This window comes from Nostoc sp. (assembly GCF_036917315.1).
Taxonomy (GTDB): Bacteria; Cyanobacteriota; Cyanobacteriia; order Cyanobacteriales; family Nostocaceae; genus Nostoc.
The window spans coordinates 1-40,831 of the sequence record NZ_JBALDR010000024.1 but is presented as its reverse complement, the minus strand read 5'-3'; the positions used below and the strand labels follow the sequence as shown (position 1 = coordinate 40,831).

General features: G+C 42.8%; 30 protein-coding genes. 17 read left to right on the top strand and 13 right to left on the bottom strand.

Going from position 1 to position 40,831, the window contains the following annotated elements; genetic code table 11:
- Window positions 1-100: 100 nt before the first annotated feature.
- Entirely contained in the window at window positions 101-1,735 is a 1,635-nt protein-coding gene (locus V7K84_RS11390; protein WP_334838115.1) for a PRC-barrel domain-containing protein, read from the top strand.
- A gap of 321 nt (window positions 1,736-2,056) precedes the next feature.
- Window positions 2,057-2,776, top strand: a complete 720-nt coding sequence (locus V7K84_RS11385; RefSeq protein WP_334838114.1) for a Uma2 family endonuclease — start codon at window positions 2,057-2,059, stop codon at window positions 2,774-2,776.
- 104 nt (window positions 2,777-2,880) lie between these two features.
- Here V7K84_RS11385 and V7K84_RS11380 read toward each other — a convergent pair whose 3' ends face one another.
- Together V7K84_RS11380 and V7K84_RS11375 are read right to left on the bottom strand one after the other, a co-directional pair.
- Complete coding sequence (locus V7K84_RS11380) at window positions 2,881-3,735, bottom strand: HIT family protein (protein WP_334838113.1); 855 nt, start codon at window positions 3,733-3,735, stop codon at window positions 2,881-2,883.
- A gap of 81 nt (window positions 3,736-3,816) precedes the next feature.
- The gene (locus V7K84_RS11375) at window positions 3,817-4,641 is read right to left on the bottom strand and encodes a Uma2 family endonuclease (RefSeq protein WP_334838112.1); all 825 of its coding nucleotides are present in this window, start codon (window positions 4,639-4,641) and stop codon (window positions 3,817-3,819) included.
- A gap of 149 nt (window positions 4,642-4,790) precedes the next feature.
- On the opposite strand from V7K84_RS11375, the gene V7K84_RS11370 reads away from it, so the two are divergent.
- The gene (locus V7K84_RS11370; protein WP_334838111.1) at window positions 4,791-8,528 is read left to right on the top strand and encodes a HEAT repeat domain-containing protein; all 3,738 of its coding nucleotides are present in this window, start codon (window positions 4,791-4,793) and stop codon (window positions 8,526-8,528) included.
- Between the two features lie 310 nt (window positions 8,529-8,838).
- Here V7K84_RS11370 and V7K84_RS11365 read toward each other — a convergent pair whose 3' ends face one another.
- Together V7K84_RS11365 and V7K84_RS11360 are read right to left on the bottom strand one after the other, a co-directional pair.
- Window positions 8,839-10,995: a polyribonucleotide nucleotidyltransferase gene (locus V7K84_RS11365; RefSeq protein WP_334838109.1), complete on the bottom strand. Its 2,157-nt coding sequence runs from the start codon at window positions 10,993-10,995 to the stop codon at window positions 8,839-8,841.
- A gap of 101 nt (window positions 10,996-11,096) precedes the next feature.
- Window positions 11,097-11,642: a GNAT family N-acetyltransferase gene (locus tag V7K84_RS11360; protein WP_334838108.1), complete on the bottom strand. Its 546-nt coding sequence runs from the start codon at window positions 11,640-11,642 to the stop codon at window positions 11,097-11,099.
- Between the two features lie 143 nt (window positions 11,643-11,785).
- Here V7K84_RS11360 and V7K84_RS11355 point away from each other — a divergent pair, with 143 nt between their 5' ends.
- Window positions 11,786-16,486, top strand: a complete 4,701-nt coding sequence (locus tag V7K84_RS11355; protein ID WP_334838107.1) for an SNF2-related protein — start codon at window positions 11,786-11,788, stop codon at window positions 16,484-16,486.
- A 99-nt stretch (window positions 16,487-16,585) separates the two neighbouring features.
- Window positions 16,586-17,428: an SWIM zinc finger family protein gene (locus V7K84_RS11350; protein WP_334838105.1), complete on the top strand. Its 843-nt coding sequence runs from the start codon at window positions 16,586-16,588 to the stop codon at window positions 17,426-17,428.
- Between the two features lie 49 nt (window positions 17,429-17,477).
- On the opposite strand, the gene V7K84_RS11345 is transcribed toward V7K84_RS11350, so the two are convergent.
- The 4 genes from V7K84_RS11345 to psbD all read right to left on the bottom strand — a co-directional run bounded on the left by V7K84_RS11345 (window position 17,478) and on the right by psbD (window position 20,885).
- Entirely contained in the window at window positions 17,478-18,122 is a 645-nt protein-coding gene (locus tag V7K84_RS11345) for a Uma2 family endonuclease (RefSeq protein WP_334838104.1), read from the bottom strand.
- 21 nt (window positions 18,123-18,143) lie between these two features.
- Window positions 18,144-18,329: a PCP reductase family protein gene (locus tag V7K84_RS11340; protein WP_334838103.1), complete on the bottom strand. Its 186-nt coding sequence runs from the start codon at window positions 18,327-18,329 to the stop codon at window positions 18,144-18,146.
- Between the two features lie 125 nt (window positions 18,330-18,454).
- Entirely contained in the window at window positions 18,455-19,846 is a 1,392-nt protein-coding gene (gene psbC / locus V7K84_RS11335; RefSeq protein ID WP_334838101.1) for a photosystem II reaction center protein CP43, read from the bottom strand.
- A complete protein-coding gene (gene psbD, locus V7K84_RS11330; RefSeq protein ID WP_012409998.1) occupies window positions 19,830-20,885 on the bottom strand; it encodes a photosystem II D2 protein (photosystem q(a) protein) in 1,056 nt (351 codons plus the stop codon). Before psbD ends, psbC begins: the two co-directional genes overlap by 17 nt.
- Window positions 20,886-21,808: 923 nt before the next feature.
- Here psbD and V7K84_RS11325 point away from each other — a divergent pair.
- The 4 genes from V7K84_RS11325 to V7K84_RS11310 all read left to right on the top strand — a co-directional run bounded on the left by V7K84_RS11325 (window position 21,809) and on the right by V7K84_RS11310 (window position 26,096).
- Complete coding sequence (locus V7K84_RS11325; protein ID WP_292737489.1) at window positions 21,809-22,378, top strand: photosystem I assembly protein Ycf4; 570 nt, start codon at window positions 21,809-21,811, stop codon at window positions 22,376-22,378.
- A gap of 185 nt (window positions 22,379-22,563) precedes the next feature.
- A complete protein-coding gene (locus tag V7K84_RS11320) occupies window positions 22,564-23,364 on the top strand; it encodes a peptidylprolyl isomerase (RefSeq protein WP_334838100.1) in 801 nt (266 codons plus the stop codon).
- A 69-nt stretch (window positions 23,365-23,433) separates the two neighbouring features.
- Complete coding sequence (locus V7K84_RS11315; protein WP_334838099.1) at window positions 23,434-24,579, top strand: beta-ketoacyl-ACP synthase; 1,146 nt, start codon at window positions 23,434-23,436, stop codon at window positions 24,577-24,579.
- A gap of 227 nt (window positions 24,580-24,806) precedes the next feature.
- On the top strand, window positions 24,807-26,096 hold the full coding sequence (locus V7K84_RS11310) for a Glu/Leu/Phe/Val family dehydrogenase (protein ID WP_334838098.1): 1,290 nt from the start codon (window positions 24,807-24,809) through the stop codon (window positions 26,094-26,096).
- Window positions 26,097-26,304: 208 nt separating this feature from the next.
- Here the strand turns inward: V7K84_RS11310 and V7K84_RS11305 are convergent, their stop codons facing one another.
- Both V7K84_RS11305 and V7K84_RS11300 read right to left on the bottom strand, forming a co-directional pair.
- Window positions 26,305-27,426 carry a Gfo/Idh/MocA family oxidoreductase gene (locus V7K84_RS11305; protein WP_334838097.1) on the bottom strand — a complete coding sequence of 374 codons (1,122 nt, stop codon included), beginning with the start codon at window positions 27,424-27,426 and terminating at the stop codon, window positions 26,305-26,307.
- A gap of 106 nt (window positions 27,427-27,532) precedes the next feature.
- Window positions 27,533-28,012 (bottom strand): hemerythrin domain-containing protein, encoded by a 480-nt coding sequence (locus V7K84_RS11300; protein WP_334838096.1) that lies wholly within the window; start codon window positions 28,010-28,012, stop codon window positions 27,533-27,535.
- A gap of 575 nt (window positions 28,013-28,587) precedes the next feature.
- Between V7K84_RS11300 and V7K84_RS11295 the strand changes: the two genes are divergently transcribed.
- The 6 genes from V7K84_RS11295 to minE all read left to right on the top strand — a co-directional run bounded on the left by V7K84_RS11295 (window position 28,588) and on the right by minE (window position 33,853).
- Window positions 28,588-29,085, top strand: coding sequence for a DUF29 domain-containing protein (locus tag V7K84_RS11295; protein WP_334838094.1), 498 nt, complete (start codon window positions 28,588-28,590; stop codon window positions 29,083-29,085).
- Between the two features lie 40 nt (window positions 29,086-29,125).
- Window positions 29,126-29,788, top strand: a complete 663-nt coding sequence (locus V7K84_RS11290) for a hypothetical protein (RefSeq protein WP_334838093.1) — start codon at window positions 29,126-29,128, stop codon at window positions 29,786-29,788.
- Window positions 29,789-29,947: 159 nt separating this feature from the next.
- Window positions 29,948-31,270, top strand: a complete 1,323-nt coding sequence (locus tag V7K84_RS11285; RefSeq protein ID WP_334838092.1) for a four-carbon acid sugar kinase family protein — start codon at window positions 29,948-29,950, stop codon at window positions 31,268-31,270.
- 230 nt (window positions 31,271-31,500) lie between these two features.
- Complete coding sequence (gene minC / locus V7K84_RS11280) at window positions 31,501-32,541, top strand: septum site-determining protein MinC (RefSeq protein ID WP_334838091.1); 1,041 nt, start codon at window positions 31,501-31,503, stop codon at window positions 32,539-32,541.
- A 172-nt stretch (window positions 32,542-32,713) separates the two neighbouring features.
- Window positions 32,714-33,520 carry a septum site-determining protein MinD gene (minD, locus tag V7K84_RS11275; protein ID WP_012410009.1) on the top strand — a complete coding sequence of 269 codons (807 nt, stop codon included), beginning with the start codon at window positions 32,714-32,716 and terminating at the stop codon, window positions 33,518-33,520.
- Window positions 33,521-33,556: 36 nt separating this feature from the next.
- Entirely contained in the window at window positions 33,557-33,853 is a 297-nt protein-coding gene (gene minE, locus V7K84_RS11270; RefSeq protein ID WP_094350996.1) for a cell division topological specificity factor MinE, read from the top strand.
- 271 nt (window positions 33,854-34,124) lie between these two features.
- Here minE and V7K84_RS11265 read toward each other — a convergent pair whose 3' ends face one another.
- Window positions 34,125-35,459 (bottom strand): hypothetical protein, encoded by a 1,335-nt coding sequence (locus tag V7K84_RS11265; RefSeq protein ID WP_334838089.1) that lies wholly within the window; start codon window positions 35,457-35,459, stop codon window positions 34,125-34,127.
- A gap of 951 nt (window positions 35,460-36,410) precedes the next feature.
- Here V7K84_RS11265 and fmt point away from each other — a divergent pair.
- The gene (gene fmt / locus V7K84_RS11260; protein WP_334838088.1) at window positions 36,411-37,442 is read left to right on the top strand and encodes a methionyl-tRNA formyltransferase; all 1,032 of its coding nucleotides are present in this window, start codon (window positions 36,411-36,413) and stop codon (window positions 37,440-37,442) included.
- A gap of 52 nt (window positions 37,443-37,494) precedes the next feature.
- Here fmt and V7K84_RS11255 read toward each other — a convergent pair whose 3' ends face one another.
- Together V7K84_RS11255 and V7K84_RS11250 are read right to left on the bottom strand one after the other, a co-directional pair.
- Complete coding sequence (locus tag V7K84_RS11255) at window positions 37,495-37,860, bottom strand: DUF6464 family protein (protein ID WP_334838086.1); 366 nt, start codon at window positions 37,858-37,860, stop codon at window positions 37,495-37,497.
- 123 nt (window positions 37,861-37,983) lie between these two features.
- Complete coding sequence (locus V7K84_RS11250) at window positions 37,984-39,492, bottom strand: hydroxysqualene dehydroxylase (protein WP_334838117.1); 1,509 nt, start codon at window positions 39,490-39,492, stop codon at window positions 37,984-37,986.
- A 251-nt stretch (window positions 39,493-39,743) separates the two neighbouring features.
- On the opposite strand from V7K84_RS11250, the gene V7K84_RS11245 reads away from it, so the two are divergent.
- A complete protein-coding gene (locus tag V7K84_RS11245) occupies window positions 39,744-40,646 on the top strand; it encodes a class I SAM-dependent methyltransferase (RefSeq protein WP_334838084.1) in 903 nt (300 codons plus the stop codon).
- Window positions 40,647-40,831 lie beyond the last annotated feature (185 nt).

Here is a 40,831-nt window from a genome sequence, read left to right as displayed (position 1 = left end):
AGGCAAATACAGTACAAAACGTATTAAATTTAACTCTAGTCTTTCTGGTTAAGCTTTCGTTACATAGTTAGAAATTTTCCCGCCCACCTACTTATATATAATGCTTAAAGGTAGTGATGTTATCGATAAAGTGGTCGTCACCTACGACACAGGTAAGAAAATTGTCCGAATTATAGATTTAATTTTTGATCGGGAACGCAATCAACTTTTGGGTTTTCTCGTTGCAGAGAAGGGACTGTTTCGAGACGCAAAAATAATTCCCCTACAAGAGGTACAAGCGATCGGGTCAGATGCGATCGTAGTTAACTCGAAAGAATCTGTTGTGAAGGCATATCGTGTCCCTGTAATTAAAGAGATTCTGCACCAAAATATCGTGCTGAGAAAAAAGAGAATTCTGACTACAGAGGGACTCGACCTCGGTGGATTAGTCGATTTGTTCTTTGATGAGCATAGTGGACTGGTGGAAGGATACGAAGTTTCTGGCGGTGTATTTGCCGATGCTTATTCCGGGCGATCGTTCGTTCCTGCTAGCGAAACACTGAAAATTGGTGACGATGTTGCCTTTGTACCTCCAGAAACTGCTCAACTGATGGAAGAACAGGTTGGTGGTATCCGAGGAGCAGTTCAGGCAACTGGAGATAAATTGCAGGACTCAGCCCAGACTACTAACCGCAGACTGCAAACAGCAGCTCAAACTGTGAATGAGCAACTGCAAAGCTCGGTAGAGAAAGTGAACCGGGGGCTACAGTCAGCAAGCCAGAATGCAGGTGAGCAATTGCAAGCTGCAACTGATGCTACTGGCAGCAAACTCCAAGACTTCAATCGAGATGCAACTGCCTCCCTGACAAACAATTTGGTCGATCCTGCCGAACAAAAGGTATATGTGATTGGCAAGTGTCTCGATCGGGATGTGCTGACTCCAGATGGGAATGTACTGCTACTAAAGGATCAAGAAGTCACCCTAGTCAATGCAGAAGCGGCCGATCGCCTGGGTATCCTTGATGAACTCTATCGAGCCACGGGTGGCAGTCTGACTGCCAACATCAGCCGCAATTTACAAGCAGCAACAGCATCTGTTGGCAATCGAATTGGCAGCGTAACTCAGAACAGCACCGCTAGTCTGCGTCACTCAGTTGATTCCTTGACAGCAAATGTGGCGATCCAGCAGGCAAGAGGGCGTAGAGTCCTGCGAACAGTGCGTACTGACGATGGCTTAATTATTGCGGCATCTGGGCAGATTGTGACAGAATCCCTTGTCGATCGCGCTCAGATTTACGCTAAAGAAGCAGAATTGCTGAACGCTGTCGGTCTGAATCTGGCAACCGCAGTCCGTTCTACTGCAAGTGACAGATGGTTAGAAAACAAAGTTCAACTGGGCGATCGAGCAAGCATCGCTCAAGAGAATCTCAACACTTTCTGGCAAGCCTTGAAAGCGAAGGCAGAAAAGTTACAAGGACGCAGCAGACGGGCAATGAAAAATCAACGGATTGAACAAGCATTGGGTCGTCCAGTTACCCGTGTCATTCTTGACCCAGAAGACAACGTGATACTGAATGTAGGTGAATTGATTACACATCGCGCCGTCAGTCAAGCTGAAACAAGTGGAGTTCTGAATATCTTACTAAGTTCGGTCTATAGCAAGGAGCCGCAAATCTCTGACAAGGAGTTACGTGCTTCAGAACATGGAACAGCAGCCTTAGTACATCATGGTAATGGGCGAGCGATCGCAACTTGAATCCAAATCGATCTTGTGACTTTGGCCATAAAATAATCAAACAAGATGGTTATTTATCGCGTGCAAGTAAATTATGTAGGGGACTTCCAACAAATAAATTACTCAATCTTGTGGGGTGGGCGACACGAGAACCCTTGTATATCGGCGCTCGTGTTGCCCACCCCACAAGAAGTAGTTGAGTATTTTTTTATTTGGAAGTCCTTAGAACAAAAATATGCACTAACGACTGATTTCTGCGAAGACATCGCTAGCAGATAAATCGCTATAATTCTGGTGAGCCAAATAGAGCCAAATATCCTTTGAGTTTTGGGGAAACCAGCCATGTTAGAGTACAACTTGCCAAGGTACTTGCCCTCAGCCGAGGAACTACCAGACTCTGATGAAACGCCTGTGGATAATGAACTGCAAGAATTAATACCAGGCTTGCTGAAGGCGATTCTGCTGATACTTTGGTCAGAACGCATGGATTGGCTCTTTGCCATAGATATGGGTATTTATTATCACCCCGACAAACCGCCCATTGTGCCAGATGGGTTTTTGAGCTTAGGGGTAGAGCGGTTTTATGATGAGGAACTGCGTCCCAGTTATGTGCTGTGGGATGAAAATGTTGTACCGATTTTCGTCCTAGAAGTAGTTTCCCAAAATTATCGCAAGGAATATACTAGTAAATTGGCTGAATATGAGGCTTTGGGTGTACTTTATTACGTAATTTATTCCTCTCGTCGCCGCCGCAAACCGCATCTGGAAGTACATAAGTTAGTTAATGGTAAATATGAATTGCAAGAGGTAAACCCTGTTTGGCTACCAGAAATTGGCTTAGGAATTGGTTGCGAAAGGGGCAACTATTGCGGCGTAACGCGGGAATGGATGTATTGGTATGATGAGCAAGGACAACGGTATCTCACGCCCGCAGAACAAGTAAAACAAGAGACACAACGCGCTCAACAAGAAGCACAACGCGCTCAACAAGCAGAACTTCGGGTGCAACAATTGACAGAACAATTAAGAGCGTTAGGAATAGATCCAGATAATCTGGGTTAACTGAAATATTTTGCCATATTTTCAACAAGACTGAAAATCAGGTTTTTCAGATTTATGCATTTGCCATAAATCAAGATTTGCTACTGGAAGCTTTCAGTAAAAAACTATTGCTTTTTAGGAATAACGTTCCTGATTCCACTTTTAGAGCCAACAGTATCACCTTTGTAACGAGGGATGATATGAATACTGGCGTGCATAATATTTTGACCTGCGGCTCTATTGATGTTCATTCCTACATTAAAGCCATCGGGTTCAAATTCTGCTTTGAGAATTTCTTGTACTTTGTTCACCATGAACCAGCAAGCAGATTGTTCTTTAAATGGTAGTTCAAAATAACTACCGACATGACGTTTGGGAATAATCAAAATATGTCCTTTGCTTATAGGATAGCCATCAAAAATAGCATAAGCAGTTGCTGATTCAGTTAATAGTTTGAGACTTTTATGAGGATTACAGAATATACAATAATTAGATGAATTACGCTGATGATTATAGTGAATGTACTCATATAACTCACGATGCTCATCTAAACAAAGTGAAGTAAAAGGAAGTTTTACAAGACATTGATAGGTAGGCTTTTTGTGGACATAATGTTCTCGAAATCCTTCTCTTTTGATATCCCTTCTCACAGCATAATAAGCTTTGCCTCCTGGTTTTAATAAATGTGATATTTCCATAAGAACATTAGTTTGTTCTTCTGTAAATAAAACATTTAAAACATAAAAGCAAATTATTGTATCGAATTTAGTATCAGGATATTCTGGAAAATAATAAGGGTCGTAGCCTGTAATATCACAGCCTTTTTGGCGCAATATTTTAACATCATTACCAAGACCACAGCCAAAGTCTAGTATTTTGCCTTGGAGAAGGTTTTGATTTAATAAAAACTGTGCCGGAAATGATAGATAATTTCTTTCGATCGCAGTAAGATGGCTGAACTGATTTTTTTGCTGTTTCATGGAATGAATTTTGGTGCTGATGTACCAAAATTATTATTCCCAGCATTTGTTAGGTTATGCGATATCTACAACGGGTTACGCCTACGCATCAGGGTCAATACCTAGCTCACGTAACTTAGCTGCTAATATATCAGCACGCTGGCGTTCCTGTTGGGCGCGTTGGCTTTCCTGTTGGGCGCGTTGGCTTTCCTGTTCAGCACGTTGGCGTTCTTGTTCAGCACGTTGACGTTCTTGTTCAGCACGTTGACGTTCTTGTTGGGCTTGTTCACTACTCCACAACAGCAAATTTCCTTCTGTATCCCACCAGCGCAGCCAATTCATGGTTTGGCATAATCTTTCACCTTGCCAAATTCCGAGAAATAACTCTAACTCAGGAATCCAGTAACGTCCATTAGCGTCTGCTTGCTGCAAAGTATATTGTCCATTTTGCAAGCATCGTATTTCTATGCTTGGTTCGTAAGGGTCGTAGGTTACGTAGGTTGGAACTTGGAGAATCTTTTCGTAATAATAGAGTTTACCGTAGGGTGGAGTTGAACGGACTGAGAGTTCTCCCCCTTCTGTGTCTGAAAGAAATTCCATCACCACAGCCACAGCAGCGCCTTCTAAATTCGGGGTATAACTGCGACGAACTACATTTGTTCCCACAGACTGCACTTGAGGAACATAAAACCAGTCTGGGGCTTTGACAACGATTTTTTTGTTGACTGTGGCTACAAGTCCAAAATTAGAGCCAATCAGCATCTGGGGTTGGATGCGTGCTGCGGTTCCCAAAGCATCGGTAAGCGCAGCAGCGATCGCAGGTTGTTGAATATTTTCCACTGGATCGTCTGGTAAAATGAAGTCGGCTGGAAGTGCTTCCCAAGTAACAATTGGTTCTTTTTGGATGGGGTTAACTTGTAGAACCATAAAATTACTCCTAATATCCATGCACACTATATTAGTTATTTTTAACAAATCTTCAGCCAGCATCGCTTTTAAGTTAAAAACCCACAAATCTGGAAAGATTTCTCTGGCGGGTGTATATACTCGTAGTCAAGCACTTAGCAGGCGTGAGTATGATAGTTGAGTGGTTCACTCTCTGGATAGGTCAAAAAGCGGTTGGATTTCTTGTCAAAACTATTATTAGCGAAGAATTTTTCAAAGATTTAGTCAAGGACTACGCTAAAGATTTTTTCAAAAATATCTTTAATAATGCTGCAACCGCTCCCTTCAAGCAAGAACCGCTTCAGAAAGCTGTAGTTATGGCGCTGACAGAATTTTTGCAAGCGATGCAGCAGCAGTTAAAGGTTCGTTGCAGACTTTCTGAAGCTGAGATTCAAAATTACGCTGAAGATATCAATAAATTTATCCGTGATAAATCGGTTAAAGAAATTCTTGGTCAGGCTTTTGATATTAAATGTGATTCTCTAGATTTTAAAACACTAGCAGATAGTTGGAAAAGACTTCAACTCCAACCTCTACCACCTAAATTAAACTGGCAAACAATTATAGAACAGTATCTCATACAAGTTCAAGATATTCTTTCGGATTCAGAAGAGTTACGCTATATCTTGGAACTTCAAAAATTATCCAGTATTGATAAGACTTTAAAAGAAAACGCTGATATTCCCAAGGATTTTAATTTACCGCAATATTTAGAAACTATTCGTGAACGCTACGGCAATCTGAAGTTAGATAGTTTAGAAACTACATCCCGCGAACATCCGGTAAACTTATGGCAAATGTTTATCCCGCAAAATGTTCGTCAAGTTTATCAGGTTTTACCCGAACTGCCTAAAGAACATCTCCGCAGGTTACAAGAAAGTAACCAATTAGATGCGGAATTTGAAATAGAAAAGCTCCAAGAGGAAACAGAACGTTATCAACGCACTTATTTTGAACAGCCAATCCGTTCAGTATTAGATGTGCTCCGAGATAAGCAACGTAAAAATTATTTAGTTATTTTAGGCGATCCTGGTTCTGGTAAGTCTACATTGTTGCAATATCTAGCGTTGGATTGGGTAGAAAAAACTCTCGAACAGAATGATTTTAATCTGCCAATTCCTTTGCTAATTGAATTACGCAACTATATGCGCGATCGCGATGCGGGTAGTTGTAATAATTTTCTCCAATTTTACCATAATAGTCCCAATTGTTTTTATCACCTCAATCAGCATAAATTGCATGAGCAGCTAAAGGCTGGTAATGCTTTAGTCATGTTTGATGGTTTGGATGAAATATTTGAATTGGCGAAGCGGGAGGAAGTAATTACCAGTATTCATCGCTTCACTAATGAATATCCCGATGTGCAGGTTATTGTCACTTCTCGGATCATCGGCTATAAACAGCAACAGTTGCGAGATGCAGAGTTTCGCCACTTCATGTTGCAAGATTTAGAACCAGCACAGATTCAAGATTTTATCGAACGTTGGCATGATAAAACTTTTAGTCAAGCCGAAGAAAGAGATAAAAATATCAAACGTGAGCGACTGCAAAGAGTAATTAATGAATCAAAAGCAATTGCAGAACTAGCACAAAATCCTCTGTTGTTAACCATGATGGCAATTCTCAATCTCAAGCGAGAATTACCCAGAGATAGAAGTGAACTGTATAAAGATGCTTCAGAGGTTTTGCTGCATAATTGGGACGACGGACGCAATTTAAAGCCGGATGAACGTCTGGACATTATTGATTATAAAGATAAACAAGCAATGTTGCGTCAAGTTGCTTATCAAATGCAAACCAGTGAAAAAGGTTTAGCTGGCAACATTATCTATGCGGATGATTTAGAAACAATCTTCACTAAATATCTGCAAAGCATACCAGTGAGTGATGCCAGAGATAAAGCCAGACGGTTGATGAAACAACTGCGCGATCGCAATTTTATTTTATGTTTCTTGGGTGCAGATTACTATGCCTTTGTGCATCGGACATTTTTAGAATATTTCTGTGCTTGGGAGTTTGTCTGGCAGTTTGAGAAGGAACGCAGTATTACAATTGAGTTTCTCAAAACAGAAGTTTTTGGCAAACACTGGCAAGATGAAACTTGGCATGAAGTATTGCGGCTAATTGCGGGAATGATTGATGCGAAATTTGTTGGTGAAATTCTTGATTACTTAATGGTGCAAGATGGGGAAGAGGAAAAGTTTATCAACCTGTTTTTAGCGGCTAAGTGTCTTGCAGAAGTGAGAAATCGCTCGGTGATTGCGTCAATGGCTAATAAATTACTTAACGAGCTACAAAGCTTAACTAAATATGACCTTTGGTACTATTACAGAGCCGATCAATATGAAGAAACTAAGTTAGTTCAGAAAATTCGCACTCAAGCAGTTGGAACAATCGCCGCAATTTGGAAAGATAACAGCAATACCTTATACTGGCTCAAAAACCGCGCCACTACTGATAATGCATGGGATGTACGAGGTGCAGCCATCAAAGCATTAGTCAGCAATTTCAAAGATGATCCAGACACCCACTCGATTCTCAAAGACCGCGCCACTGCTGATAATGCATGGGATGTGCGACGTGTAGCCATCGAAGCGTTAGCCAGCAATTTCAAAAATGATCCAGACACCCACTTGATTCTCAAAGACCGCGCCACTGCTGATAATGCATGGGATGTGCGAGGTGCAGCCATCGAAGCATTAGCCAGCAATTTCAAAGATGATCCAGACACCTGCTCGTTTTTCAAAGACTGCGCCACTGTTGATAATGATAGGAATGTGCGACGTGTAGCTATCAAAGCATTAGCTAGCAATTTCAAAGATCACCCAGATACCCGCTCGATTCTCAAAGACCTCGCCACTGCTGATAATGCATGGGATGTGCAAGGTGCAGCCATCGAAGCATTAGCCAGCAATTTCAAAGATGAGCCGGACACCCGCTCGTTTCTCAAAGACTGCGCCACTGTTGATAATGATAGAAATGTGCGACGTGCAGCCATCGAAGCATTAGCCAGCAATTTCAAAGATGAGCCGGACACCCACTCGATTCTCAAAGACCGCGCGACTGCTGATAATGATGAGGATGTACGGCGTGCAGCTATCAAGGCATTAGCCAGCAATTTCAAAGATGACCCAGACACCCGCTCGTTTCTCAAAGATCGCGCCACTGTTGATAATGATAGGAATGTGCGACGTACAGCCATCGAAGCATTAGCTAGCAATTTCAAAGATGAGCCGGATACTTGCTCGTTTCTCAAAGACTGCGCCACTGCTGATAATGATAGGAATGTGCGACGTGCAGCCATCGAAGCATTAGCTAGCAATTTCAAAGATGAGCCGGATACTTGCTCAATTTTCAAAGACCGTGCCACTGTTGATAAATCTGGTGGTGTGCGACGTGCAGCCATCGAAGCATTAGCTAGCAATTTCAAAGATGAGTTGGATACTTGCTCAATTTTCAAAGACCGTGCCATTGCTGATCAATCTGGGAATGTGCGACGTGCAGCTATCCCAGCATTAGCCAGCAATTTCAAAGATGACCCGAATACCCACTCGTTTCTTAAAGAACGCGCCACTGCTGATAATGATGGGGAAGTCCGACGTGTAGCCATCCAAGCATTAGCCAAACACTTCAGGAATCACCCTGAGTTGTTTGAGATTTACTACAACTGCGCTGTGAATGATTCCTTTGAAGGTAGTCATGACCCCTGGTCGCACCCCAACCCTCGGCGCATTACACTGGAGATAATTATTAAGCAATTTCCTCAACATCCCCAGACTCTAACACTGTTACGCGATAAAGCAGAGAATGACCCAGATGAGCAAGTGCGAAAGTTTGCTCAACAGAAGCTGGCAGAATTAGAGAAGTAAAAGAGTTTTAAAAATATGAACAACACAGAAGTTCGTTAACAAATCAACCAATATCTAGATGGATTGTTTTCAGAACGCCTCGAACTGGTTGCTGACTTCTTAGCTTACCTAGCAGATAAAGAAAGTGAAAATGCTACCCAATAGTTAGTTGATATTCCTGGATTTATTGAATCTTTCGAGAGGGGTAAAAGAAAAGCCTTTAAAATAATTCATAATTCGTAATTTTTCAAATTAGAGAAGCATACGGCGATGCCTTCACGATAGGCATCGCGGATTTTAGATTTAATCTAATCTAAAATCCCAAATCGAGTTACCGATTCACCGCCGCTGCTTCTCTTGCTGCTGCTGCTTGATCTGGGTGAATACCCAAACGAGTGAGATTAATGCGACCTTTGTTATCAATTTCGCGCACTTTGATAATCACTTCATCGCCTACCGCTACTTCATCCTCAACTTTGCCAACGCGGTAGTCAGCTAGTTGAGAAATGTGAATCATGCCTTCTTTTCCTGGCAAGAATTCCACAAATGCACCTATCGGTATAATTCGAGTAATGCGTCCTGCATAGACATCCCCTTCGTGCAACTTGCGGGTCATGCCTTGGATGATATTTCTGGCTCTCTTCGCCTTGTTCTCATCCACAGCGGAAATTGTCACGGTGCCATCATCTTCGATGTCAATTTTTGCACCAGTTTCCTCTGTGATCCCCTTAATAGTCTTGCCTCCAGGCCCGATGACCAAACCAATCATGTCTGAATCAATCTTGATTGTTAACAGACGTGGGGCATAAGGTGAGGTTTCAGTCCGTGGTGTGTCAATGCAGGCGAGCATTTTCTCGAGAATGTGCAACCGGGCTGCTTTCGCTTGGTGGACGGCTTGGGCTATAACCTCCAACGACAAACCAGAGATTTTCATATCCATCTGCAAGGCGGTAATCCCGGTATCCGTCCCGGCAACTTTGAAGTCCATGTCGCCCAAAAAGTCTTCAATGCCTTGGATGTCGGTCAGGACTCGTACTTCGTCCCCTTCCTTAATCAGACCCATTGCCGCGCCACTGACGGGTTTGAGAATTGGTACACCAGCATCCATCAGGGCGAGGGTGGAACCGCAGACTGAACCCATTGAGGTGGAACCGTTGGAGGAAAGCACTTCCGATACGATGCGAATCACGTAGGGAAATTGTTCTTTGGACGGTAACACAGGTATTATCGCTCGTTCTGCCAATGCCCCGTGACCAATTTCGCGCCTTCCTGGGGCACGCATTGGCTTGGTTTCACCGACTGAGAAGGGCGGGAAGTTGTAATGATGCAGGTAACGCTTGTGCTGATCTAGCTGCATGTCATCGTTGAGGTTTTGAGCATCCCCAGGTGTACCCAGAGTACAAGTGGATAATACCTGAGTTAGTTCTCGGTTAAATAAACCGCTGCCGTGGACTCGCTTTGGTAAAACATCAACTAAACAAGAAACGGGACGCACTTGATCGAGTTTACGACCATCAACGCGGACGTTATCTTCGATGATTTGTCGCCGCATGAAGTGTTTGGTAATATCTTTAAAAGTGTTACCAAGTGCCTTCTTATTTGCAGTTGCAGCAACTCGAATGGGGTCTTCTTCTGACAGTTCGGTAATCGTCGCGGCAATTTCATCCTTGACGACATCTAAAGCTGCATCGCGTTCGGGTTTGGTCAAACTAAATTGAGACAGGATTTTCTTAATCTGACCGTTGGCGCGATCGCGGATATAATTTTCGAGTGTCTGGTCTACTGCTGGTGGTGCTTCTTGCACTATTACTAGACCCAATTCGGCAATTAAATCTTGCTGCGCTTTGATTAAATCCCGCACCGCTTCATAACCAAAGTCAATCGCCTCAAGAATATCTCGCTCTGGCAACTGATTGGCTCCCGCTTCCACCATGATCACGCCATGTGGTGAACCTGCTACTATCAGATCCAAATCTCCAGCTTCGGTTTCTGCATAAGTGGGGTTAATAATGAAATCATCTCCCACTAAACCAACCCGCACTGCTGCCATTGGCCCATTAAAAGGAATCTGGGCAATCAGGGTAGCGATGGAAGCGCCTGTAACTGCTAACACATCGGGTGGAACTAACTCGTCCATCGACAGCGTTAAGGCAATAATTTGCAAGTCATCCCGCAACCATGAGGGGAACAAAGGACGCATGGGACGGTCTATAAGACGGCTGGTGAGAATTGTTTTTTCTGGTGGACGACCTTCGCGCCGCATGATCCCGCCGGGAATCCTACCAGCGGCATATAGCCTTTCTTCATAATCTACAGTAAGGGGAAGAAAATCAATGCCTTCTCTGGCTTGCGATCGCGTAGCCGTCACTAAAACGGATGTATCCCCTGATTCTATCAAAACCGACCCACCTGCCTGGGGAGCTAATAGGCCTACTTTCAGTCGAATATCCCTTCCATCGAAGGATATTGACTTATCAACTTCTGCCATTCAGTTTTTTTTCCTTCTCTTTCGCTATTCTCTTTCTGTGGCAATCCTAACATTTATGCCTTATGGCTGACTTCTCGTACATACAAAGATAAACAAGTCGTTCAACACAAAGTGTGATACAAGATTAGCGCATCTACCACCTGCCCATTCTCTAGCTTCGCCGCACCCGGAATTCGCCCAATAATCTCAAATCCTAACGACTGCCAAAGTGTAATTGAAGGTATATTAGTCTCAAAGACCAAATTAAACATCACTGCTTCGTAGCCCAGGTTTGCTGCGATCGAAAGCATAGCCTCTCCCATGAACCGTCCTAAACCCTGACCGCGTAACTCAGGTTGTACAATAAAACCAGCGTTGCAAATATGGCTACACCGACCGGGAAAGTTTGGCTTTAAATAAAACGCCCCTAATATTTCTTTTGGCTTGTGTGTAGGATCTACAACAGATGTCCTGACAACAAAGGCATCCTTGCTTAACCAGTAAGCTGAAAATTCTGTAGGAGAGAGAGGTTGCTTTTGGGGATAGGTTTTACCTTCAACAATTACAATATTGAGTAACGATCTTACAACCTCTTGTTCTTGAGGATGCATATAATCGAGTTCCACTAACATCCCATTTTTTAAGACTTTAATTAGGGGAAAATTCATTATTAACAATGTTTATGTGGAATAATTAGTTAAATATTTATTATATGAGAAACTTGGCTCAGAAATCTTCTTGAGAAGATGCAAAAAGTAGAATAAATGTGATTTTAATTTTAGAGTTTTGGAAAAATATAAGTAGTTAGCAAATGGCGATTTTACACTGTAATTGGTTACTAGAAAATCAAAATGGTTGTTTATTTATTTGGGGGGAAACTTGGCGATCGCCACGAGTGAATTCCGAGTCTAATGGATCTGGTGATATACCACTACATCCATTGGCAATGACATCGGTTGAGTTGAGTGAGTGGTTGCGTTCCCAGAATATGGCAATGACCAACTTCATCCAGAAACCCCAAGTTGCGATGCCTGCGACGGGCAAAGCGATCGCAACTACTGGGCGAGCCTCCAAAGGAGGAGCTACGCTAACGCGCAAAGCCGCCAGTGCGCCTGAGATCGGTTTGCCAACGCACTCTCAAATCATTGCCCTACCAACTTATATCCCAGAAGCTAATAGCGAAGGAACAGCAGCGATTTTCCCTTTACATTCTGCCAGCTTGGGGGAAAATACAGACTCCCCGCAATATTTGCACCCGTGGCGAGTTGAGGGTTTTTGTCTCAACCCCAGCGAAGCGGTAAAATTTCTCGCTGCTGTTCCCTTAAATGCTGCTAAAGGGGAAGATGCCTTTTTAGGTGGAGATTTACGCTTTTGGTCGCAAGTTGCCCGATGGAGTTTAGATTTAATCTCACGTTGTAAGTTTTTACCTACAATTGACCGAGAATCAGATGGTGCATTTGTTGCCAAATGGCAAGTACTCGTAGATAGTGCAATAGATGGAACCCGCCTAGAAAAATTTTCTGCAACCATGCCGTTGGTTTGTCGCACTTATCAAGAGGGATTGGGTGGAGAAGAATTAATAACTAATGCCCCATGCCCAATCTATGTAAACTTCCCCACCGAACCTCAAGAATTACTTTTGGGATTTCTTAACAGTACAATAGATGCCCAAGTGCGAGAAATGGTAGATTCTCAACCTGCATCTTTACCAGCTGGGGTGCGACAGTGGTTGCAAGCCTTAACTAGTGCATCTCATACAGTCAATGCAGATGCTATTGAAGTGGAAAGACTGGAAGCGGCATTGAAGGCTTGGACTATGCCGCTACAATCCCAATTAACTCTTAAAACTCTATTTCGTACCTGTTTTCAACTGCGTTCTCCAGAGTCTGGCGAAACAGATTGGACATTGGCATATTTTCTGCAAGCGGCTGACAATCCTGAGTTTTTAGTGGATGCGGCGACTATTTGGAACAATCCAGTTGAACGATTGGTTTATGAAAATCGGACAATTGAGCAACCACAAGAAACATTTTTGCGAGGTTTAGGGGTAGCTTCCCGATTATATCCAGCGATGTCTGGCGACAAGGCGCAAAGCGCCTACGCACCCAGCTTAGAAACCGAATATCCCCAATCTTCTCGTCTTACCCCCATTCAAGCTTATGAGTTTATCAAAGCTGTAGCTTGGAGGTTGGAAGACAGTGGTTTGGGAGTTATTTTGCCTCCCAGTTTAGCGAATCGTGAAGGATGGGCGAATCGTTTGGGTTTAAAAATTACTGCCGAAACCCCAAAAGGAAAGCAAGGACGTTTAGGGTTGCAGAGTCTACTAAATTTCCAATGGCAATTAGCAATTGGCGGACAGACTATTTCCAAAGCTGAGTTTGATAAACTGGTGGCTTTAAATAGTCCGCTAGTGGAAATTAATGGTGAGTGGGTAGAATTGCGGCCCCAAGATATCAAGACAGCCCAAACATTTTTTACCACTCGCAAAGACCAAATGGCGCTTTCCCTGGAAGATGCTTTGCGTCTGAGTACAGGGGATACTCAGGCGATTGAAAAATTACCAGTGGTTAGCTTTGATGCTTCTGGGGCATTGCAAGAGTTGATTGGGGCGCTAAACAATAATCAGGCGATCGCACCTTTACCCACACCAGCAGGCTTTAAAGGACAGTTGCGACCTTATCAAGAACGTGGTGCTGCTTGGCTATCCTTCTTAGAACGTTGGGGCTTAGGCGCGTGTCTCGCCGACGACATGGGATTGGGTAAATGCGTAGCGAATGATACTCTAGTAAATGTAAATGGACTGTTACGCACAGCCGAGACAATCTGGACAACTCACGCTAGAGAAACAGAGTTTGACGGCGAAGGATTTTGGACTAACCCCACAGAGGAATTAATAGTTAATTCCATAGATGAAACAACGGGCAAAATTATCCCAGCTAATGTCAGGCGGTTGTATCGGCAGCAAGTCTGCGAAAAATTACGAAAAATTACCCTAGAAGACGGTAATAGTATCACTATTACTCATCGTCACAAGCTGCTGACAAGTAAAGGTTGGACAAATAACTTACAGATAGGTGATTACGTTTGTGTACCAGGTAAAACCCTTTGGAATGGGCAACCACAAGACCCTGATTTAGTCAAGTTTATCGCTTGGCAGATTGCTGAAGGGCATGAATTACCCGATGTGGGAAGAGTCACAATATCCCAAAAAGATACCAGAGTATTAGAGGATTTACTCCAAACTTGCCAACGCATCCAAAAGCGCTATAACCTCAAAATTAACAGCCCTAATATCTCTACCTTCCCTAACAGAGTTGCTTCTCTTCGAGTTAATAGCCAAGCCTATCGGGAATTCTTAGAAGCTAAAGGTTATGTTTGGGGTAAACTATCGGCAGAAAAATCTATTCCGCCCTTCATTATGCAGGCAGACTTAGATAGTGTGCGGATATTTTTACAAAATTATTTTGATGCTGAATCTGCTGTTGTTTTGAGTATGGGGAGTATTGAAATTGCTACAGCTTCAACTTTACTGATTCAGCAACTTTCTGCACTGCTGCGTCGTTTCGGCATTTGGTTGCGAATATCACCCAAACTGAAGTGTGCCACGAATGGAACTCGTACTTTACGCACTTACTATATTGGTGTAATTGGAGGAAATTCTGCCCGCAGATTTATCCAAGAAATTGGTTTTAATAACTCAGAAAAACAGAGTAAATTAGAACAACTTTGTCAACTTGTCAGCAACACAAATATTGAAGGAATTCCTGCTTCTGATATGGTTGCCCAAACAGTCATAGCAACGGGACTACCGTTGCGGCATTTTGGGATGCATAATACTGTTTACATTAATGGTTCACAGCAATTTTCTAGAGATAGCTTACAGCGAGTAATAGCTGGAATGAACCGTATGATTAGTGGAGAAGCCCAAGAACAGTATCAGCTACTAAAACCTTCCAAGTGGACAAATCAAACCCTGACGGCATATAGCAACCTAGATGTAGAGCAGTTGAGCTTAACAAGACAGTCTTTACAATGTCTTCTCGACCAAGAGGTATTTTATTGCCGGATAGAATCAATAGAGGACATAGATTATGATGGATGGGTTTATGACTTTGAAGTTAGCGAACATCATAATTTTGTCGCTAACAATATTATTTGCCATAACACTGTCCAATTCATTGCTTTTCTGCTGCACTTGAAAGAACAGGATGCACTAGAAAATCCAACTCTATTAGTTTGCCCAACTTCTGTTTTAGGTAACTGGGAAAGGGAAGTCAATAAATTTGCACCAAGCCTGAAAATTTTGCAATATCACGGTGACAAACGCCCAAAAGGTAAAGCCTTTTTAGAAGCCGTCAAAAAACATGATTTAATCGTTACTAGCTATTCACTGCTTCATCGAGATATCAAGTCATTGCAAAGTGTCTCTTGGCAGATAATTGTTTTAGATGAAGCCCAGAATGTGAAAAACCCAGAGGCGAAGCAGTCAAAAGCAGTGCGGGAATTAGAAGCGACGTTTCGGATTGCATTAACGGGGACACCAGTAGAAAATAGATTGCAAGAACTATGGTCTATTTTAGATTTTCTCAATCCTGGCTATTTAGGCAATAAGCAATTTTTCCAGCGGCGGTTTGCTATGCCAATTGAAAAGTATGGTGATACGGCTTCTTTGACTCAGTTACGTTCATTAGTTCAGCCATTTATACTGCGGCGATTGAAAAGCGATCGCGACATCATTCAAGATTTACCAGATAAGCAAGAAATGACCGTATTTTGCGGTTTAACTGGCGAACAAGCTGCACTTTATCAACAAATTGTCGAACAATCTTTAGTAGAGATAGAATCTGCTGAAGGATTGCAACGTCGGGGAATGATTTTGGCTTTACTAATCAAACTCAAACAAATCTGCAATCACCCAGCCCAATACTTGAAACAAGCAACATTAGAGCCACATAATTCAGCCAAACTGCTGCGGCTAGAAGAAATGTTAGAAGAAGTTTTAGCAGAAGGCGATCGCGCTTTAATCTTCACACAATTTGCTGAGTGGGGTAAATTACTTAAACCCTATTTAGAAAAAAAGCTAGGGCGAGAAATATTCTTTTTATATGGCAGCACCAGTAAAAAACAAAGGGAGGAAATGATCGACCGTTTCCAACACGATCCTCAAGGGCCGCCAATTATGATTCTTTCTCTAAAAGCAGGTGGAGTAGGACTGAATTTAACACGAGCAAATCATGTATTCCACTTTGATAGATGGTGGAATCCAGCGGTAGAAAATCAAGCCACAGATAGAGTATTTCGGATTGGTCAAACTCGCAACGTACAAGTACATAAATTTGTTTGCACTGGCACTTTAGAAGAAAAAATTCATGACATGATTGAAAGTAAGAAACAACTAGCAGAACAAGTTGTAGGTGCTGGTGAAGAATGGTTAACTGAAATGGATACAGACCAACTTCGCAACTTACTATTACTCGACCGCAGTGCAGTAATTGACGATGATGCAGAATAAGTTTGTAATAAGGACTTTAATCCTTGATTTTAGCGCTAAAGCGCTCACTACAAAACCGTCTAAATTAGTGTGGCACACTACTAAGGTCTTAAATTTATTATGACTAATGACACATTACAAGCAAGTCGAGAATGGTGGTCACAACAATGGCTAGATTTGCTAGATTCCTATCGTTTTAAAAAGCGTTTAGAACGGGCAAGAAATTATGCTCGTCAAGGAAATGTTTTGAGCATCGAATTTAAAGGTGCAAAAGTATTAGCTAGGGTACAAGGTAGTGAAGTAGAACCTTATAAAGTTTCTCTTTCCCTTGAACCATTTACCGATGAACAATGGGGTTATGTAATTGAAACCATGTCCCAAAGGGCAATTTTTGCTGCCAAGCTACTAGCAGGAGAAATGCCACAAAATATAGAAGAAGTTTTCACGGCTAATGGTCTTTCGATATTTCCATTTACCCTTGGTGATGTCCAGAGTAAATGCTCTTGTCCTGATAAAGCAAATCCCTGTAAACATATTGGTGCTATATACTATCAGTTAGGCGATCGCTTCAGTGAAGACCCCTTTGTACTATTTCAATTACGCGGACGTTCCAAAGAGCAAATTATCAGCGATTTACGTCAATTACGTAGCGCCAAGATTCAACCTAACACTACAGAAACGCCCGATATTCAACAGTCAATTCCTAATAATAAATACTCGGTAAAAATTGATTCTTTCTGGCAATACAATGAGCCACTAGAGTCATCCTTGGTAGTGATTGCGCCGTCCACGACTGAGACGGTATTAGATGTATTAGGAGCAATCCCCCTTGCAAAGGAAGAGGAAAGCGCAGTAAATTCAACTTCAAGTGATGTGGTAATGAAGTATTTAAATACAGTTTACAGAGATGTGAGTCAAAAGGCTTTTTTAACAGCGATGAATGTGGGAGGAAGCCGATCGTAATTCGTAATTCGTAATGGGCTACGCCCCGCTACGCTAACGTAATTCGTAATTATGAATTAAGTTGATTGGGTAGTTCAATCTTCACCCACTTCCGCACTGCCCGACGAATTGCCCGTCTGCCATCTGCCCGATTTTGCTCAATTAGTTTCGGCAGATCCCGGATTGCTAAAGTAGGAAATATTAAACTGTTCTCTGATTCGATATATTCCCCATCTTGCAGGTGGTAAATCTTTAGTTCACCGGAATCATAACACCAGAGTTCTGGTACTCCCAGGCGGGCATAAATGGGAAAACGATTTAAAGACTTACTGGTAACATCAATTTCCAGTCCCAAATCAGGCGGTGGATCTTGTCTCAAGTCCAGATCCAATCTACCCCGAACCGTAGCTTCATTCTGGAAATAGAAGCAGTTATCTGACTCTAACCCTGCCATTCGGCTTTCTCGTTTCCAAGTAGTCGAGCCATAACTTTCATAGTCTAAATCCAGCACATCAGCGATTTCTTTGACTAAATCACTAATTACCTCTTTGTAATGTTCGCGTTCAGGTAAAGGTGTCATAATCTCCAAAGTAGTGCGATCGTAAGCTAACCTTGCTACCCGATGCTCTCCCAAGTCTTTTAGAAGATTTTCAAACTGTTCCCAGCTAATGTCATAAAGCATTACTCGGTCTGCTCGATTTTTGGCGACTGTCATTGTTACGACCTCCAGAATGTTTTATTGTCCAAACTCAAGCCTAGCCTCTTCTACTAAATCAGCAGTCACAACCTCTTGACCTGCTTCACGAGCCAGCTGTTCAATTCTGGCTTTAGCTTGAGAGCGGACAAAAAAGGGAATATTTTGTAACTTTTCCTTAGCTTCGGATGTCCATCGCAAAGCATCAATAAAATTGGCATCATTCATAGATTAGTTACCTTGGCAAATCGCTCACTTTTATTAATAGATTACTAATTTTCTTATAAAAAAAGCCCTTGCTTTTATGCAAGAGCCTTTAAATTAATAGTCCGTGATGAAATAAACTTTACAACCTAATCTAGGTCGTCCATAAACATCACTGGCTCAGTATCGCGGTTAATTCCTTTCTCAAAACCACCAGCAGCAGCCCGTGCGCGACCAGCGTGCCACAAGTGACCAACTAGGAAGAAGAATCCTAGTACGAAGTGAGAAGTTGATAACCAAGCGCGAGGAGATACGTAGTTGAACGAGTTAATCTCGGTAGCCACACCACCCACGGAGTTCAGAGAACCCAGAGGAGCATGGGTCATATATTCAGCGGCACGACGAGCTTGCCAAGGCTGAATATCGTTCTTGATTTTTTCCAAGTCAAGACCATTGGGACCACGTAGAGGCTCCAACCAAGGGCCGCGGAAATCCCAGAAACGCATGGTTTCACCACCAAAGATGATTTCACCAGTTGGAGAGCGCATCAGGTATTTACCTAGACCAGTAGGGCCTTGGGCAGAACCGACGTTAGCACCCAAACGTTGGTCACGAATCAAGAAGGTCAAAGCCTGAGCTTGAGAAGCTTCTGGACCAGTAGGGCCGAAGAATTCGCTTGGATAAACGGTGTTGTTAAACCAAACAAAGATTGAGGCAATGAAGCCCATCAGAGAAAGAGCGCCCAAGCTGTAGGAGAGATAAGCCTCACCTGACCAGATGGATGCACGACGCGACCAAGCAAAAGGCTTGGTAAGAATGTGGAAAATACCACCAGAAATTAAGATAAAGGCAATCCAAATGTGACCACCGACCACATCTTCCAAGTTATCGACGCTGATAATCCAGCCTTCGCCACCAAAGGGAGACTTGATTACATAACCGAAGATAACTGCTGGGTTCAATGTCGGATTGGTAATAATCCGAACATCACCACCACCTGGTGCCCAGGTGTCATACAACCCACCAAAGAACATTGCCTTTGCTACCAATAGCAATGCACCGAATCCCAAAATAATCAGGTGGAACCCGATGATGTTGGTCATCTTGTTCTTGTCTTTCCAGTCGTAACCAAAGAAAGAAGAATATTCTTCTAAGGTTTCTGGGCCACGAACGGCATGATAGATACCGCCAAAGCCAAGGACGGCTGAGGAAATTAGGTGGAGTACACCGACAACAAAGTAGGGGAAAGTATCGATGACTTCACCACCAGTACCAACACCCCAGCCCTGAGTGGCGAGGTGAGGTAACAGGATCAAGCCCTGCTCGTACATGGGCTTTTCAGGAATAAAGTGAGCGACTTCAAACAAAGTCATAGCTCCAGCCCAGAATACAATCAAACCAGCGTGGGCAACGTGAGCGCCCAGCAGTTTACCAGATAAGTTGATTAAACGTGCGTTACCAGACCACCAAGCAAATCCAGTGGATTCTTGGTCGCGTCCAGCACCGCCTAAGATATTTGGTCTATTAGAGAGCGTTACCACGTGGTAATACCTCCTCAGGGAATACAAATTGTTCGTGGGGTTGATCTTGAGGAGCCATCCAAGCGCGGATACCCTCGTTCAGCAAAATGTTTTTGGTATAGAAGGTTTCAAACTCAGGGTCTTCCGCCGCCCGTAATTCTTGGGAGACGAAATCATAAGCCCGCAGGTTGAGTGCTAGACCGACGATGCCGACGGCGCTCATCCACAAGCCTGTAACTGGCACGAACAACATAAAGAAGTGCAACCAGCGCTTGTTGGAGAAAGCAATACCGAAAATCTGTGACCAGAAACGGTTTGCCGTCACCATTGAGTAGGTTTCTTCCGACTGGGTAGGATTAAAGGCGCGGAAGGTGTTAGCACCATCACCGTCTTCAAACAAGGTGTTTTCTACTGTCGCACCATGAATAGCGCACAATAAAGCACCACCTAATACGCCAGCAACACCCATCATGTGGAAGGGGTTGAGTGTCCAGTTGTGGAACCCTTGCAGGAATAGCAGGAATCGGAAAATTGCAGCCACCCCAAAGCTGGGTGCAAAGAACCAGCTTGATTGTCCCAAGGGGTACATCAGGAATACACTGACGAATACTGCAATGGGAGCTGAGAAAGCCAGAGCGTTGTAAGGGCGGATGCCTACTAGACGCGCAATTTCAAATTGCCGCAACATGAAGCCAATCAAACCGAAGGCTCCGTGCAGGGCAACGAATGGCCACAAGCCACCCAATTGGAACCAACGGGTGAGGTCGCCTTGGGCTTCTGGGCCCCATAACAGCAATAGGGAGTGTCCCATGCTGTCGGCGGGGGTGGATACTGCCACTGTCAGGAAGTTCGCACCTTCTAGGTAGGAGGAGGCTAATCCGTGGGTATACCAAGAGGTGACGAAGGTGGTGCCGGTCAGCCAACCGCCTAGTGCTAGGAAGGCGCAGGGGAATAATAGTATCCCTGACCAACCTACGAATACGAAGCGATCGCGCTTGAGCCAGTCGTCGAGAACGTCAAACCACCCTCTACTGGGGGCGCGTCCAACTGCGATGGTCATCGGACTAAAATCCTCTTTTTTTACTAAAATTGCAACGTTTCTAAGGCATTACGGAAAGCCAATGTAACCGACTGCCATGAGGAATTAACGTTTTTTTTGACAATCTCAACTGCTTTTAAGTAACTGAGATTCTGAGAGCTTACTGACTAGTTAAGTCATTATTTCTCAGGCTTATGACATTACACGTACCATCGGCTAGCAATCTAGCTTGTGGTAACTTAATGATTCTTAACTTATCACACTACTCAGGGTTTTTGCCTGATAGACAGAAGCAAATTAGGCATGAAACACGAACCTTATAAATAATATGAATATCAGAAATTTTACAATTTGACACAACTTTTCTCAGAAATCTGAAAAAATTTAATGCAGATAGACGTAGGTAGGTAACTCATTTCAAGAGGTCAAAAAGAGGCAGGGAGAGGATAGCAGGGAATAAGAGGGTCAGAAGGACAAGGAGAAAGAATTTTGATCGGCCATTGAGTGAAAAAATAGTACAACATTCCCTAAAAAATTATATCGGTAGCAGGAACATGGAAGGGCGCAGTTGAGTTTTTGTCAACGATGTTTGGTAAAATGCGGATAGTCACTTCGCCGCCACGGTCGTTGATACACCTCTAGAAAACCTATGTGAAACGTTAGACAAGGAGAAAGAAAGTTGGCACATCTTGACTAAATACAAATAGCCTAAGTCGTTTGTCCCGTAGTACAAGTAAACCAGCATCATCCGGGACAGTAAAATTTGTAGGGTGCAAAGTGAAAAATTTATAGTCTGCGGCAGGGTTCCCGTGGACTTCAAACATAGATAGCTCTGGGTGCCTCCTAAGCAATAGCTGGATTGGCACAGGAACCCACCACTCTATGCAAAAGCATTCAGTGTGCGAGTATGTTACAGCGAGTATCTCACGGGCAATGGTAGTTCAATGACGACATCAACAACGATTAACAAAGGCGATCGCCTCCTGCACCAAAATGTTCTCGGTTCTCGTCGGTTCAGTAACTACTGGTGGGCAACTATCGTTACCTTGGGAGCAAGCGGCTTCTTATTGTCTGGAATATCCAGTTATTTAAAAGTTAATTTACTCATAGTTTCCGATCCCACTCAACTGGTATTCGTCCCCCAAGGATTAGTTATGGGGTTATATGGTGCTGCTGGCTTGCTATTAGCCACATACCTATGGCTAGTGATTGTATTGGATGTTGGAGGCGGTTACAACGAATTCGATCGGGAAACTGGCGCAATCAAAATCTTCCGCTGGGGGTTTCCTGGTAAAAACCGCCGAATTCAGATTGATAGCCGCATAGAAGATGTCCAATCTGTACTAATAGACGTAAAAGAAGGTCTTAACCCCCGTCGCGCCCTCTATCTACGCATTAAGGGACGGCGAGATATACCCTTAACACGGGTTGGACAACCGTTATCTTTAACAGAGTTGGAAACAGAAGGCGCAAAGTTAGCCCGCTTTTTGGGAGTGTCATTAGAAGGACTTTAAGGGAATGGGGTAAGAAGCCTGGGAGTAGGGGACCAGGGGGCAGGGAGCAGGGAGCAGGGGGCAAGGGGGAGAATAAAAATTAAATTACCTCTTTCGCCTCTGCTCCCTTGCTCCCTGCCCCTCTGCCTCTTATGCCCAATGCCCCTCAAAACGATAAGATACTCTGGTTAAATCGGTAACAGGCAATGCGGTTAAAAATTTCACAATTTTTGCTTTCTCTTGTGATTATCAGTGCCTTGATGTTGGGAGGATGTTCAACACAGCAAGTCGCTTCTAATGCGTCTTCTCCAAACTCGACTGCTACCTCGACCACAAGCGAGGCAAGCACCAAGGCAACTACTGAAGCAACTTCTGTATCTCAAACTATTAGTGAGAGTATTCCTGGAATAACAGATTTACCGCGCCTCGAAGGCAAGGCTACTGTGGTAATCACGGTTAAAGGTTCGCCGATTACTATCGAAGTAGACGGCACCGATGCCCCCATTACAGCTGGCAACTTCGTAGATTTAGTGCAAAAGGGTGTGTACGATGGTTTAGCTTTCCATCGAGTTGTGCGCGAACCCCAACCGTTTGTAGTTCAAGGGGGCGATCCCAAAAGCAAAGACCCGAAAGTTCCAGCAGATCAACTAGGAACAGGTAGCTATATTGACCCAAAAACGGGAAATGCTCGTTACATACCTTTAGAAGTTAAGGCTAAAGGTTCAGATACTCCGATTTACAATAAACCATTTGATGCTACTGCTCAAGCTGTCGTATTGCCCCATAAACAGGGTGCAGTAGCGATGGCGCGATCGCAATCACCAGATTCAGCTTCTGCCCAGTTTTACTTTGCTTTAGCAGATTTGGCGTTCTTAGATGGTAACTACGCCGTGTTTGGCAATGTCACTCAAGGCTTCGATGTAGTAAACAAAATTCAGCAAGGCGATCGCATTGACTCCGCTAAAGTTACTCAAGGTGCTGAAAATCTGAAAACACCTGGAAAGTAGGAGAAATCAATTCAAAATAAAGAATTGAATGTTTGAATAGCGGAAGATTCTTTACTCCTAAAATTCAGATTGGTTAAGGTTTGTGTTACTGGTATTGGTCTAGTTTCCGCTTTGGGTGGAAGCTTAGAGAATAGTTGGCGAAATTTAATTGCAGGTAAATCTGGAATTCGGTTACATCAACCATTTCCAGAACTTGCACCACTTCCTCTAGGTTTGATCGATCAACAACCATCTGAGTTGACAATGTTAACTCAAATGGTTGTAGCTTCTGCACTGCAAGATTCTGGGTTAGTTGCCCCTTTAGCTGATTGTGCTGTAGTCATTGGATCGAGTCGCTCTTATCAAGCTTCTTGGGAAAAGTTCGCACGGCAAATATATAGTGACGCAGAAAATTTTCCTGTGTCCTCTTTTGGAAATTGGCTAGATACATTACCTCATATCAATGCGATCGCAGCTGCAAGGCAAATCGGTGCATCGGGGATAGTTTTGGCACCGATGGCAGCTTGTGCGACTGGAGTTTGGTCTATTGCGCAAGCAGCTATGCTTATCCAAACTGGGCAATGTCAACAGGCGATCGCAGGTGCAGTGGAAGCACCAATTACACCCTTAACTTTAGCTGGGTTTCAGCAGATGGGTGCTTTAGCAAAAACTGGGGCTTATCCCTTTGATTTGCATCGGGAAGGCTTAGTCTTGGGAGAAGGTGCGGCTGTGTTTGTCTTAGAATCAGCAGAGTTTGCAAAGCAGCGTCAAGCAAAAGTGTATGGTGAAATTCTCGGTTTTGGCTTAACTAACGACGCATATCATAGTAATTCACCAGAACCTGAAGGGAAAAGTGCGATCGCAGCTATCAAACAATGTCTAGAACGTAGTTGTTTATTACCAACCGATATCGATTACATTCATGCTCATGGCACAGCTACCCAGCTAAATGACCAAATGGAGAGCATCGTAATCCAGCGTATGTTTCCCCAAGGCGTGGCAGTTAGTTCCACTAAGGGAAGTACAGGTCATACATTAGGGGCATCTGGAGCTTTAGGTGTAGCTTTTTCTCTCATGGCATTAAGGCATCAAATATTACCGCCTTGTGTGGGATTGCAGCAACCAGAGTTTGATTTGGATTTAGTTACGGCAGCACGTCTCAGTAGAATTCGCCAGGTATTATGTTTAAGTTTTGGCTTTGGTGGGCAGAATGCTGCGATCGCTTTAGCAAGGTAAAAACTTGTGGGTTTAACTATCTGACCAACATAATATATTAATTTTTATTAAGGCACACAGCTGCACGTCTTTAGTAAAGGTGATTTTTGAATAATTTTCACATATCAGAATACAAAATATAAAACTGTAACAAAAACTACAAAAAACTTGTTTTCCCAAAAAAAAAGGATAAGCTTAAGTACAGATGAGATCCGGTTCGCAAAGATACCGTGATTAGGAGAAAATTTATGATTTCAAAATCTTCGTTGCTGTCAGAACCTGCTTCTCCAGCGCATATATGCCCCTTTGACCAAGCCTGTAGTTACTTAGAAGCGGCAGCTAAAGAATTAAATTTAAATCAGGGTTTGCTAGAAATTCTCAGCCATCCGCGTAAGGTTGTCACGGTTTCCATTCCCGTGAAACTAGATGATGGGGAAATACAAGTTCTCGCTGGACACCGGGTACAGCACTCTGATGTCTTAGGCCCTTACAAGGGTGGAATTCGTTTCCATCCGGCTGTGACATTGCGCGAAGTATCCGCTCTAGCAATGCTGATGACCTGGAAATGTGCCTTGTTAGGTATTCCTTACGGTGGTGGGAAAGGTGGCATTGCTATAGATCCCAAACGTTACAGTGTTGGCGAATTAGAGCGAATCAGCCGCCGTTATATCAGCGAGTTGATTAAAGATATTGGGCCTTCCGTAGATATTCCGGCGCCAGATATGGGTACTTCTGCCCGTGAAATGGCTTGGATGATGGACACTTACTCTGTAAATGTTGGTCATGCTGTACCAGGAGTTGTAACTGGGAAACCCCTTTCTATTGGTGGTTCTCTGGGACGGGAAATGGCAACCGGACGTGGCACGATGATTATTGTCCGTGAGGCGTTAGCAGATCGAGGTAAATCCTTGGTAGGAGTGCGAGTAGCTATTCAGGGTTTCGGTAACGTCGGCTGTGCCGCAGCGGAATTATTATATGAAGCAGGCGCGAAAATTATCGCTGTTTCAACTGGTGCTGGAGGAATATTCTCCGAAGCCGGTCTTGATATTCCCAAGTTAAAAGTCTACGCCGCTGAAAATCGCAAGAGTATTGTGGGTTTCCCGCAATCTGTACCAATTAGCAATGCAGATTTATTAACTCTACCCTGCGATGTCTTAATACCAGCAGCTTTGGAGAACCAAATCACTGAAGAAAATGTGAATCAGGTACAGGCGCAGATTGTTGCAGAGGCAGCTAACGGCCCGGTTACTCTTGAGGCTAACTTGGCGTTAGAGGCGCGGGGTGTGACAGTGCTACCGGACATCTTGGCGAATGCTGGCGGTGTAGTAGTCAGTTATTTAGAGTGGGTGCAGGGTCTTTCTTACGTATTTTGGGATGAGGAGCGCGTCAACCGCGAAATGGAGCATTTGATGGTGCAAGCGTACCGTAAGGTGATTCATCAGTCAGAGGTGCGCCAAATTTCTTTAAGGTTAGCAGCTTACACGCTGGGGGTAGGTAGAGTGGCTCAAGCGCTGACTGACAGAGGTCTTTATCCTTAATTTGTTTTGTTGTTCATGAGGCAGAATAGATCGTTGTCGGCAGTAATTTTACTTGAACCGCCAGCGATCTATTTGCCTTTTTTTATTGAGCGATCGCTATAACATGACTAGTACACGATGGCGCAAGTCTCACCACCTTTGGCCAGTTATTTAGAGCAACTTGTCTTACCAAGCTGATATTATTTGGTCAAAAATATTTAAAGCTACCTTACGACTCGCCAGAAGGTGCAGCAGCGTGGATCAAGTCTGGCTTCTCGTCATTAGGAGGATGCTCAATAGTTTGATCTGATGTGGGACGTTGATGGCGATTGCGAGTTTGGATCTGCACAGGTTGACCAGTTTCAATTGACTGGTAAAGCGCTTGAATGATACTAACATCAATCAATCCTTCCGTCCCAGATGGTTCTGGGTCTTTATCTTGCAGAATACAATCAGAGAAGTAGGTAAATTCAGCTGCTAGTTGATCGTGACCCTCAAAGGTACGCTCTTGAGTTTCACTATTAATTGTTAAATAATGCTTGATTTCTCCCTGCCAAGGATATGCAGGTTCTACACGTAAATCGCCTTGAGTTCCGACAATCTGATAGGTTGAAACACTTGCCCCTCCAAAGCTACAGGTAAATGTTGCCAATCGCTCATTGGGGAAACGTAATATAACGCTAGCCATTTCTTCCACTTCGCTGAAGCGTTGTTCTCCGTTATTGGCAGCTACAGCAAATACTTCAATTGGTTCATCTTGAAATAGGTAACGTGCAGCATTAATGCAGTAGATGCCAATATCGTAGAGCGTGCCACCACCTGTAACATCTCGTAAACGAATATTGCCTTCTTCTACTTCCTGGGTAAAAACCGAATTGAAAATCCGTGGTTCACCAATTTGCTTTGAGCGCAAAATTTCAACTGCTTGTAAATTGGCTTCTTCTAAATGTAACCGGTAGGCAATCATCAACTTCACATTATTGTCATTGGCAGCTTGAATCATTATTTCACACTCTTTTTCTGTAACTGCCATTGGCTTTTCACATAACACATGAATTGCCTGATTAGCAGCCCGCACAGTGTAGTCACAATGCAAGTGATTAGGTAGCGCAATATAAACTGCATCAACCTCGCCACTTGCCAGACAGTCCTCATACTCCTCGTAAGAATAAGTATGGTTGATACCGTACTTTTTGCTTAGTTCTTCGCTTTTTGTGGGGTCATCTGAAACCAGTGCGACTAATCCCGAGTTTTCAGCGTGAACAAAGGAAGGTAAGGCAGCTTGTTGGGCAAACCAACCTAAACCAACAACGGCGTAACGAATTTTGTTCTTACCATTTGTAACAGTCATTTTTCTACTCTTTGATGAAGGTATATTTGGGTAATTTAATTAATGCCCTAATTACGTGTAAAATCTAGAGAACTATTTATGCAAACATTTACAATCAAGTGCATTACTACATTGCTAATGCAGCTTCTACATTTGACACCAACTTAGCTTTAGTTTCTTGAAACTCCTGTCCCAATTCAGTTAGTTCCCGATCGCTCATACATTCGCGCACAGCATTAAAAATTTCGCTTTCTTCTTCTTCTACATGATGCTCAAGTGTTTCTTTCAATTCGCTCATTTTTTCTTTAAACTCAGGTTGAGTAGGCTTAAGCGCCTTAATTTCTTCTAAAATAACTGAAATTTCTTCATGTTCTTCTTCAGCTTCTTCAACATATTGTTCAGTTTCTTCGTATTCTCGCAAAGCTGGATAGAAGACTAATTCTTCAGTTCTTGCGTGTAAGATCAATGCCATATATATTTGATTGAATTGCTCAACCAACTTTGCACCCTTAACTTTTTCTGCTTCTGCAAAAAGTTTCTCAACTTGGCGATGCTCTGCTTCAATTAATGAAAGGATATCTGTTGATTTAGCTTTACTTTTAGCCATTTTTACCTCAGTAATAATCGATTTATCAGACTGATATTTGGAGGTTAATGAATGGGAACTCGTATATTCTCAATGACTTGGGAAATGAAAACCTCATTCTTTGAGTAAGCTTTAATTTAGACTTAAGGAATATTTTCGGTATTGCACCTTGACTGAAATTCATAACCTCAGCATGAGGAATGCTGAGTACATACCATTAGCAACTCAAGACTACAACCCAAACCTCGAACATCGGTTAAAGATTCCCACACAGTAAACTACTAAATTGCTCTTGCACCTTAGATAGACTCGATCTATTTTTACTGAAACACCAAAGCTAACGCTGAAACCTTTATACCAATGCTCTATGAAGATGCACAGAATGAACAGCCTGAAATCACTGCTAGATAAAGAGGCTTCTATGCAGGCTTATATAGAATTGATATTAGTGGTATAAGTCTTGAACACAACTAAGTTCTGCTTGTGTTTGATGTTACAACAGAAATGACATGAGCTAGAGTCAGAGATCATAGGCAATTTTGGATAGAAGGTCAATTGAGCTAAATTAAAAAAAATAGTAGGAGTTCGGTTAGTGTATGGTAAAACCAATAATCCAATCAGTAACTCAAACCTTATACGACCAAGATTATTACCTGTGGCTGATGACAACCATAAACCAACTTCGCACTGGACAGTTTTCTGCTGTTGATTTGGAGAATTTGTTAGAAGAGTTAGAAACTATGGGTAGAAGGGAGAAGCGAGCAATTGAAAGTTTATTAATTAAGCTTCTTCAACATCTACTAAAACTCAAATTTTGGGATGAAGAACGAGAACGTAATCAAGGACATTGGAAAGGGGAAATCAGGACTTTTCGTAGAGAAATTAAAAAAGCTTTGAAAGATAGTCCTAGCTTGAAACCTTACATTTTAGAAATATTTGATGAATGTTATCAAGATGCAAGAACAGAAGCAAGCGATCGCTCTCAACTTCCCATTGACTTATTCCCCGTTATACCCATTGGTTCTTTAGAACAAATCTTAGATGAAAACTGGTTTCCTGAATATAACCACAATCATCACGGTAAACCCGATTAAAATGAATACGCAACTTGGGTTTCCATAGGAGTATGCAGACGTGCAGCCGGACTTAATAGGCTTGGAAATTAGTAAGGGCGAACTGAGACGTTTGACTGGGTTCGATCCAGAAGACGTTTTTCGGCCCTCGGTTTTGCGAGATGGCAAAAAGCGATTAGGCTTTTTTATCAGTGAAATGCTGGTGACGCTGGCGCTAACGCCAATAATTGTGGGCTTTGTTTACGCGTTTATTATTCTGCCAACAATTGGTTCTTCAGTTCGACTAGGAATTCTTTTACTAATTTTAGTGCCAATGCCGATATTAGTGGGACGATGGCTATGGCGACAATTAACCTGTCCTGAAGGACTGACAATACTTCTAGACGAAGTTGATAAATATCACGATCTGGTTGCTGCTATAGATATTAATGACCAATTAGCAGCATCAGGAAACGTAGAAAGCAGTATCCATGACCGAGATAAAGTAACCTCCGCCTTGCAACTGATTCGAGAAGATTTAGTCCGCGCTCTGAAAACGGAACGAATTTTGCGAGATAATAAAAAATTGCTTGCAAATAATCAAGAGCTATTTGTGAATAATTTACCCAGTCTTCGAGCTTTACAAGTTAGTAGTCAAGCAGGCGAATATGCTCAACTGCTAAATCAATCATTGCAAATTGCGATCGATGTGCAAGCAGAAATCAGAAAATTGCAGAAAGGCTAAGAGAATGTTTGTAAAAGCGGTTACACGAGAATTTACCTGCCTCCACAGGTTAGAAAACCCTTGATTTTGAATTAGTTCACGGAGGTGGACTTTACTCATGTAGTAGTGACTTCTAGTCGCCCAACACTTTCCCAGAAAACAATCGCCCCGTTGACTTAAATGAGCAACAAACCCAAAATAATTGTCCTGGATGATGACCCTACAGGTTCTCAAACAGTCCACAGCTGCTTGCTGCTAATGCACTGGGATGTGGAGACTTTACGCCGTGGGTTGCAGGATGATTCGCCGATTTTCTTTGTGCTGACTAATACTAGAGCGCTAACGCCAGAGTCAGCTGCATCTGTCATCAAAGAAGTTTGCCATAACCTGAAAATCGCTTTGAAGGCTGAAGGAATCGACGATTTTCTAATTGTCAGCCGTTCTGATTCTACTTTGCGGGGACATTATCCGATTGAAACAGATGCGATCGCACAAGAACTCGGCCCCTTTGATGCTCATTTTCTCGTACCAGCATTTTTTGAGGGGGGACGCATCACCCGTGACAGCGTACATTACTTAATTATTGGCGGTGCAACCACCCCAGTCCATGAAACCGAATTTGCCCGTGATTCCGTCTTCAGCTACCATCACAGTTACTTACCCAAGTACGTCGAAGAAAAGACTCAAGGACGAACTAGTGCCGAAGTTGTAGAAAGGTTTCTCCTGGCCGATATTCGCGCTGGTAGTTTGTCACGATTGTTACAACTTCATGGTAATCAGTGCGCTGTCGTCGATGGTGAAACTCAAGCCGATCTCAACCGCTTTGCAGTAGATATATTAGCAGCCGCCAGTCAAGGCAAACGCTTTCTATTTCGCAGTGCAGCAAGTATTTTAACGGCTTTAGCTGCTTTACCACCCCAACCCATTGCTGCCGAAAAGATGGGGCAGTACGTGCGCCAAGGCAAACCAGGTGCGGTGATTGTTGGTTCCCATGTGAAAAAGACTACCCAGCAATTAGAGGCGCTGTTGCAACTAGAAGGAACTGTGGGCATCGAAGTGGATGTAGCGCGATTACTTGATGAGACAAATCAATCTGCGGCATTACTAACTGAAATCCAAGAAAGTACACGGGCGGCACACGAAGCTGGCAAAACACCAGTGGTTTATACTAGCCGTCAGGAACTAAATTTTAAAGATGCCAAGACACGATTGGAGTTTGGGGAAAAAGTTTCAAGTTTATTAATGGATATTGTGCGCGGTTTACCATCTGATATAGGATTCTTGATCGGTAAGGGTGGCATTACTTCAAACGATGTCTTGAGTAGTGGACTAGCTTTAACTTCAGCCCGTTTACTCGGTCAAATTTTAGCTGGTTGTTCAATGGTGTTAACGTCATCCGATCATCCCCAGTTTCCTGATTTGCCTGTGGTGCTGTTTCCAGGTAATGTCGGCGATGCTGATGCCTTGGGGACAGTTTATCAGAGGTTGACGGTGCCAATTTGAGATTTTAGACTTTCCTGCGGAACGCTACGCATAGCTTGCTTCCCCGGAGAGGTACGGCTACGCTCAGTCGAACGATTTGAGATTAAAGAGTCTTTTGTTTAATGTCGGACTAATATCCCGTTACGCCAACACCCTTGTGAGTAACACAAATCCAAAATCCAAGTTGCGCTGTCAGCGCACCAAAGGTGCGACCCAAAATTGAAAATCTGTTGTCTTTTGGCTAGTACTGCATGACTTCTGATTCTGCGATTCCCAATCTAAAGTCAAATTCTGCACTTCCTAATGCAGAATCAAACTCTATCCTTTCTGAGGTAGAGGCAAATCCTACTGTTTCTGATGTAGAGTCAGATTCTATCCTCCCGGATGCTGAGTTAAAATCTGTCCTCCTTTATTTAAAATCAAATACTGTTCTTGGGGATGCAGAGTCAAATCCTGCTGACCCAGATTTAGAGTCAAATACTGATGCCGGATCGGATTTTATTTTGACTGACTTAAATCCCGATGAGTTAGCATTACCAGGGCATCGTGTAAATGACAATAGTCAAGTCCAGTTAAAAAGTAAGGAGGGACGACTGTTATTAATTTTGCCCTCAGAATCTCAAGTATCTGCCTCAGAACTTACTTGGTCTGATATTTGGCAACAAATCAGGCAACGTCTGAGTGCAGGCGATCGCTTCCGGGTATCTAATACACCTGTGCATTTAATGGCACAAGACCGTTTGGTAGATACCAGACAACTCCAAGAACTCGCCGAAGCTTTGAGTGAAGTCCAACTCCGACTGATATCTGTCTCGACGAGTCGGCGGCAAACTGCGATCGCTGCTGTAACTTCTGGGTATTCAGTAGAACAATTACAGCCCGTAACTTCCCTAAGTACCGAGCCAACAGCTACAGCGATCCCCCAAGAAGATGCTCTCTATTTAGAAATGACAGTCCGCTCTGGAGTAGAAATTCGTCATCCTGGGACAGTAATTCTCTTGGGAGATTTAAATCCAGGTGGTATTGTAATTGCAGATGGAGATATTATTATCTGGGGTCGTTTGCGTGGAATTGCTCATGCTGGGGCTGGAGGCAATAGTGAGTGTCTGATTATGGCCTTGCAAATGGAACCAACTCAACTGCGGATTGCAGATGCTGTAGCTAGAGCACCAGAAAAACCGCCAATGCAGTTTTCTCCAGAAGTGGCACATATTACGCCCCAAGGAATTCGTATCGCTAGGGCGACTGATTTTTCCAGAAACCAATTCACCAAGAGCAATCAAGAACCATAAATATTTACTTAAAGAATGAAGTATATAAGTAAAGATGAAATAAAACAAATATTCATGCCTCACCCTCATCAGGGAGAACAGATATTTCTTCATACTTGATACGATACTTCATACTTTATACTGCAATTTACTGTTTTATATTTCCTGAACCCTCATTGACCGCATTTCTATCATGACTCGCATTATTGTGATTACCTCCGGTAAAGGAGGAGTGGGTAAAACCACAGTTTCAGCAAATTTGGGTATGGCTTTAGCCAAAATGGGGCGTCAAGTTGCTTTGGTTGATGCGGATTTTGGTTTGAGAAATTTGGATTTGCTCTTAGGGCTGGAAAACCGCATCGTTTATACTGCGGTAGAAGTTTTAGCCAGAGAGTGCCGGTTAGAACAAGCCCTGGTGAAAGATAAGCGCCAACCCAATCTCGTACTCCTGCCGGCAGCCCAAAATCGCTCTAAAGATGCAGTCACACCCGAACAGATGAAGTTATTGGTGAATGCACTAGCACAAAAATATCAGTATGTGATTATTGATAGTCCTGCCGGTATTGAAAATGGATTTAAAAATGCGATCGGCCCAGCCAAAGAAGCGCTAGTTGTCAGCACACCAGAAATTTCTTCAGTTCGCGATGCCGATCGGGTAGTAGGGTTACTAGAAGCACAAGGTATCAAGCGTGTTCATTTAATAATTAACCGCATCAGACCCGCAATGGTGCAGGCAAATGATATGATGTCAGTGCAAGATGTTCAGGAACTTCTCGCCATTCCCCTGATCGGGGTAATCCCTGACGACGAGCGTGTTATTGTATCTACCAATCGTGGCGAACCCTTAGTGTTAGCAGAAAATCCTTCTTTAGCTGCCACAGCCTTTGAGAACATTGCTCGTAGATTAGAAGGGGAAAGTGTCGAATTTCTGGAGATCGACTCGTCCCAAGACAGCATCTTCGCCCGCCTACGAAGGTTGTTGTGGACAAAGATTGTTTAACTTACCTTTCCAGTCTCCGCGCCAGACCTATTCGTAATGATTGAACTTCTAGAAAAACTTTTTTTTCGCGGCCCTGATAGCAGTCGAACTCAAGTTAAACGTCGCCTGCAATTGGTGATTGCTCACGATCGCGCTGACTTAGATCCTCAAACGTTGGAAAAAATGCGGAAGGAAATCCTAGATGTAGTCTGTCGCTATGTAGAAATTGAGACAGAGGGCTTGGAGTTCTCCTTAGAAAGCAACCAACGAACCACAGCTTTAATCGCCAACTTGCCCATCCGTCGGGTGAAGGGTGCTATACCTGAATGGGAAAGAGGTGATAAGCCTCTCTAGCTTTAATTTTAAGTATTTTTATTTATAATTTAGTCAAATTGTTCGCTCGTAGCCAGGACTAAAGTCCTTGCTTTGATGACTAAAGTATCCACTACAAACTATTTTATAGATGGTTTGGCAGATATTATATTGCTGATTGAAAATATGAATTTGTCTCACCAAAACAGTAAACATTCAAGATATCCAACCTCTGTCACTCTCCGAAAACAGGGATAAAAAAATCCCGTTGTCAGCAGTGACGACAACGGGAGTATGTAGGGTTTTTTATAATTTATCGGTAGGCAACTTGTGGCCCTGCCCAAATTTCTGTCACCTTTTTACCAAAAGTAATCGGGCGATCGTTGTCTGTTGTAGTGATAGTCTTGCCATCATTAGCAACTTGCATTAATGGCCAGTTTTCCTCGCCCAATTCCCCCGCACGGAATAACACGCGATCTGGTTGGCTTTTACTCCAGCCTAACAATACGGCAATTTTTTCATGTTCTTCCTCACTCACAGGAGCGACTGTGTTAGCGTGATTTTTTTGCCGATCCCAAATCACTGCACTATCTGTAGAATCACCCGTGTTAAATATACCATCAAACTTGCGTGCTAAGAAGCGATCGCCTTTTTCTGACCAGCTAACTGGAACTAATACCCCAATCTTTCCACTCGGATCATTTTCTTCTGAAGACTCTCCCTTTACAGCCTTTACCTTTAATAAAGGATCGCTAACTGGAGTCGTTGAAGCCATCACCCACAATTTCTTAGTGTGCATATCTTGGACAAACATGACGCTGGTGACACGGCTGTTGTACATTTGGGGTTTTACCTCCAGTTGCACTCGGCTATAAACAGCATATTTACCATCTGGAGAAATCACGGGTACGCTGCGATAGTGACGCACTCCAGAACCACCATTAGCAGCAACAGCTTCTTGAGTTGCTGTAATCCATTTCCAAGGAATCGGATGAGGACTACCGATGGGATCTATTTGTTCTGCTTGGGACTCATTAGCTGTTTCCACAACAGGTATTTCCGTCGTTGTGGTTGATTGAGATTCTCTAATAGCTGGTGCTACTTGAGTTGCTGTCAATGATTCAGTAAAAGACTTTTCTCTAGAGAGATAATTTTCTTGTCCTCTCAAAGACTTGACATTAGCAGCTTTAAGTTTGCGTATTAAATTAAGTTGACTAACAGGAACATCTGTTGATGGTGCGAGTTCAACTGCTGCCAAAGAATCGGGAACAGTTACATCACTTACATCTAAATCGCTGCTTGAGAGATAATTATCTACTTCAATTGAAGACTCAATTTTATTTTCTGGTAATACTTGCGGTTCCTGAACAGCAGTACTTTGTGTTGGTACAGAGTCAAATTCTTCTGTTATCGATTCGATTTGATCTGTTTTTAATGTTTCAGCTATCTCAGGTTCCCCAACTAAAGCTATTTCCTTTGATACGGAGTCAGATTCTCCAGGCATCGAAGTTAGTTTATGTACTTCGGATCTTACTGGGATCGAGTGAGCCGATGCTCCTAATAAGGGTGCAATCAGCATCACAACGACAACGTAATTGAGAAATGGTTGTGTGCGGAACCATCCTGACAGCAAAAGGGGTTTAAGCATTTGTAGACTCTCTAGAGGGGGCAATTGCTATGTGAGAAGCAATACATCAACAGCGATGGGGCAGGTGGTAGTTATATGTATAACAAGAAACTAAAACTAATGACGAAATAATATCTTCAAAGTTTGCAGAGGTTTACAAAAATTAAGTATCATTGTCTACACCTTTTCTTAATTAGGTACGGAATATTTTTTTGCAAAAATATGCGAGTATAGTAAATATGCTGAGAACTCAGTAATTACTACACGATATATAATGTTCCTATACCCAAACACACCAAAAATAAGTCTTGGTTAAGGAATATTAGGATATAGTTTGGGGAATGACGCTGGGGAACAAGAGTTAGATAACTCAGCTATTGGGGATCGTACTAGCGATCGCTAGTACACAGCAACTAAGCTAGGTTACACAGCAAATATAACAGCGCAAACCCTCATGATGGTAAACGTGAGGCGTTAATTAAAAACCTGGGAAAGCGGAAGCATAATACATCATACTCAGAATATATTGCTATCAGCAACCCAAAGTTATAAATTGCTATCTAAACTACAGAAGTAGTTAGAAGACGCAATAGTTTTTCGGAAATTTAACTACATTTAAAGTTAATTTCGGGAAGACGATCGGGAACACAACAAAATTCACTCGGTAGATGCTCTAGCGACTCGCAAAGAAAAACCACTAAGTGATTAGTTTCACTAGAGGCAAATGCGGCTGATACTAGCTGTTACGCTTGTTAACTTAACCCGGCAAGTTAATCAAGCAGCCTTTGGTTTCATGAATACGAAAGTATTGTACCACCAAACAGCCAATATTATTTACAGCTAACAACTGTATTTTGCAACTGCGTCCCGAATAAAGGAACCTGCTAGATGCTGGCTTATTAAATGTTGTCAGTTATGAAGGGCGCACTTACGATTAACTAATGACTCACGACTAAAAACTAGTAATTATTAATGAAAATTGTATTTTTTGGTACACCTCAATTTGCTGTACCCACCTTGGAAAAATTATTGAATCATTCAGAATTTGAGGTGCTGGCGGTTGTCACTCAACCAGATAAACGCCGGGAACGCGGAAATAAACTTACGCCAACACCCGTAAAAGCGATCGCCACTGCTCACAACTTACCAGTATGGCAACCCGAACGGGTGAAAAAAGACACTGAAACTTTAAGCAAACTCAAACAATTAGATGCAGATGTGTTTGTTGTTGTCGCTTATGGACAGATTTTATCGGCAAAAATCTTGAATATGCCAAAATTAGCTTGCATTAATGTGCATGGCTCGATTTTACCCAAATATCGCGGTGCAGCACCGATTCAATGGTGTTTGTATAACGGAGAAAAAGAAACGGGGATCACCACCATGTTGATGGATGTGGGGATGGATACCGGCGCAATGCTCCAAATAGCCACTACACCGATTGGATTACTAGATAATGCCCAAGATTTAGCCGACAGACTAGCAGAAATCGGTGGGGATTTGTTGGTGGAAACTCTGTTGAAGTTGGAACGTAAAGAAATTCAACCAATTCCCCAAGATAATTTAGCAGCTACTTACGCCTCTCTGATTCAAAAACAAGATTATGCTTTGGATTGGTCAAAAAGCGCGATCCAATTACACAATCAAATTAGAGGCTTTTACCCGAACTGCACGGCTACTTTTCGTAACAACCTGTTGAAAATCACCGCTTCTGCTCCCCTTGGTTCAGTAAGCGATGTCTGGCGACAAGCCGCTCCGCGTCTACGCGATCTTCCACCAGAATTGCAAGAATTGACTCATAGATTACCTGATTTGTCAAGCACATCAGATAAACCGGGAGTTGTAGTCAGCATTGTCAAAGGAATTGGCGCGATTGTCCAAACTGGGGAAGGTTTATTGCTGTTGCGAGAGGTTCAGTTAGCCGGTAAACGTCCCCAGTCGGGATGGGATTTTGTGAATGGTACCCGCTTAACTGTAGGAGAAGTTTTTGGTGCCGGAAGCTGACAGGAATGGAGGAGATGAGGGAGAATAACTTTTAACTCCTCACTCTTAACTCCTAACTCCTAACTTCTAACTTTTCATAAAAGCGGCAAGATTCGCAAGGCCCATCTGGGTTGACTGCACAGCGAATGAGTTCTGAATGAGCGTTGTAGCAGCAAGTGGCATCACCGATTACCCAACGTCCCGCTACCAAACTTTTCTCAGATGGTCGTTTAGCAGACTGTACATAAATGGCAATATTATGCAAGCGGTAGCGCCCAGCTTGAAGTTGATATCTATGGCGGCGCTCTAAAACCGCGTAGGTTTTACCTTCAAAATCAAGATAGTTTCCGGGTTGGGGTGTCCAATCAAGTTGCACTCTACCAAGGGACTCACGCGGGTGCGTCAGAATCACCTCGGTTGGTAAAGAGTCTGGCTCCATAAGCTTATGTGATTTGATTTACATTATAAGGATAGTATCGCGATCGCTTTCTTTAGCTTACCGAATTTAGATTACAATTAGCGATTGACTAGATTGGCAAGAAATATACTGCGGCCCCACAGATTATGGCAACCAAAAGTTAGGTAGGATAGATTTGCCTAAGTTACGCAAAGTTTGGTTGAGCGATCGCGCCACTTGGATATGCACTTCATCCTCTTCTACAGCTAAAATCTCAGATGGCTGACCTTCTCCCAAATAAGACACCACCAAATTCGCCGCCTCCAAACCAGTAACATAAGCTTTTTCCTGCGACCAGGAACCATGATGGTTCACAATCCAATCGCCACTCATAAATACATTCTCAAAGCTTGTCTTAGCGGGCAACATATAACGATAGCTGCCAGGTGCAAAGTGAGTCACAGCTTGATGTAGCCGAATTACACTGCTATCAATTATCTTTGCCTGCTGAAACGCTGGTACACAAGTTGCTAAATAACCCTGAACAATTGCTAAAATCTCCTCATCACTCAAACCCAGAAACTGATTTGCGTGATAGAAATCAGCTTCAATCACTGTTCCCGGTTCATCCCGATATTCATCATGTAGAGCATTCAAATCAAAAAACGTCCAACCTGTACTTGCATCGAATCCAAAGCAAGCATTAGAAGGACGAGGAATATCAATTTTGCGGTCAAACCATAGTCGCGTGGCTAAAACATCAATTGCTCCTAAATTGCTCAAATTACGGAATTCTTCACGACTTTGTAAACTAGGACTAGTTGAGACAATTTTCTTCATCCCCGTGATTCCAACCGCAAAAATCACGGCATCTGCATCAAAAACTTCATCACCGCAGACCACACCCTTAACTTGATTAGTATCAACAATTAAGTCTGTAACCCGACGCTTGGGCAACACTCGCACACCAGCTTTCTCAATTCGTTCCACCCAAGGACGAAATATCTTTTCTCCGACAGTTCCCCGACACCAAACCACATCAAAATCGGGTTGATGAGCCAGAATAAAAAAGTAAAGCATCCCTAAAGTTGCGGCGGCTGAACACTGTTCGCCAGGGGCAAACAAGCCCACTAATAACATCGGTTCAAAAGCCTCGCGGTAGAGTCGTGCAGAAACGTTAAAGTCTTTGAACAATTCACGGGCAGTTACAAAATCATAGCGCCGCCAAGCTGCATCGGAATTGTCAAAATCAACGACAGCATAAAGTAAAGGCAAGGCGCTGAGACGGTCAATTAGTGGCAGCCGCTTAAACTGAGTGTAAAGAAAAGTTCCCAGTGGCGAGGGGAGTCGCGGTAAATCTTGAAAAATTGGTGATTCAACTTCCAAACCTGCTGGCGAATATTGCGAAGAACGAGTCCAAGTAGTAAAAGGATTAATTTCTAATTCATTGATTAAGGAAAAAATATTTTTGTAAGGATACCAAAACCCATGAATGCCAGCTTCAACAGATTTTCCAGCAGATGTTTGCCAACCTGCCACCAATCCACCGGGATAGGGGCCGGCTTCGAGAAGTGTCACATCATAACCTTGTTTTGCCAAATGGTAGGTTGCGCCTAAACCAGCCCAACCAGCACCTACAACTACCACCCGTTTTTGTTGTAACCCTCCTACCATCGCAGCCTCCAATTGTTGCAGTCCATCAACTAATGTATACGAACTTGTGTTTCGATCGAGCAAGGGTTGTTATTATAGCGGTTTTCACTTGGATGCAATAGGCGCTTTGCTAGCACATTCCATCGAATTTAAAATAGTTATAAACTTTAAAAAAGGCTTAGGGAAAGCCGTTCAGTAAAAATCACTTGCGGTTAATGCTGAGTTAAGAGTATAACAGAAAACAGACTTGACTATTGATGAGGATAATCATAATGTCTCAATTAGCAAATGTAAAATCCAGTCTAAATGACTTTGAATTACGAGATGGAATTTATTTTCCTAGCGACTATGAACAATTAACTAATACTCAACATAAAAAAACATGGGATGCAATTGGTAAAACATATTATGGCTCCCAAAAAATTGAAAAAATTGCAGCGACATCACCCATTAAACAAGATTATACTCTGCTAACTGGTACGCCTGGAGGTACTTGGAACAAATTTCCGTTGAATAAATCTGTTGGTTCTATCCTAGAAATTGGTTCTGGTTATGGTCGCGCACCTTTACATCTCTCGAAAGCGAAAAATCTGAAATGCGAGAAATATTACGGCATTGATATTTCTGAACCTTTATTGCGGCGGCTAATCAAAGTTAAACAAGAATACAATTTTTTTCCAGAAGCGGAATTTAACTTGATTTGCACTTCTGCTGAAACATTGCCTTTAGAAGATAATTCTATAGATTTGGTAATTTCTAATTGCGTTTTTATGCATATCCCAGATGCCCAATTAAGAAATTTATTGGCTGATATCTCTCGTGTGCTAAAACCTGGTGGAATTTTTGTTTTTAATCATTCCTTTCACAATAAGTCTTGTCCTTCTCATATCATCCATAATTTTATCAGAAGGCTGAACCCATTTGTGAGAAATCCAGTATATCTCAAGCAATACTCATCTGCTGAAATACAAGAAATGTTAGCTAATGCTGGGATGAAAGCCAAGTGTCCAGAATACATTGTCGAACCAACAGCAGAGTATGCAATTTTGCCGGAAACTATCAAAGGGATTCCCGTGCCGTTTGCTAATGCCATCAACAGAAGTCTCAAGCCATCAGATAATTTAAAAGAAACTTTGGCTTATGGTTTTAGTGCCTACAGTACTCAACTGGACTGAGTAAGAAACTATCTGGTTGTCACAATGAACTGAATACAAATAATCTACAAAAGCACAACAATGTTGTGCTTTTACTTTTACAATAAATGCCTAAGTAGGTGGGCGGGAAAATTTCTAACTATGTAACGAAAGCTTAACCAGAAAGACTAGAGTTAAATTTAATACGTTTTGTACTGTATTTGCCT

What these genes read in the sequence shown, in the direction of transcription:
- V7K84_RS11305 (WP_334838097.1), bottom strand. Translation starts at nt 27,426, where the DNA reads ATGACTGTTACAAATGGTAAGAACAAAATTCGTTACGCCGTTGTTGGT.
- V7K84_RS11250 (WP_334838117.1), bottom strand. Translation starts at nt 39,492, where the DNA reads ATGGTAGGAGGGTTACAACAAAAACGGGTGGTAGTTGTAGGTGCTGGT.
- V7K84_RS11310 (WP_334838098.1), top strand. Translation starts at nt 24,807, where the DNA reads ATGATTTCAAAATCTTCGTTGCTGTCAGAACCTGCTTCTCCAGCGCAT.
- V7K84_RS11360 (WP_334838108.1), bottom strand. Translation starts at nt 11,642, where the DNA reads ATGAATTTTCCCCTAATTAAAGTCTTAAAAAATGGGATGTTAGTGGAA.
- V7K84_RS11380 (WP_334838113.1), bottom strand. Translation starts at nt 3,735, where the DNA reads ATGAAACAGCAAAAAAATCAGTTCAGCCATCTTACTGCGATCGAAAGA.
- minD (WP_012410009.1), top strand. Translation starts at nt 32,714, where the DNA reads ATGACTCGCATTATTGTGATTACCTCCGGTAAAGGAGGAGTGGGTAAA.
- V7K84_RS11265 (WP_334838089.1), bottom strand. Translation starts at nt 35,459, where the DNA reads ATGCTTAAACCCCTTTTGCTGTCAGGATGGTTCCGCACACAACCATTT.
- fmt (WP_334838088.1), top strand. Translation starts at nt 36,411, where the DNA reads ATGAAAATTGTATTTTTTGGTACACCTCAATTTGCTGTACCCACCTTG.
- V7K84_RS11375 (WP_334838112.1), bottom strand. Translation starts at nt 4,641, where the DNA reads ATGGTTCTACAAGTTAACCCCATCCAAAAAGAACCAATTGTTACTTGG.
- V7K84_RS11325 (WP_292737489.1), top strand. Translation starts at nt 21,809, where the DNA reads ATGACGACATCAACAACGATTAACAAAGGCGATCGCCTCCTGCACCAA.
- V7K84_RS11320 (WP_334838100.1), top strand. Translation starts at nt 22,564, where the DNA reads ATGCGGTTAAAAATTTCACAATTTTTGCTTTCTCTTGTGATTATCAGT.
- V7K84_RS11300 (WP_334838096.1), bottom strand. Translation starts at nt 28,012, where the DNA reads ATGGCTAAAAGTAAAGCTAAATCAACAGATATCCTTTCATTAATTGAA.
- V7K84_RS11365 (WP_334838109.1), bottom strand. Translation starts at nt 10,995, where the DNA reads ATGGCAGAAGTTGATAAGTCAATATCCTTCGATGGAAGGGATATTCGA.
- V7K84_RS11350 (WP_334838105.1), top strand. Translation starts at nt 16,586, where the DNA reads ATGACTAATGACACATTACAAGCAAGTCGAGAATGGTGGTCACAACAA.
- psbD (WP_012409998.1), bottom strand. Translation starts at nt 20,885, where the DNA reads ATGACCATCGCAGTTGGACGCGCCCCCAGTAGAGGGTGGTTTGACGTT.
- V7K84_RS11340 (WP_334838103.1), bottom strand. Translation starts at nt 18,329, where the DNA reads ATGAATGATGCCAATTTTATTGATGCTTTGCGATGGACATCCGAAGCT.
- minE (WP_094350996.1), top strand. Translation starts at nt 33,557, where the DNA reads ATGATTGAACTTCTAGAAAAACTTTTTTTTCGCGGCCCTGATAGCAGT.
- V7K84_RS11285 (WP_334838092.1), top strand. Translation starts at nt 29,948, where the DNA reads ATGAGCAACAAACCCAAAATAATTGTCCTGGATGATGACCCTACAGGT.
- V7K84_RS11355 (WP_334838107.1), top strand. Translation starts at nt 11,786, where the DNA reads ATGGCGATTTTACACTGTAATTGGTTACTAGAAAATCAAAATGGTTGT.
- V7K84_RS11295 (WP_334838094.1), top strand. Translation starts at nt 28,588, where the DNA reads ATGGTAAAACCAATAATCCAATCAGTAACTCAAACCTTATACGACCAA.
- V7K84_RS11245 (WP_334838084.1), top strand. Translation starts at nt 39,744, where the DNA reads ATGTCTCAATTAGCAAATGTAAAATCCAGTCTAAATGACTTTGAATTA.
- V7K84_RS11390 (WP_334838115.1), top strand. Translation starts at nt 101, where the DNA reads ATGCTTAAAGGTAGTGATGTTATCGATAAAGTGGTCGTCACCTACGAC.
- V7K84_RS11385 (WP_334838114.1), top strand. Translation starts at nt 2,057, where the DNA reads ATGTTAGAGTACAACTTGCCAAGGTACTTGCCCTCAGCCGAGGAACTA.
- minC (WP_334838091.1), top strand. Translation starts at nt 31,501, where the DNA reads ATGACTTCTGATTCTGCGATTCCCAATCTAAAGTCAAATTCTGCACTT.
- V7K84_RS11345 (WP_334838104.1), bottom strand. Translation starts at nt 18,122, where the DNA reads ATGACAGTCGCCAAAAATCGAGCAGACCGAGTAATGCTTTATGACATT.
- V7K84_RS11370 (WP_334838111.1), top strand. Translation starts at nt 4,791, where the DNA reads ATGATAGTTGAGTGGTTCACTCTCTGGATAGGTCAAAAAGCGGTTGGA.
- V7K84_RS11255 (WP_334838086.1), bottom strand. Translation starts at nt 37,860, where the DNA reads ATGGAGCCAGACTCTTTACCAACCGAGGTGATTCTGACGCACCCGCGT.